The organism is Gordonia tangerina (assembly GCF_021556435.1).
Taxonomy (GTDB): Bacteria; Actinomycetota; Actinomycetes; order Mycobacteriales; family Mycobacteriaceae; genus Gordonia; species Gordonia tangerina.
This window is the reverse complement of the sequence record NZ_JAKGCU010000004.1, coordinates 230,687-287,549: the sequence shown is the minus strand read 5'-3', so window position 1 is coordinate 287,549 and position 56,863 is coordinate 230,687. Positions and strand designations below refer to the sequence as shown.

Below are 56,863 nucleotides of genomic sequence, written 5' to 3'. Positions count from 1 at the left end.
CGGCGACTTCTCGGACCTCTGAGAACGCAACGGCACACCGGCTAGGCTGCGGGCATGTCCAGCCTGTTCGTCCGCACGCTGCAGACCCATCAGTGGATCTACGAGCACTCCGGTGGGCTGCTCGGTCATCGGCTACTGATGGGCAACCCGACCTTGCTGCTCCGCCATATCGGCAGCCGCACCGGTAGGTCGCGCACCTCGGCCCTCACCTACGCCGTCGACGGGGAAAGATATCTGGTCGTCGCGTCCAACGGCGGCTCGCCGAGGCCGCCCGCATGGCTCGGCAACATCACGGCCAACCCGGCGTGTGAGATCCAGGTCGGGCGCCGCCGGCTGGCCGTCACCGCCCGGCCGACCTTCCCCGATGACCCCGACTACACGCGGCGATTCGACCTCGTCGACGGCGTGAACAAGGGGCGATACCACGCCTACCAGCAGAAGACGTCACGGCCACTCGCGATCGTCGAACTCACGCCGGACACGGCGTGATCACGGGTTCCGAAATCGGACATGGGCAACCGGGACGCCGCGTACGGTGGACATGCTTGCAGCAGCGTCGAGCAGCCCGTCCGCCGAACATCGGAGGTTGGCCGTGATCATTCTCGGCATCATCTTGCTCATCCTGGGATTCATCTTCAGCATCCCGATTCTCTGGACGATCGGCATCATTCTCATCGTCGTCGGAGCGATTCTGGCGGTTCTCGGGGCAACCGGACGCGCGGTCGGCGGTCGGAAACACTTCTACTGAGAGGTTTCCTCGACGAGGCGCCACGAGATCTGGCCGTCCGATCCATCCGATTCGCGTGTGGTGACGAAGAATGGAGCGTATGCGGCAGCGGCTGCATCACCGCCCAGCGAACGGAGGACGGCCGGTGACGAATGATCTGGTGGTACTCGTCGACGCCGAGCGCAGGCCCCGCGGCACGGCGCCGCGGGGCAGCGTGCACGGCCACGACACCCCACTCCATCTCGCGTTCTCCTGCCATGTCGTCGATGACGTCGGGCGGATCCTGATGACGCGCCGAGCGTTGGGCAAACGCACCTGGCCCGGGGTATGGACCAACTCGTTCTGCGGACATCCGCGACCCGGCGAGCCCGTCGAAGACGCCGTGCGGCGCTATGCGCCGCGAGAACTGGGTTTCGAGGTCGCCGACCTGCACTGCGTCCTGCCGAACTTCCGCTACCGCGCCGTTGACGCGAGCGGAATGGTGGAGAACGAGGTGTGTCCGGTCTATCGGGCACGGCCCTGCGGTTCACCAATCCCGAACCCGGACGAGGTGATGGATGTGGTCTGGGCACCGATCGAGGACGTCTGGGCGTCGGCGCTCCGAACACCGTGGGTGTTCAGTCCCTGGTTCGTCGACCAGGTTCACGCACTCGGCTCGGATCCCTACCGCGGGATCGGTGCGTGATCGCGATGACATCGACCTCTGGCCGCGACACCGAGGCGTTGCCCTACCACCACTACGATGAGGTCGCCGAACAGACGGCTGCGCTGGTGATCCGCTCCTACTCATCGTCATTCGGACTGGCTTCCCGACTTCTCACCGCGCCGGTCCGCCGCGACGTCCACAACATCTACGCCCTGGTGCGGGTCGCCGACGAGATCGTCGATGCGCCGCGCCCCGGGCAGACGGTCGACCAGCGTCGCGCCGAACTGAATGCGCTGGAGAAGCAGACGCACGCGGCGATGGCGACCGGCACGAGCACCAATCTCGTGGTGCACGCCTTCGCCCGCACCGCTCGGCGCACCGGAATCGACCAGTCGCTCACCGCACCGTTCTTCGCCTCTATGCGGATGGACCTGGAGTGGTCGAGCCACGACGCCGAGAGCCTGGCCACCTACATCTACGGGTCCGCTGAGGTTGTCGGACTGATGTGCGTACATGCCTTCCTCGCCGACGAACCGCACCGGAAGGCGCGGTACGACCAGCTCGCACCGGGTGCACGTCGGCTCGGCGCGGCATTTCAGAAAATCAACTTCCTGCGCGACATCGGCGCCGACAGCGCCGAGTTGGGGCGCCGATACCTGGTGGGTCTGGACCCCGAACGTCCGTCCGCCGACGCATGGCATCACTGGCTGGACGACATCGACGACGACCTGGCCTGCGCCCAGCAAGCGATTCCGTTGCTGCCCAGTGGAACCCGCGTGGCGGTGTGCACGGCGCACGACCTGTTCGCCGAACTGGCGAGACGACTCCGGGCCACCCCGCCGCAGGACGCGTGCCGTCACCGGGTCCGCGTGCCGGGCCCGGCGAAGGCGCGGATCGCCGCAGCGGCAGCCCTTCGCCGCGGAGCGCCGCGGCGCGCCACAACGGCGGTGAACGCATGACGGCCACCGCTCGCCGGATCGTCGTGATCGGCGGCGGAATCGCCGGGCTGGCGAGTGCCGCGTTGCTGGCCGCGGATGGCCACGAGGTCGACCTCGTCGAGAAGAACGATCGCCCCGGGGGTCGTGCCGGATCATGGGAACACAACGGATTCCGGTTCGACACCGGACCCTCATGGTGGCTCATGCCGGAGGTGTTCGATCACTTCTTCGAACTACTCGGCACCTCCACCGACGAACAGATCGATCTGCTGCGGTTGGAACCCGGCTACCGGGTGTTCTTCGAGGGCGTTGCCGACAGCGTCGACGTCGCCGGCGACGAGGCCCGCAACCGAGAGCTGTTCGAGTCGCTCGAACCGGGGGCCGGCGCGGCCTTCGACGACTATCTCGCCTCCGCGCGCAGTGCCTATGACATCGCAGTGCAACGCTTTCTCTACACCAACTTCGACTCCGTGGACGCTTTCGCGGGTCGTCGGGTACTGGCCAATGCTCGGCAGTTGGTGGGCCTGCTGACCGCGAAGCTGGATGCGCATATCGCCTCCCGGTTCCGGGACAACCGCATTCGCCAGATCCTCGGCTACCCTGCGGTGTTCCTGGGGGCATCCCCGGATCGGGCGCCCGCGATGTATCACCTGATGAGCTGGCTCGACCTCGCCGACGGCGTCCGCTACCCCGACGGCGGTTTCGTGCGGCTACCCGAGGTGCTCGAGAAACTGGCCGTCGAGAACGGCGTGCGGATACACACCGGAACCGCTGCCACCGCCATCCTCACCGAGCCGCGGCAGCCGACAAGACGATGGAGTTCACGCCGCGACCGGGTGAGCGGGGTGCGCACCCGCGACAGTACCGGCGTCGAATGCGACCTACCCGCCGACCTCGTCATCGGCGCCGCTGATCTCCACCACATCGAGACCACGATGTTGCCGCCGCACCAACAGTCCTTCCCGCAGAAATGGTGGGACAAAGCGACATCGGGCCCCGGCGCGGTACTGGTCTTCCTCGGGGTACGGGGCCGGCTGCCCGAACTGGCCCATCACTCGCTGTTCTTCACCAGCGACTGGGGCACCAACTTCGACGCGATCTTCGAGTCGCCCACCCGGGTACCCGACCCCGCCTCGCTATATGTGTGCCGGCCGTCGGCGTCGGACGACTCGGTGGCCCCCGACGGCGACGAGAATCTCTTCCTCCTGGTGCCGATACCGGCCGATCCGTTACTCGGCTCCGGTGGCGTCGACGGAGCGGGTGCCCCGGTCATCGAACAGATCGCGGATCGGGCGATCGAACTGGTCGCCGACTGGGCGTCGATCCCCGACCTCGCCGAGCGGATCGTGGTACGCCGGACGATGGGGCCCGGTGACTTCGTCGCCGACCTCAACTCGTGGTCGGGTGGCGCGCTCGGACCGGCACACACGTTGCGGCAGAGTGCTTTTCTGCGCGCAGGAAACACGTCGCGCAAGGTGGAGGGACTCTACTACGCGGGCTCGAGCACCACCCCCGGCATCGGTCTGCCGATGTGTCTGATCAGCGCCGAGTTGGTACTCAAACGGGTTCGCGGCGACCGCTCGGTGGGGCCGCTACCAACCCGGTGAACCGACGCGGCTAGCCCGCAGGTCCGATCAGCCCGGCGACGATCTTGGCCGACAGCATCACCAACGGCAGTCCGCCGCCGGGATGAGCCGAACCACCGACCAGATAGAGCCCCGGAACCGGGGAGGCGTTGCGCGGGCGCAGGAATGCGGCGCGCGGACCATTCGATGACGACCCGTAGATCGACCCACCCGGCGTGCGGGTGCGGCGCTCGAGGTCGGCCGGTGTCAGCACGATGCGGTGGCGGATCGACGATCGGACGTCGACTCCACGGTCGGCCATCAACCGCAGAATCCGGTCGGCATAATCGGTGGCGAGGCCCGGAGTGTCCCAGTCGACGCCCCCATCCGGATCGTGTCGTGGGGCGTTGACCAACACGAACCAGGAGGCCGTACCCGGGCCGGGGACGATCGCCGGATCGTCGGGTGCCGAGATGTAGACGGTCGGAGCCGGCACCGGGCGCGCCGGACCGCCGAAGCCGAACACCGAATCGAACTCGTCGTCGTAATCGTCGGCGAACAGAACCTGATGATGCGGCGTCCACGGCGGCGGATCGTCCAGAGCGAGGAGGAGCACGAAGCCTGCCAGCGACGGTGTCGTGCGCCGTGTGCGCTCGGCGGCGCGATCCGCGGCCGCCGCGCCCACCAGGCGGCCGTACACCTCGCGGGCATCGGCGTTGGCGACCACCAGGTCGGCCGGCCGGAACGATCCGTCTGCCGGCGTCACCCCACTCACGCGGCCGAAGGGGTCGGTCTCGATCCCATCGACGGCGGTTCCGGTTTCGATCGCGCCGCCGTGTTCGATGAAGCTGTCGCGCAGCACTTCTGCGATCCGGCCGAGGCCGCCGGGGACGTACCACGAACCCCACGCCTGTTCGGTCCAGGGCACCGAGGCCAGCGCGGCGGGAGCGCGTCGCGGGTCGGATCCGGTGTAGGTGGCGTAGCGGTCGAGCAGCATCACCAGGCGTGGATCATCGAGGTAGCGACCTCCCAGACCGCGCAGCGTACGCCACGGAGCGATGGTGACCAGATCGGACGGCCGGCCCCGTCGGGCGACGATGCGCGGGTCGATCGGAGATTCCAGGAACGGGCCGCGCGACGCCGCCCAGATCGATCGGGCCCGACTGAGAAACGCCATCCACTGGTCCCCGCGGCCGGGGCCGAGTGCCTCGTCGAGCGCCGCAGGTATCCGTGCGAGTTCGCCGGGGAGGTCCAGGCCCGTGCCGTCAGGGAATCGGTAGTGCGCCGCCACGTCGAGACGGGACAACGGCAACACCTCCTCGAGGCGCCGGCCGGCAGACGCGAGCAACTCGGCCAGGATATGCGGCATCGTCACCAGCGACGGGCCGGTGTCGAACATGAAACCGTCGTGCCGGATCACGCCGAGCTTCCCGCCGACCTCCGGTGCCTGCTCGAACACCGTCACGCGATGTCCGGCCGCCTGCAGCCGCAGCGCCGCGGCCAGTCCGCCCACACCGGCACCCACCACCACGATGCTGCTCATCGCGTCGTCTCGGAGATTGCGCGGCCCTTCCAGGACAGCCGACCGGTGCGCCGCGCGAGCACCGAATCCACGGTGAGCGCCGTGAACGCGAGGATCGACATCGGATGGACGAGCGCGTCGGGCCACACCCGCCCGCCGGTGCTCCGCGCGGACACCGCCCGGGAGGTCACGCCGAGCAGATACCCGAGCACCCCTGCCCGCGAACCCCGCAGTGCCGCAAGCGGCGGCACCACGTACAGCAGGTTCAGCAGCGCCACCACCGCCACCGTGCCGGGTAGCGAGCCGAACGCCGACCACAACGACTTCCGGTAGCCGGCCCGCACCTCGCGCCACCCGTGATACATGTGGCAGTCGGCGACCGCGCTCCCGTCCGCGGCCACGCCCCGTCCGCCGGAGCGCTTGACCGCCCGCAACAACGCGATGTCCTCGAGCACGTCGGCACGCACCGCCGCGTGCCCGCCCGCGCGGTGGTAAGCGGCCGCGTCGACGACGAGCAGCTGGCCGTTCGCCGCCGACATCGACGGGCGCGCCGAACGCTCGGCGAGCCCAAGCGGCAGGGTGCTCATCCACGACCACTGCACCAGGGGCTGCACCAGCCGCTCGGCCGGGCCGGTCGCGTGTTGGCGCGGGTAGGGCGAGATGAGGTCGAGCCCGGATGTGCGCAGCAGCGCAACGGACGCCACCAGCGCATCGGGTGCGAGCCGGACGTCGGCGTCGACGAATACGAGGACACCGTCGTGGTCGGCGTTGTGAGACAACTGTTCGCAGGCCCATGATTTGCCGAGCCACCCCGATGGTGTCGGTGTTCCGTGCAGAACCTCGATGCGTTCGTCGGTGCGCGCCAACTCGTCCAGTAGGCGACCGGTTCCGTCGGTGGACTCGTCGTCGAGGACCAGGAGGCGGATTCGGCCCGGCCAGCGGTCGGCGGCGGCGCGCAGGGCGGTCAGGCAGCCTGCGATCTCGTCCATCTCGTCGCGGACCGGCAACAGGACGTTCAGCGGCTCGGGGTTGGCGATCGCCGTCGGATCGGGACGTCGGATTCGGCGGGCGTTGTCGAGCGTCAGCGCCAACGACGCCGCCGCACCCACGCTCGCGGCGCGTAACGCGACCCGCCGGACCTCAGCGCTGCGCACGCGTCGCACCCCGCATCACAGTGACCGCCAACGGAACGGCCACCACACCCATCACGAGGCCGCCGACCAGCGCCACGGGTGGACGACCGAAGAACGCCGCATGCGCGATCACCGACGACAGGTAGGTCCACAAATAGACCGCAACCGGCAGCAGATCTGTTGCCCCACCCCAGCTGTCGGCATCGGAGGGGTGCTCGGGAGCTGCCGGGATCAACCGGTCGAGCAGGGTGATCATGATCGCTGACACCACGAACCAGCCGGCGAAGTTGGTGAGCGGGATACCCTCCACGCCGGGCAGCGCCGGCTGTGGGTAGGACCATCGCCAGTGCCCCTGATCCACCATCTGTGGATCGAGGAACACGTCCCAGGCGGTCAACGCCCACGCACCGACCAGAGGGGTCACCAGCCGGTGGGCACCGACGAGCTGTCGTGCGGCGGCCAGCGCCGGCCATGCCATCATCGTCCAAGCCAATGGCACCAGAGCCGGGACACCGAACACCTGCAGGCCCAGACTGCCTGTGTACTCGTAGGTGCCGAACGGGAAACCGGTGTGCACACCGACGGTTTCGGCCAGCAGACCGCCACCTCCCGCTACCACCACCAGGATCACCGCCGGGCGGGTGCCGCGGCTGGTCACCACATGTGCCACCGCCGCCGCGGTCAGCAACAGCACGCTGGCCGTGGTCAGCGCGCGCGTACCGCCGTCGGTGAAGGGGAACGCTGTCTGGGTGAGGAATGCGCATCCGAACAACACCCACGGCACCGCGACCCGCCGCCGGTCGACGTACGGCGGGGCCAGTAAGGTCGCACGAGATGCGAACGGGTTCATGATGTTCGTTCACCGTACCGGCCGCCGGTCCGGACGGCCGGGTAATGCGCCGGCTCAGGCCGCACGCCACACGCACCGGGCGACGAGACCTGCAAGCGCATGCCGGGTGACCTCGTCGACCGGTGAGGCGTCGATGAGTTCGGTCGACTGCGCGGCCAACTCCGCGATCCGGTTCTCCACCCGCCGCACCGCACCGGTGTCCCGGAGCACCTCGCACACCTCCCGGACGCCGTCGTGGGTCACCTCGGGGTTGCCCAGATGTTGGTCCAGAACGCGCCGCTGTATGCGGTCGGCGTTCTCCTCGGCCCAGGCGATCAGCAGGGTGCGCTTGCCTTCTCGGATGTCGTCGATCGTCGGTTTGCCGGTGACTGCCGGGTCGCCGAGAACTCCGAGCAGATCGTCGCGCAGCTGAAAGGCCTCGCCGGCCGCGATACCGATTGCGTCGTAGGCGCTGAGCAGATCCGCCGGTGCACCCGCGACGGCGGCGCCGAGTCGCAGGGGGTGCGAGATCGTGTACTTGGCGCTCTTGAACCGGAGGACCAGTTCCGCGCGCGTCGCGGAGGTCACGGCGTGGGTCTGACCGTCGACGTCGAGGAACTGGCCGGCGATGGCTTCGTCACGCATCACCGAAAAGATTCGCCGCACCTGACGCCGAGTGGTCCGGTCGAGGTCGGCGGTGCCCTCGGCGAGGATGTCGTCGGACCAGGTGAGGCACAGATCGCCGGCGAGGACGGCGACCGCCTCACCGTAGGCGTCGGCGTCACCGATCCGGCTGTTGTGCCGGTGTTCGTCGGCGAAGTGGCGGTGCATCGTTGACAGACCGCGGCGCTGGTCACTGTGGTCCATGATGTCGTCGTGGATGAGCGCGGCCAGGTGAAACAGTTCCACGGCCGCGGCGATCTGTGTGGCGCCCGGCGGCAACTCGCCGCGGGTGGCGCCGCGTGCGCCCCACAGGCAGAACGACGCGCGTAGCCGTTTACCGCGATTGCCGGCGCGGGCGAGTACGGCGCTCACCGGGCGGAGGTCGGGATGGACGCCGGTCAGGACCGCGGCGTGGTCGGCCAGCTGTGTCCGGAGCACGCTGCCGACCTGAGCGATATCGCTGTCGGCGAGTTCACGGACCCGCCGATCCAGGTCGGCTGCGTGGCCCGACGCCTGCGGTGCGGACTCGGTGTGGGTGGGGGTCACACCCCTTCTTCGGAGCCGTCGCCGGGGCGGATGTGTCCGCAGGTCGCCGGCGCGTCTTGCTCAGCTCGCCAGCCAGTCGTTGCCGCCGAGCCGGAGCTGCGAGACATCGAGCGAGGGTTCGACATCGCTCTGCGGCGCCAGACCGTGATCTTCCAACACCGCGCGTAGGGTCTCGGCGCTGTCGATGTTGAGAGGGCTCGACACCCACATCGCGTACGGCAGGTTGATGAATCGGTTCTCCCGCACGGCGGCCAAATCCTTGCTCGCCGGGTGGTCCTTGAGCGCGGCGATCTTCTCGTCGACGGTCTGTCCGGGGTAGTCGACGAAGGCGATCAGGTCGGGGTCGGCCGTCGCCAGGCGTTCCCAGCTGACGGTGGTCCAGGTGTCGGCGACATCCTCGGTGGCGTTGCGTGCGCCTGCGGCGTCGATGATGCCCTGCGGGCCGCCGTACGAGCCGGAGGAGAAGATCGTGTCGGTGCCGCTGTCGAACAAGAAGATGGTCGGCTTGTCGGCGGCTTGGGGAGCTGCGCGCAGGGCGTCGAGTCGCGTCGCGACGTCGTCGGCCGCCTGCGCCCCGACGTCGGCATTGCCGGTGATGGTGCCGATGTTGCGGAGGTCGGTGTCGAGCGCGACCCACGGATCAATGGTCCCGCGGGTCTTCTCACCGGCAACCTGTCGGCAGGCCTCGGACAGCTGGTACACGTCGATGTCGTGCGGCGCGAGGATCTCCGGGGTGATTCCGCGGGACTCGCTCATGCCGTAGTTGTAACCGGCGTAGAGGACCTCCGGGCGGGCACCGACGATGTTCTCCAGGGTGGGTTGATCGGGGGAGACCTGATGGAGGTCGTCGACCTGCGGTCCGTAGGCCAGCCGCAGCACCTCGGAGTCGCGGGCCATCGAGCTGACGGCCACGATCTGGTCGTGCGCCCCGGCGGCCAAGGCGATCGCGATCATGCCGCCGTCATTGACGAACAGTCGCTGCACGGGCTGAGGGTAGGTGACGTCGGCGCCGCAGTTGGTGACGGTGACGTGGTCGCCGGCGACGGCATCGGCATCGGTGGAGTCCGTCGTGCCGCAGGCTGTGGTGAGGCCCAGAATTGCTGCGGCGGAAGCGATCCCGATGGTGACGGGACGCAAGGTGGGCATCATGTGAGTGTCCTTCCGGGAGGGGGCGACGGCGTGGCGTCGGTGAGCAGCAGGTGTGGCCTGCCGGTGCGGGGGTGAGTGATGATGTCGCCGTCGACGGCGAAGACGTCACGGAGAACGCGGTTGTCGAGAACCTCGACCGGCGGGCCGTGGGTCACGAGGCGACCGTCGGCGATGACGGCAACGCTGTCGAAATGTCGCAGGACGAGGTCGAGGTCGTGCATCGCGGCGACGATGGTGCGGTCGAGCTTGTCGAGGATGCGCATCAGCCGGAGCCTCCAGGCGGCATCGAGATGATTGGTGGGTTCGTCCAGGACCAGCATCGGGGTCTGCTGCGCCAGCGCGCGGGCGAGGATGACCCGGTGGCGTTCACCCCCGGACAGCGCGATGCAGGAACGTCCGCCGGCGTCGCCGAGCCCCACCATCTCCAGAGCGTCGGCGACGATCTCGCGTTCGGCGTCCGCGCCGGCCGCCCACGGGTTGCGGTGCGGGGTGCGCCCGAGGCCGACCGCTTCGGCCACTGTCAACTCCGCCGACGGCTGCTCCTCCTGCGCGACGACGGCGACCGTCCGTGCGCGCTGTCGCGCGCGCATCGCATGCAGATCGGCGCCGCCGACGTACACGGCGCCTGTTGCTGGTGACTCGAGGCCGGCCAGCACCCGCAGCAGCGTCGTCTTGCCGGCGCCGTTGGGCCCCACCACCGCCATCCGGGTACCGGCGGGGATCGTCACATCGACGCCGGAGACAATCGTTCGCGATCCGCGGCGACACGCGACACCGTTGGCCCGGAGGTCGGCGACGTAGGACGCGGCGTCGGTGCGCACGCTCATTCGGTGGGTCCGAACGTGTAGCGCCGACGACCCATCAAGAACAGGAAGATAGGTGCGCCGATCAGGCCGGTGACGATGCCCAACGGCATCTCCCGCGGCGCCGCGGCGACGCGCGAGAACACATCCACCCACACGAGGAACAACGCTCCACCGCAGACCGCGACCGGCAGCATCGCCCGGTGGGTCGCACCGACCACCAGGCGGGCGGCGTGCGGAATGATCAGGCCGACGAAGCCGATACCGCCGGCCACCGCGACGAGTACGCCGACCAGAACCCCCTGCACCGCGAACAGCGCGGTGCGCAGCGCAGCCACTGGCACGCCGAGCGAGGACGCGGTGTCGTTGCCGGCAGCGTAGGCGTCGAGCCAGGCGTGGATCACCACCATGCCGAGCAGGGTGGCCAACACGACGACGCCGGCCAACTGCACCTTCGCCCAAGTGGCACCCGCGACGCTGCCCAGCATCCAGAACATGACGCTCTCGGCGGCCTGCGGGTCGCCGGCGGTGAACACCATCAGCGACGACAGCGCCATGAACGCAGACGAGAGCACCACTCCGGACAGAATCAGTCGAATCGCGGTGAGACCGCCCTGCACGCGGGCCACCAGATAGACCGTGACAGTGGCAGCGAGTGCGCCGAGCAGGGCACCGCCGGACAGCGCCCACAAGCCGAGCGCCGAGAGTGTTCCCATCGTCATCACCGACGTGGCGCCGACCGCCGCACCGGCCGACACCCCGAGCAGGTAGGGCTCGGCGAGGGGGTTACGCACCAGCGCCTGCATCAGTGCGCCCGCCAACGCCAGACCGGCACCGACGATGGCGGCCAGCACCGACCGCGGCAACCGCAGGTCCCAGATGATGACCGAGTACGCGGTGTCGGTGGTGTCGCCGGTCAGCCTCCCCAGGACCGTGTCCCACACGTCGGCTACGGGAATGTGTTCGGAACCGAATGCGACCGACGTGACGATGCTGACGGCGGTAAGTGCCGCCAATGCCACGGCCAGCGGGGCGGGCGACAACCGGCGTGCCGAAAGATCGGGTGGGGTCGCCGCGCGGGCGGTCACCACCGTGACCGAGGTGTCGTCTCGTACATGGGAGGGTGATGACGGTGAGCGTTGTGCACGGCTACCTCGTGATGTCGGGGGATCTGTGCGCGAGATACCCGGTGGACTCATACGAGAACGGCAGGTAGTCGGACTCGGGATGGACGAAGCTCGTCTTCCCACACCGTTGCGCGCCAGTCCCGGATTCTCACCGGGTTCCCTGACATCCGCATACCGCGGATGGGCACCGTTCTCTGCGTGCAGGCTATCAAGCCGGATCTGTCGGCTACTGCCCAGCTATCCGGTTGGTGCGGCGTTCGGTACCTCGGTCCTCGTCACGAAGGGTCGTCCAGCACGCCCGCCACCAGGTGCATCGCCGCCACTGTGGACAGCATCCGCACATTGGCGCGATCACCGGGGAAATATCGCGTCCAGGTCGCGGTGGGCCGGCCGGACACGGCCACCCCGAAGCACACCGTGCCCACCGGCTTGATGTCCGTACCACCACCGGGTCCGGCGATCCCGGTGGTGGAGACCGCGACATCGGCGCCGAGCCGGTCGGCGGCGCCGTCGGCCATCGCGGCCGCCACCTGCTCGCTGACCGCACCGTGCTCGGCGATCATCGCCGCCGGAACGCCGAGCTGCCCGGACTTGACCTCGTTGGCGTAGGCGACCACACCGCCCACCAGATAGGCCGACGACCCGGCGCGATCGGTGAGCCGGGCCGCGACCATGCCGCCGGTGCAGGATTCGGCCGTCGCGATGGTCCGACCGGACAACGCGGCCACGACCTGGTCGTCGATGGTCGATCCATCGGTGGAAAAAACCTGCTTCCCATGGTGTTCGGCGATCAGCGCGGCCAGTTCGGCGTAGGCGGGTGCCGCCTCGGCGACGAAGCGTGTCACCATCTCCAGTTCACCGTGCCGAAGGCAGGTGGTGACCTCCAGATCGCCGACACCGCTGATCGTGTCGTCGGCCAAGCGCAACGTCTCGGCGAGATCGGCCTCCGACAGCCCATAGGCACGAATCACCTCCTGGCGGTGATCGATCCGCGCCGCCAACGCATCGCGGACAGGTGGTGTGTCGAGCGCGGTCGGCCACATCGCCTGCAGTTCACGCGGCGGTCCGGGCAGCACCAGAATCGTCGGCATGCCGGCCCCGTCGACCGGGATCGCCACACCGGGTGCCGTACCGGTGGGTGGAATCGGTACGGCACCGTCGGGAACCAGTGCCTGCTTGCGGATTCCGGCGCGCAGGGGGGAGCTGTCCGGTTGGGCGTTGCGGCGCTTCATCCAGCGGTCGATGATCGCGGTGATGTGTGCCTCGAGTTCGGCGTCGAGATTCAGGGCGCGTCCGCAGAAGTCGGCGACGGTCGCGACGGTGAGGTCGTCGGCGGTCGGGCCGAGCCCACCGGTCGTCACGATGAGGTCGACGTCGTCGGCGGCCAGGAAACGCAATTGCGCGAGCAGGTCGGCGGGCCGGTCACCGCAGACGGTGATGTGGGCGACGTCGACCCCCATCGTCAGGAGGCGATCGGCCACCCACGGCCCGTTCTGATCGGCCACCCGCCCCGACAACACCTCGGTCCCGGTCACCACGATGCCCGCACGCACACTCACCCGGCCGAGTCTATCGACGGCCGGCGGTCGCGGTGTCGGAGTCAGGACAGACCGCGGGCCGCCAGTGCCTCCAGCACGGTGAGTGGCGCACGGTAGGGCTCATCGTCGCGTGGCCAGTGCACGATGACATCGGTGAATCCGAGGTTCGCGGCACGCCCGACCATGTCGTCGAACAGGTGCACACTTTCCAGCGCATTGCGCGGGGAGGCGTCGAGGCTGAGATACCGAGGGAAGTCGGCGCGTGCGCGTTGGGCGAGCGCCTCGTCGAGCACACGACACATCCGTGCCACGCCGCCGAACCACTCGTCGAGCGAGGATGCCGATGTACCGGTGGTGATCCAGCCGTCACCACGCTCGGCGGCGAACCGCACATTCCGGGGCCCGTTGCCCGCCAACAACAGTGGCACCCGCTCACGCACGCTGCCGCCGACCAACCGCATGTCGCGCGCCCGGTAGAACTCGCCGTCGGCGGTCACGTGGTCGACGCGCAGAGTCTGATCGAGCAGATCGGTGAACTCGTGGAAGCGGTCCACGCGCCGCCCGACGGTGACCTCGGGTTGCCCGAGCAGTGTGTCGTCGGGGGTACCACCGACACCGAGGCCGAGCAGGAACCTGTCGTCGGAGATGTCGGCGAGTGTCTGGACCTCACGAGAAAACGCCACGGGATGCCGGAAGTTGGGCGACACCACGAAAGCGCCGAGCCCGATGCGCTCGGTGATCGTGGCCGCGGCGGTCAGCGTGGGAATGCAGGAGAACCACTGTGCATCCGGAAGTCCGCCCCAGACCAGGTGATCGTAGGTCCAGGCGTGGTCGAAGCCCATCTGTTCGGCACGCTGCCACAGCGGTCGAGTCGACGTCCACGGCTGGTCGGGCAGGATGCAGATTCCGTAGCGCATGAACTGACCGTAGCGAGTGAGTGTGGTGTGGGACCGAATTCAGCCCGGCACCACGACCGCCCGTCCGCGCAGGTCGTTGGCGGCGGGCTTGCGGTAGGCGTCGAGGCCGTCGTCGAGGGCGAACTTCTCCACGGACACGTCGAGCACTCCATCGCGCGCCAACTCGAGTACCTCCATCAGTTCGCTGCGTGAGCCCCAGTATGGTGCGCGTACCGATACTTCGTAGGGCTGGGTGAACATGCCGACCTTGGCGGTGGCGGCGCCGTCACCGAGGCCGACGATGACGACATCACCCATGGTGCCCACCACACCCATCGCGATGTCGAGGGTTGGTTGAAAGCCGACGAAGTCGAAAACCGCCGTCGCCCCGTCCTTGCCGGTGATCGCGCGGACGTTGTCGACGGCATCGTCGTTGCTCAGGACGGCCTCGGTGGCTCCGACCTCCTTGGCAAAGGACAGCTTGTCCTCGGTCACGTCGAGCGCGATGATCCGGGACGGGGTCAGGTGACGCAGCAACTGGATGGCGACGTGCCCGAGTCCGCCGGCGCCGATCACCACGGCGGTGGTGCCGCCGACGAGCTTGGGCAGCGACGCCTTGATCGCGTGGTACGGGGTGAGTCCGGCGTCGGTGAGAGGTGCGGTGCGCACCGGGTCGAGATCGCCGATGGGCACCAGATGGCGCGGGTCGTCGACGAGCATGTACTCGGCCATCGCACCGTCGACGCCCAGGCCGGGTGGGGTGATCGACAGCTCGGCTGCGCGACTGCAATAGTTTTCCATCCCACGCGAACAGAAGTGGCACACTCCGCATCCCCACGGTCCGTATACCGCCACCGCGGTCCCCTCCGAGACGTTGTCCACGCCGGTGCCGGTCTCCGCGACCACACCGACGCCCTCGTGTCCTAGCGTCATCGGTAGCGGATAAGGAAAACCGTCGGCCGGCATGTTCAACACGAAGTCGTCGGAATGGCAGGCGCCGGCGGCCGACACCTTCAGCAGTACTTGGCCCGGACCTGGCGTGTGTTTGTCGACCTCGCGGAGTTCGGGTTCGGTGCCGGGCTTGACGATTTGGATGGCCTTCATACGTTCACACCTTTCGTATGCGGGTTCACCCAAGGTGTTCCCCGGTGACTGGTGACCGAAACGTGGCTGTCAGGTCTGCGGGTATCCGGCGAGCATGAGTGCCGACACTGCGCTGAGTGCCTCGCCCCATTCCCTCGTCATCGCCGGCGTCCACGCGTCACCGCCGATCTCGGTCATCGCCGCGATCATGCATTCGCCGACCGCCTCGTACATCGGTGCGGTGACACCCATCGCGGCGTGCCGCTGTCCGAGGGACTCGAGGTTGGTGGTCAACCACTCGCCGTCATCGAGGTTGTCGATTACCGACACAATGACGGTGCGCAGCATCGCCGCCTGAACCTTGTTGTCGCGCTGAAACATCGGCTCGACGTCGGGATACCTCTCGAACAGGATTTCGTAGAACCGCACGGTCAGGCCGTCGTCGGGGAGGTCCACCGACGCCAGGCTTTCTTCGAGAATCTGCTTGTCCATCACACGGTGCTCCAGATCATGGGTCAGGAATGAGCGGAGGCCAGGGCTGCGAGATGGTTGTGCGCCCACTGCACGGCGCTGACTCCGGGGGCGACCACGAAGGCCGCGTAGTTGGTGTGCACGCCGGACTGCAGAAACCTGTTGAACACGGTGATCTGCTGGCGGGCACGCTGATTGCTCACCTCACGGCCGACCGCGCCGATGCCACCCTGGGCGAGCAGTTCGTCGAGGATGGCGCCGGCCTCGGCTTGATACTGACCCATCTGGCTCGGGGTGGGGTCGCTGGTCTCGGCGAGATACCCGACGATCCGGGTCACGTAATAGTCGCGCGGCGTGTTGCAGTACAGGTCCCGTGGCGCGCAGATGCTGTAGGTGCGTGGGCTCAGGTAGCCCATACCGGACAACCGCGGTCCGCCGCTGCCCTGGCCGGTCAGTCGTGGGCCCACCAGGTTGTCCCGATGGGAGCGGCGGGGATCGGAGATGAGAACCACCCCGGCCACCTGCTCTGGCCGGATCGCGCCACGGCCGGTGCCGATCTCGGCGGCCACGTCCCCGGCCGCGTCGGCGCCCTGACTATAGCCGGTGATCGCCAACCTGGTGCCGGGACAGCGGCGCACCATGGCACGGGCCAAGCCGGTCGTGTTGGCCACCGCCTGCGCCTTGGATCGACCGTAGATGGCTGTCTCCCAAGGGAAGGCGGTCGCGCTGTAGCCGACATAGTGAACCAGCGTCCGGGGTCTGAGATCGCTGGTGATCTCACGCAGAATCCCGGGGGCGGCGGCGTCGGCCCAGGTGCCCGGAATGGCCAGGACGTACAGGTCAGGACATTTCGCGTGATGTGACGGCGCAGGAACCGCCGCCGCAGTGGCCGGCGCGACGAATCCGGCCACCACGACGACAAGCACCACGAACCAGCCGCGCACGGTCATCGTGCTTCCCCCGACTTTCGTTGGTGTACAGCGGTACCGGCCTCAGTTGTAGCGCGGGTTGTTGGCCACCGGGATGGTGATGTTGATCGGCATCCGCAGCTCGGACATGTAGAACAGCACGAACTGGCGCAGGAACTCGTCGAAGAGCCAGTACGCCTCCTTCGGCATGCCCACCTGAAGCAGTCCTTCGCGAACGAGAACGTAGGGCCCCCAGGCTGTCTCGAGTAGAGGGCTCCACACCGGCTCACGCGGGATCTCGAGCCAGTTGGCGATCTTGTCACCCAACATGAACCGGGTGAGCGCACCCAGCACGCCGCGCGACAACAGGCTCAGGTCGAGGTTCATGCCGAGATCGAGCAGAATGTCGGCGAGCTTCTTGCCCTCCGGGGTGGGGGCGAGGATCGGGTCCAACACCTGCCGGGCCTGCGCATCTGCCTGGTTCCAGGAGTTCGGGATGTACTGGTCCTGGACGCCGAGCATGTGTGCGGTGATCTGCCACGAGTGCAGGAAGCCGTCCGATTCGTCGGCGGCGATCGGCACGTTCCACCGTTCCAGCATGCGCATGACGGTGGTGGGCAGGCTGTGCCAGGTGACCATGATGTCGGCCTGGCTGATCGGGATCTTCTCCTGCGCCGAGTGGTTCCACCAGGGCGACTGCGGCAGCAGAGTGCGCACCGACGCGTGGGCCAGTCGGGTCTTGAGGCAGGTGACGATCATCTCGCCGTCGGGTCGATAAGCGTTGAGCGAACCGATGTCGTAACCGAGTTTGGCCGTCTTGGTGATGCGGTCCTTCATGTCCGCGCCACCCTGCGAGTAATAGACCGCCCGGGCTTCGCGGGGGATGACGGTGCTCATCATGCCGCTGGCGAAGCCGTACAGGACGCCGAGGTACGTGCCTCGCTTCTGGTTGAACCGCACCGCCGTCTCGAGTTTGCCGCGGTCGGTCCACGATGGCAGTTGACGCGCGTGTTCCATGAAGTCACGGAGTTCGTTCGGGAGACCGGCCGGCAACGGCTGGCCGTTCTTGGTCCATCCGCGGAGTAGTTCATTGACCCGCTGCACCTGGCCGCGCTCCAAGAGCTTCGCCACGACGGGGTCGGCCTCGTCGTCCCAGACCCCCTGGGGGTTGGCGCCGCTGCCCCGTCCGGGTACCGAACCCGCCGGTGACCACGTCCACGGTGTTGCTTGGCTGACGGTCGCGAGAGCGCCCACTGCGCCCACCGTGCCGCCGGCCTTCAACATGTTCCGCCTGCTCAGATTCTCCATTTTTCTTGGCTCCCGTCTTCGCCACCCGACTCGATGACGCCCCGATCATGATGAAGCGATGTAACAAAGGCTGTAACTCTGTTACATAGAACTATCACAGTGTGACACCACTCACAAGGCAAAGTGGTCACAGGTGTAGTCACACGTGCTGACGGCGAACGCAGAGGCCTCGCGGTATGCTTCGCGCACGACTGGCGAGGAGTGAGAGTGAAACCAGGCCAAGCTGCCGCGACGCCGGGCATCCAGTCGCCTCCGCAATCCCCATCCCTGCTGCAGCGGGCCTATGTGGCGGTGGTGGGTGGCGATTTCGACGAGCCCGACGACCCCACCCGGGCCCGGTTGCTCGACGCCGCCTTCGACCAGTTCTGCCGCATGGGCATCCAGCGATCGTCGATGGATGAGGTCGCCCGGCGGGCCGGGTTGTCCCGGGTGACCATCTATCGGAAGTTCGACACGAAGGATGCGCTGGTCGAGCAGGTCATCCTGCGCGAGTTTCGGCGGTATTTCCTGCGCTTTCTCGCCGACATCGGCGAGGCGGACACGGCGGAGGAACGCGTGGTGTTCGGCTTCGTCAGTTCCCTGCGATCGATCCTCGGCAACCCCCTCATCGGTGGCCTCATCGAGACCGAACCGACCCTGCTCGCCGGTTCGATCGGCGCCGACGACGGCCGCATGCTCGCAGCGGTCCGCCAGTTCCTCGCCCAGCAACTGCGCAAGGAGCAATCGGCCGGCAACATCGCCGCCGACCTCGACACCGAGCTGACCGCGGAGATGATGGTCCGATTCTCGAACTCGTTCCTCACCGTGCCCAGTCAACTCGTCGACGTGCACGACGACGAGCAGTTGGCGGCGATTGCGCGCCAGTACCTGGTGCCGATGCTGAATCCACCGAAACCGTGAACACGTCCGGGCACCGGTACGACATGGTCGGGCGCAAACTTCTCCTGGTGGTGGTCGGGGCGTTCGTGCTCACGGGGATGGGCGGTGCGCCCGGCGTTTCCGCGGCGCCCGCACCCGCCGGGACGGTGACCCTGTACGGCGACCGCTCGTTGTGCCGGAATGCGCAACTGCCGCGAGACAACGTGGCCTGTGCGGTCGCACTGACCCGCGAGTGGCTCGATCACACCGGACGATCCACGGCGGTCCGTCGGACGGTGGCGGTGAGCAATCCAGCACTGGGCGGTTCGTGGAATCCGCAGAACCGGGATGTGTGCGTCTACGCCGAAGTCGGTACGGTGCTCAATCTCGGTCTGCACCACTGCAACACCATCACCTTCGTCAACTGGGTCACCGATGCGGCGCTGATCCGGACGCCGGCGCGGGCGTTGACCACGTTCGTACACGAGTCCAGCCACGGCGTGCAGGAGGCCATCGGTCTGAAGCCGGTGTCGGTGACCGTTCTCGGTCCCGCCGACGCGCTGCGGCGACTCGAGTGGGCCAGTGATTGCTGGTCGGGGGCGGCGTGGTCGTGGTTCGTGCGGAGCGGCGAGATGACCGCTGCCGAACGCGATGAGGCGACGGCGTTCATGTACTCGCTGCCAGAGCGGACGTCGCATGGCAGTGGGTCCGAGCGCGGCGCGGCCTTCGAACGTGGCATTGTCGAAGGTGTCACCGCATGTGACCAGATTCTCGGCACGCCGGCCTACACCTGACCGGCATCGACAGGGGGTACCGATGACCAGCTCCGACAAGACGACCGCCTACGACTTCACCGCCACCGACATCGACGGCACTCCGGTGCCGTTGTCCACGTACGCGGGGCTGCCGCTGCTCATCGTCAACACGGCGTCGAAGTGTGGCTTCACTCCGCAGTACGAGGGCCTCGAACAACTCAACCGCGAGTTCGCGGACAAAGGGTTGCGGGTGCTGGGCTTTCCCTGCGACCAGTTCGCTCATCAAGAGCCCGGCGATGCCGAGGAGATCAAGAACTTTTGCTCGCTGACCTACGACGTGACGTTCCCGATGTTCGCCAAGATCGACGTCAACGGCTCTGAAGCGCATCCCCTCTACGAGTGGCTGCGGGCACAGAAGCGCGGTCTGCTCGGCGGCCGAATTCAGTGGAACTTCACCAAGTTCCTGATCGACCGCGATGGCAACGTGGTGGACCGGTTCGCCCCGACGACCAAGCCGGAGAAGCTGACCGGCGCCATCGGGAAAGTGCTCTGACTAGAACGGTGGCGGGCCGGCGTCGGTGACGCGTTTGCGGTTTCGGGCGCGTTCGGCGCGTCTGCGGGCGTGTTTGTTCGCCACCCGTGTGTTGACGCGGGTGCTGCGTTCGATCGTGCTGCCGGTGTGTGGGGGTGGGGCCTGGGCGGGTGCGGTGAACCGGATCCTGCGCAGCCCAGGGAACAAGTCTTCCTGGGTTTCGGCTTCGCCGGGCAACACCAGGCCTTCGGGGGTGATGTATTCGGTGACCAGCCGCCCGTCGGCATCACGCCATTGATCATCGACCCAGTCGCCGAAGGTCTTCAACAAGTGTCCGGGACGACATTTCGCGTTCAACCCCACCTCAGTGGTCTGTCCACCGTTGTGCGGACACGCGTGGTCGTACTCATCGACATGGTCGAGGTCGCCACGCCACGCCGAGGTCAGGCATCCAGGTTCGGTGCAATAGCCGTCCCGCAACCGGATGAAGGTGTCCAACGCCGCCGACGGCCGATACGGATCCGACGGCAGATGCGCCGGCAACGTGAACGTGCCATCGGGGTCCGGTTCGGTCGTGGGCGCCACCAGATAGGAGACCTTGGTGTCGGCACGCGCGGCGATATCGCGCACATGCTCGCCCGAGATCACTCCGTGGCCGTCCATGAAACCGGCATGGTTCGCCATCCCTTTCACGGTGGCCTCGTCGGCGACCACATGCAGCACCGCCCGGCTGTCCACCGGCGGCACCACCCCGGGCTCCGGGATGACCGCGGTGCAATCGTCACTACCGCAGTCGCATTCGAACATGGTGCCCGACAGCAGGCAGAACATGGCATCGGATTGTCGTTGCGGCTTGGTGCGCGGATCGTGTTCACACACACTGTCGGCCAATGCGGCCACCGCGGCGGCGGCGATCCGCACGTTCTCCGCCGACATCACCCCGGTGATCTCGGCAGTGCCGTCCTCGCGCGGGTGGGTCCACATCCGGCGGTCATCAAGGGCCTGCTGCCGACGTTCCCGCACCGCGTCGGGGTCATGACGGAACACAATCCGGTCTATCATGTCGCGGAAACGTGCCTTGCTCCAGGTCCCGTTCCGGGTCCGCAGCGTCTGTGCGATCGCCGCATCGACCAACGGCGCCGCTGACGAATCGTCGAGCAGGTCGGTCCGGCTGACCGCCTTCTGCGCGTGCCACGGCCCGATCACGCCGTCACGCAAACATTCCGACACCTCCGGCAACCGGTCCCGCAACGCGACCGCATCATTGAGCAGTGTTTCCGCGGCGCCACGAGACGTTCCGCGGAGTTTGGAGATACGTGCCGCGGCGTCGGCGAAGCCATCCACCACGAAACCGTCGGTGTCTTCACGCGCAGCGACCAGCCGGTCGTAGAGTGCTGCCACCGAACGATATTCGGCGTAGGCGAGATAGGCGCGACCGCGGTCGAGCTCGGCCATCCCGAGCAGAATGTCGTTGGTGGGGTCTTCATCCGGGTAGGCCGCATCCACACCACCGAGAAAGTCACGCGGCAACTGCGGCCACGGCGACGGCGAGGACAACACGGACGACACGAGCGCACCCTTCACGGATCTGATCACAACCAACTGATGCAGGATCATTTCCGATATGCCACCCACCGTGATCAATCCGACCCCGAGACCGGATTCAGCGAGTTCGCGCCCACCCGTTTCGCATCAACTCATCCTGCACACACCAATCTAGAACACACCACCGACAAGAATGATCACCGCAGGTCAGAGTGTCTGTTTGCGAATCTCAGCGTTGCGCCCATTGGGCCAACGCGTCGACAGTGGTGACGTGGTCGACGCCCCGCAGGGCGGCGCCGTGCAGCGGCCCGTCATCGCCGTGGATTCCATCGACGACCGGTGACGGCAGGTGCTTGCGAAACGACATCAACCCGGCTCGGTAGGCCGCCTCGAAAGGTTCGGGGGCGGCCGCCCTCAGGGGGGTCGCGAGCCCGCCGAGGGTGACCATGTCGGGGTCGTGTATCGAGACAAGGCCGGCTATGCCGCGGCCGAGTGCGGCGGCCACGCGGTCGAATGCTCGCTGGTGGCGTTCGTCGGACGCCCCGGCCGAATGCTGCCGAAGAAGCTCATGGGCATAGTCAAAAGCATTGTCCGGCGGCGGTTCTCTCAGGTGCTCGGCCAATGCGCGCCCGTCGATGGTGAGATCCCAGCAGCCGTGCGCACCGCACGGACACTGCTTGGCCGGATCGCCGAAGGGTACGTGCCCGTACTCACCGGCGCCGCCATGTGCGCCGACAACCGGTACGCCGTCCACGACCAGGGCGCCACCCAAGCCCACTGCGATGATCAGGTGCAACGCCGTGCCGACACCGCGCGCCGAACCGGTGCGGGCCTCGGCCAGCCCGGCCAGGGTCGCATCGTTGGCCACCAGCATCGGGATGTCGCTGTCTGCCAACAGGTTCGCGGTCAATGGGGTGAGGTCGACGTCGGTCCAGCCCAGCGGCGTGAACTGGACCAGTCGGTCGTCGAGTACCGCACCGGCCACCGACACCGACACTGCCCGAACCCGTGACGGGTCGCGTTGAACGACGGCGCCGATCGCGTCTGCCATGTCGGCGAGCACCCGATCCGGCCCACCCCGTAACCGGCCCGCCGCGGCCTCGATCCGGGGTTCGCCACAGAGATCCGCAGTGGCCACCCGCCACCCGGTCGGGCTCAACTCCGCGATCACCACCAGCGGCCCAGCGGGATGTGGTTCGAGGATCGTCGTGGGGCGTCCGCGACCCTGCGCCGGCGCGGGTGATTCGTCGAGTAGGTCCAGTCGGCGCATCCGAGCCATCAGATCGGTGGCCGCCCCACTGCCGATGCCCAACTCCTGCGCCGCCACCGCGCGGGTGACGCCGGGGCGCGAACGCACCAGATCGATCAACCGTGCCGGTGTCGACCAACGCGCGGCGCCCGGGCCGGGAGACGGGAGTGACACCCGGACATTGTGGCATTTACATTAAACTCGAACACCGATTATATTCGTGAGATGCTCACGACCCCGACCGCTGCGCCCGACGCCCGCCAGGACGTTCGGCAACGCATGCCTGCGCTGGCAGCACTCGCGGTGGCCGGGTTCCTCGCGGTCACCACCGAGATGCTGCCCGTGGGCCTGCTCCCGGCGATCGGCGGCGCGTTCGGGGTCGACGACGCCGTCACCGGCCTGCTCGTGACGGTGTTCGCGGTGATGGTCGCCGTGTTCGCGGTTCCGCTGACCGTGGCGACGCGCCGATATCCCCGCAAGCCGCTGATCCTCATCACGGTGGCGGGCTACCTGATCAGCAACCTGCTCATCGCGTTCGCGCCCAGTTTTGCAGTGGTGGCCGCGGGCCGGGTCGTCGGCGGCGTGGCGCACGCGCTCTTCTTCTCGGTGTGCATCGGCTATGTCCCGCGATTGGTCGAACGTGGACAGGTGGGCCGAGGGCTGGCACTCGTCGCCGGTGGCACCACCGCGGGATTCGTACTGGGTGTGCCGTTGTCGACGGCACTGGGCGCCGCGATTGGTTGGCGGGGATCGTTCGCGGTGCTCGCGGTGATCGCGGCCGGTGTCCTGGTCGCGATCCTGCGGTTCCTACCGGCGGTGTCCGGCACACCCGCCGGCCGCCGCATCCAAACCTCCGGCGCCCGCTCGGCGCTCGGTGTGGTGGTCACCTCCAACACGCTCACGTTCATCGGCCAGTACACGGTGTACACCTACATCAGCGTGATCCTGCTGACCGGCGGCGCCGGCGAATCCTGGATCGGCCCGCTGCTGCTGGTGTGCGGAGTGTGCGGCCTGGCCGGTCTCGCCTGCGTCGGGCGCACCATCGACCGGCACCCGCGCACGACGGTGCTGACCGTGCTGGCGCTGTTGGCCGCCACCATCCTCGCGGTCGGCCTCACCCACGCCTGGTTCGTCGGTCTCGTTGTGGCGATCGCCCTGTGGAACGGGTTGTTCGGCGGCGTTCCCTCGATGTATCAGACGGCTGCGGTGCGCGTGTTCCATGAGGCGCCCGAGGTGGCGGGTGCATGGATCAACGGCACCTCCAATCTCGGCATCGCGCTCGGGGCCGTGCTCGGCGGACTGTTCCTCGGGTCGTCGCCGGCCATCCTGGCGTTGAGCGTGACGGCAGCCGCGCTGGTGGTCGCGGGGCTCACGGTTGCGGTGATGGGGAAGCGGGGTTTCGCGCCCTGAGGAGCGGAGCGCCGACACGTCTCACCCGACGATGAGCGGCCAGAGTCCGTCGGCGCCCGCGTCGACGGCGGCGTCGGTGATCCGCTGCTCCCAAGCGTGCACCGAGCCGAACTCCGAACACCACGCCAACGCGGGCAGCGTGAATTCATGCAGGCCGTGTTCCTGTGTTGTCCCGAGGGCCCCGTGAACCTGATGAGCGTTGCGCACCACCGTCGATGTGGCTCGCCCCGCACATGACCGGGCCACCGCGATCAGGAACGCCAGGTTCGGCGCCGACCACTCGCTGTGTACCGCCGCGGCCAGCGCGGCCTCGGTCGCCGCGCGCGCGAGCGCGGCTTCGGCCGCGGCGTCGGCGACCAGCGCCGCCACCGCCTGGAATCGCGCCAGCGGTCGGCCGAACTGTTCCCGGGCAGAGGCATGGGAAACACTCAGGGTGACAGCCCCATCGAGAGCCCCGCAAGATTGCACCGCGCGGGCCAGTGCGCCGCGCAGACCGAACCGGTCGATCACGCCCGGCGGGACGTCGACGCCGGTGAGACGATCAACGGCAACTGCGACGACGTCACGCGGCTCGCCCGCCATGTTGACGCCGGCGGTCACATCGACATCGGCGATGTCGACGTCGGCGACCTGATGGCCACCCGCGTGCGGCCAGGCAACGACGAGTTTCTCGGCGCCGGACGCCCAACCGACTCCCCGCGCGATGCCGTGTTCGTCGGTGACACACGCGGATCGTCGCGCGTCGTCTACCGGCAGGGCGGCCTCCTCCAGGAGCCAGCCGGCCAGCAGATCATGCTCGACGACGGGTGTCGGTACCCCGAACCGGGCTGCGGCATCCAGCAATTCGGCGGCGGCGAACCAGGTGGCACCGCTACCTCCGCTGGCCTCGGAACCGGTCAATCGGGCCAGTCCGACCTCGTCGAGCTGCTCCCAGAGTGCCAAGTCCCAGGTCGGCACCGTGGTGCGGTCCGGTGCTGTGGACCGCTTCCTGCGGTGCTCGACGAACACCGCCGACATCAGTTCGGCGAGTTCTTGATCCAACTCGATCATCACCGCAGCCCCAGACCGCGGGCGATGACGCCGCGCAAAACCTCGTTGGTGCCGCCGCGCAAGGTGAAACCCGGACGCTGCACCAAAGCGGTCCGGGTCAGACGGGTGTGCTCGGCCAGGGCTGGGTTGAGCCCGTCGCTCAGCGTGTCGACGAACGCGGCGATGTTGCCCTCGGTGCTGGTGCCCAGCACCTTCACCACTGCGGCTGCGGTGTCGGCAGACTCGTGGCGCGCCAACGCACCGGCGACCGCGGTGGACATCTGATGCAACCCGGCGAGCCGGGCCACGTAGCGTCCCAGGTCCGGATGGTGCGGAATCATGTGCGCCCGCGTCTGTTCTGCGGTCTCGGCGAGCAGCGGCAGGGTGGACAGGAACCGCTCGGGGCCACTGCGTTCGAAGGCGAGTTCGGAGGTGACCTGGGTCCACCCGTCGCCGATGGTGCCGAAGACCATCTCGTCGGGGACGAAGACATTGTCCAGGATCACCTCGTTGAAATGGTGCCTTCCGTCCATCGACCGAATCGGGCGGACATCGACCCCGGTGCTGTCGAGGTCGACGATGAACTGGCTCAGTCCGGCATGGCGGTGCGCGGTGTCCAGGGCCTGTGACCGGGCCAGACAGATGAACGCCTCGGCCCGGTGGGCGCCGGAGGTCCACACCTTGGTTCCCGACAGCGACCACCCTCCGTCGACACGTGTAGCGCGGGTGCGCACGCTGGCCAGGTCGGAGCCGGAATCGGGTTCGCTCATGCCGATCGCGAAAAAGCAGGTGCCGTCGGCGATCCGCGGAAGGTACCGCTGTTTCTGTTGTTCCGTGCCGTAATTCAGCAGCGACGGGACGACCTGCCGGTCTGCGATCCAGTGGGCGGCCACCGGGGCGCCTGCGGCGAGCAACTCTTCGGTGACCACGAACCGTTCGACATGCCCGCGCCCGCGGCCACCGTATTCGACCGGCACCGTCATACCCAGCCAGCCGCGTTGCGCCAGCGCTTGGGTGAAGTCCTCGTCCCACCCGGTCAGCCAGGTGTCGACCTCACGCCCGATGTGTCCGGCAGCGCGCTGCTCGGCGACGAAGGCGCGGACCTCGCTGCGTAGGGGTTCGAACTGTGCGGGATCGTCGGTGATCGGCGGGACCAGTCGGAGATCGGGCATGACCTGCACCATAACCCGTCGGGGAGTGCGAGTGCGGTGGTCTCATGGAGACCGACGGCGTGGAGAGGTGGACGATGAACGGGCGGACGATCGCGACGGCAGCACTGAGGCAGTTCACCAAGGCGCGCGTGGCGTATCTGCGGTTACGCGGTCAGACGCCCGACAGCGTCGCCGAAAAACGCGTGGCGAGCGGGACGTCGTGGGACGAGTTCTGCGACACGCTCAAAGCAGCCGGGGCGGCAATCGTCTTCCCTGGCACGCCGACCGACCCCGTCACGCAGGCCGAGGGCTATCGATACCTCAGCCGGCTCACCCGGGCCGGCCTCGAGGCCTTCGTCGAGTACGCCGATCCCACCGCGCCGGTATTGCGTCGGATGATTCACGAGACCGCCAAGATGGGATCGGACAATCCCGACAACCACTATCTCAACGCCACCATCGACGGATCGCTGGAGTACCGCATCACCGGAACCCGCGGCACCGTCGACTATCTGGGATTCGGCACCCAGGAAGGCAATTACGGTGAGGGCGGCCAAATGCCGACCACCGGATACGTCGAGGCCACCGAGCTCGCCATCGACGACGACGGTCGATTCGAACTCATCCTGTCGGCCACCGAACACCCGGGCAACTGGTTGCCGATGACTCCGCAGACCGGATTGCTGATCGTGCGACAGACCTTTGCCGACCGGACCGCCGAGGTTCCCGCCGAACTGCACATCGAACTCCTCGATGGTGCGACTCCACCGACGCCGCTGACCGCCGCCCAACTCGACGCGGGGCTCGGCAAGGCGAGCCTGCTCGTGGCCGGGGCGTCGATGCTGTTCGCGAAGTGGGCGCGTGACTTCGCCCAACATACCAACGAATTGCCGATGTTCGATCCCGAACGGTCCACGAAGGCCGGTGGCGACCCGAACATCATCTACTACCACAGTTATTGGCGGCTCGGCCCCGACGAAGCGCTCGTCATCGACGCTGAGATCCCCGTCTGCGACGGCTGGAACTTCCAGCTCGACAATCACTGGCTGGAGTCGCTGGACTACCGCTACCACCAGATCCACGTCAACAAGCACACCGCGATCTACCGCGATGACGGCAGTGTGCGGATCGTCGTCGCCCACCGAGACCCGGGGCTGCCCAATTGGATCGACACCGCCGGCCACGAGTGTGGCGCGATGACGTTTCGCTGGATAAAAGCAGACACCCATCCGCAGCCGCGGACTCGTGTGGTGACGCTGTCGGCCCTGGCGCAACTGGACTGATCCCGTGTCGAGCACTTTCGAGCCGTTTCGTCGGCGTCCGGTCCGCGCGGTCAACCGCATCGGCGAGATGCTGCAGGCGCGTGACGTCTCGGTGGTCGACCTGTCGGCGGACACCTTGCGACGACGCGCACAACGGGCCACCGGCCTGCCCTGGGATGCCGATCCGCAAGCAGACGAGGCCCTCGATGTGTTGTGTTCCTCGATCATCGATGAAGCCCGGCTGAGTCTGTTCGGCGCGTTGGTGATCCGGGCGCGACTGCACGGCATCCTCACCACCCGGTTGCGGGTGGGCGACCGGCTGCGGCGCGACCCGACGATCGGGCAGACGCCCATCACGCCGCCCATCGTCATCGCCGGGCTGCAACGGAGCGGAACCACCATGCTGCACCGGCTCATCGCCACCGACCCGGACATGCGGGCGGTCGGATCATGGGAGGTCGTCCACCTCCTACCACGCAGGCGGGAGAAGCCCGGTCGGCCGAGGATGCGCGTGGCGCAGACGAAGGTTGCCGAATGGTCGCTGCGCTATCTGAATCCGCAATTCTTCGCCATCCACGCGGTGGAGGCGGACGGACCCGAGGAAGATGTTCTGCTGCAGGAGTATTCACTTCTGTCGCAGGTGCCGGAGGCGATGCTGCACGTGCCGTCCTACGCGGCGTGGCTGCAGCAGCAGGACATGCACGCGTCCTATCGATACCTCAGAACTCTGCTGCAGATCCTGCACGCCCAGAATCCGCGACCGCGCTGGGTGCTCAAGACGCCGGCTCATCTCGAACATCTCGACTCCCTGCTCGATGTGTTCCCGGGCGCGGTGATCGTGCAGACCCACCGCGACCCGCTGCGGACCACGGCGTCGTTCTCCAGCATGCTCGCTCACGGGCACTCCATGTTCAGCGACCACGTGGACGCCGAAGGTGTCGCGCGGCACTGGCTGGCACGCAACGCGGCGATGGTCGACCGCGCCCTCGAGGTGCGCCGGCAACGGCCCGAGGTGTTCGTCGACGTCTTCTACGACGACCTCGTCGACGATCCGCTGGCGCAGGTCGCGCGGATCTACTCCGCGGCCGACATCGACCTGACCGACGGCACGCGGGCACAGATGGAGCGGCACCGGGCCGGCCACACCCAGCACGCCCACGGCGTCCACACCTACGCGCTCGCCGATTTCGGTCTCGCCGAGGATGAGGTGAACGCCGCATACGCGCGTTATCGCACCGCCTTCGACCTGTGACGCGCGTTCAGTAGATCGGGCAGGGGATGCCGGTCAGTGTTTCGGCCTTGGCCCACAGTCGGGCGGCGGACTCGAAATCGCATGCAGCGGTAGATCGTCCGAACAGCACGGGCTCGCCGCGCAGGGCCCATATGCCGTCCACGCCGACGTAGCTGCCCGGTGCGATCGGATGGGTGAGACAGTACAGGGTGGTCTGTGCGCCGGCATCGACATCGTTGGCGAACCGAGCGGCGGCGCCCTGCACCACCTTGTGTGCCATACCGAGGTGCGGTTTGTTGGAGATGTTCGAGGCCACCCAGCCCGGCGTGGTCAGCATCGCGCTCACCGGTGAGCCACTTGTCCGGAGCCTCCGGTCGAGTTCCAGGCCCCACAGCATCACCGCCAACTTGGACCGTGCGTAGGCACGCGGCGGGCTCCACCGCGACCGGGTGAGGTCGAGGTCATCGGGATCGATGGACTTCGCGCCGCGATGAGCGTCGGAGGCCACCGACACGATCCGCCGCTCGATGCGTGGCAGTAACAGATTGGTCAATGCGAACGGGCCGAGGAAGTTGGTACCGATACCCAATTCGAAGCCGTCGGTGGTGCGGCGATGCTGGTGCGGGAACACTCCGGCATTGTTGATCAGGTAGTCGATCGGACCATCGAGAGTGTCGGCGAACGCCCGTACCGACGACAGGTCGGCGAGATCGAGCGGCAGCACCTCGCAGTCGCCGCCGAACTGGTCGGCGCGCTGCATGCCGAGGTCGGTGTCGCGCACTGCCAACACCACGCGCAGCCCTGCCTGTGCGAGTGCCCGCGCGGTGGCCATCCCCAGTCCGTTGGTGGCGCCGGTGACGACCACACGTCGTCCGGCGAGAGCCGTGAGTCGGTCATTCATGCCACGAGCGTAGCGCTGACAGTTCTGGCCGCACTTGCAAGTTCTGGCCGCAGTTCCGGCCCCAAGCCGGACTCCGAAACTGCGGCCAGACCGATCAACTGTGCTTGCCCATGTAGGCGAGCATCGTGTCGCGTTGGTAGCGCGACACTTCCGCGGCGTTCTCGTTCTCGGCGAACACCGATGACACCATCACCGTATCGTCGCGATCGTAGAAGCCGAGACGCCCCAAACCGCCGAAGAACTCGTCCCAGTCGACGTCACCGTCGCCGATCTTGAGGTGCTGATGCACGCGCACGGCGTTGCCGGGCGGATTGGTGATGTAGCGCAAGCCGTGTGACCGGTGGTGGTCCATCGAGTCGGCGACGTGCACCAGGCGGAGCTTGTCGCCGGCGGCGGTCATGATCTCGGACATGTTGCCGCCCATGTGAAATGTGTGGCAGGCGACGTACACCATGCCGAGGTTCGGTGAGTTCACCCCGCGGATGATGCGGACCGCCTCCAGTCCGTCCTCGACGAAGTCGTCGGGGTGCGGGTCGATGCGGACGTCGATGCCCTCGCGTTCGATGATCGGCATCAACTCCTCCATCGAGCGGAAGAACGCGCGCTCGGATTCCTCGGCACGTTCCGGACGGCCGGAGAACTCGGTGTTCATCACGTTCACCCCGAGGTCGACGGTGATCTGGATGGCGCGTTTCCAGTTGCGCACCGCGGCTTCCCGGGCGTCTTCGTCAGGTCCCGACCAGCGCAGCACCGGCAGCACCGAGGCGACACCCACCCCCGCATCCGCACAGGCCTTGCGGAACTTCGCGACGAGATCGTCGTCGGCACGCGGGTGGTTGAAGAACGGGATGAAGTCACGGTGCGGGGTCAACTGCAGATACTCGTAGCCGAGCTCGGCGACCAGCGCGGGGAACTCCAGCAATTCGTGGCTGTGGTGAAACGGAGTCGGGTCGAGGGCGAGTTTCATCAGCGGGTTCCTTGACTGTTCGGCGGCCCGTCAGCGGGCGGTGCCGACGGAATTGGCCGACTTCAGACTCTCGGCGGCCACCTGTAGGCCTTCCAGCGCACCGAATTCGACATCCTCGTGTTCGATGTTGACCCACATGTCGGGATCGACCTTCTCCAGCGCCTGCAGGAAACGGGCCCAGAAGTCGACGTCGTGCCCGCGGCCGACGGCGACGAAATCCCACGCCGAGTCTTCCGGCCACTTGTTCACCACATGCTTGCCGCCGAGACCGGTCGGATTCTCCGACATCGGGATACGGGTGAACCGCTCGTCGAGCACACCGTAGATCTCGCAGTTCTTGTTGATTCGGGTGTCCTTGGCGGCGGCGTGGAACACCAGCGGCCCCAGCCACTCGATGGCGGCGACGGGGTCGATGCCCTGCCAGAACAGATGTGACGGGTCCATCTCGGCGCCGACATTTGTGGCGCCGACCTTGTCCACGAGACGCTTGAGCGTCGGCGGGTTGAACACCAGGTTCTGCGGATGCATTTCGATGGCGACCTTGACGCCGTGTTCGCGGGCCAGGGCGTCGATCTCTTTCCAGAACGGCACGGCCACCTCATCCCACTGGTAGTCCAGCGAATCCAGATAGCCCGAATCCCAGGTGTTGACGTGCCAGGCCGGCCACTGCCCACCCGGATGGGCCTGTGGCAGACCGGACATGGTGACCACCCGGTCCACGCCCAGCAATCCCGCGACACGGATGGCCTTGCGCAGGTCTTCGGCGTCCTCGGGGCCGACCTCGGGGTCGGGGTGCAGCGGGTTGCCGTTGCAGTTGAGTCCGGCGATCGACACGCCGGTGCCGTCGAAGGTGGCCAGATACTCCTGCGGGGAGACCGCGCCGGACAGCAGATCGTCGACCGGCAGGTGCGGGGTCGGCAGGAATCCGCCCGCATTGATCTCCGCGCCCGTCAGACCGAGGGAGCCGATGGTCTCCAGGGCCTCACGCAGGGGCTTGTCGTGCAAGATCGCGGTGTAGACGCCGAGTTTCATTGTTCAAGAACCTTTCGAAAAGTGTGTGAAGCGAGTGGATTTCAGGAGACCTTGACGGTGGCGCCACCACCGAGGGCCGATTCGGTGATCGCCGCGACGGTGCGCATGCTGTGCACGCCGGTGGCGAAGTCGGGGACCGGGGCGAGGCCGCCGTCGATTCCGGCGACCTGGTCGAGGAAGGCGCGTGCCTGATAGGCGAAGAACTCGGCCTTGCCGTGTCCGACGCCGCCGGCATCCATCGGCAGACCGCCACGGATGTAGGGGTGATCAGGGCCGATGATCACGCGACGCGGACCGGAGAGCTCGGGGCGGTCACCGACCACGGAGATCTCGTACTCGCTCGCCCGGAACAGCTGCCATGACGCCGAGCCCTGCGAGCCGAAGAGCTCGAAACCGAGACCGTCGGGCAACGCGTGGGCGACGCGGGATGCGGAGAACGTGCCCACGGCACCGTTGGCGAAGGTGGCGGTGAAGGTGGCGACATCCTCGTTCTCCACCGGTGCCATCTCGCCGGTGACCTCGGCTTTGGTGTGGCCGTAGGTGGTGCCGACCGGGACCGGACGCTCGGTGATCAGCGTGTGGAACGTGGCGCCGCTGACCTCGGTGATCGGTCCGCACACGAACTCCGAGAGATCGATCAGGTGGCTGCCGACGTCAGCCAGCGCCCCGGTGCCGGGTCCGCCGCGATGGCGCCAGGTGATCGGCGACGACGGGTCGAGGCCGTAGTCGCACCAGTAGTGGCCGTTGAAATGAACCAACTCGCCGACGGTGCCGGCGGCCAGTTCACGACGGATCTGCTCCACGGCGGGCGAGCGACGGTAGGTGTAACCGACCACGGCCAGGCTGTCGGCGCGCTCGGCCGCGAGCAGCATCGCCTCGGCATCGGCAGCCGAGCCGGCCAGGGGCTTCTCGCACAGAACGTGTTTGCCGGCGGCCAGCAGGCCCTCGACCATCTCACGGTGCAAGTGATTGGCGACGACGACGCTGACCACGTCGATGTCCGACGCCTCGGCGATGGCCTGCCAGTCGTATTCGGCGCGTTCGTAGCCGTAGCGCTTGGCGGTGTCGTCGGCGACGGCCTTGTTGGCGTCGGCGATGGCCACCAACCGCACGTCGGGGCGGTGGGTGCCGAACAGGGTGCTCGCCATCCGGTAGCCCGCGGCGTGCGCGCGGCCTGCCATACCGCCGCCGATGACGGCGACGCCGATCGTTCTGTCAGTCACTGGCCAGCTCCTTCGTGCTGATTCCGGCTCCCTCGCCGGGTGGTCGAAGTCTCAACTTGTCCGGTCTACTAAACCGGTCTAGTTCCGCTACTATGAGCCCAGTCACAGGGGTGTGTCAAGCCCCGGGTCTGAAGCAATCGGATGGGAGTGTGCAGAGGTGGCGAACGGGTCGAGCCGACCGACGATGCAGGACGTCGCGGATCGTGTCGGTGTCTCCAAAGCGACCGTGTCGCTGGTCTTCCGGAAGGCGCCAGGGGTCGGCGACAAAACGCGCGAGGACGTGCTGGCTGCGGCCGACGCCCTCGGCTACCGGATGAACCGTGCGGCCGCGCTGATGACTGCTCGCCGGTCCCATCTGCTCGGTGTGGTGGTGCAGATTCGCAACAGTTTTCACGCCGAGATCGTCGAGAGTATCGTGTCCGCGGCGGATCTGGTCGGATACGAGACCGTGCTGGGGGCGGTCACGCCCACCCACGACGAGCGCCGGGTCATCGAGACGCTGATCGACTTTCGCTGTGAGGGAATGCTTCTCATCGGTCCGGAGCTGGAGACCAAAGCCATCGTCGGACTGGGTGAACAGCTGCCGACCGTGGTGGTCGGTCGACGGATGAGCTCGGCGTCGATCGACGTGGTGCGCGCCAACGACGGTCGCGGCATCGGTGCGGTCGTCGATCACCTGGTCGGTCTCGGTCACCGCCGGATCGCGCATGTGGCGGCGGGGCCCGGTGTGATCGCGAGCGATCGGCGAACCGGCTTTCTGCGCGCCATGCAACGGCATCAGCTTGATCCCCGTGGCGCCGTAATCGACGCCGGCGGCTACACCGAGGACGCGGGGATGGCGGCCGCTCGTGACATGGTCGGCGCTGCGATGCCCACCGCGATCGTCTGTGCCAATGACCGGCTCGCCGTCGGGGTGCTCGATGTGGTGCGACGCGCCGGCTACGACGTGCCGGGGGAGGTGTCGATCACCGGATACGACGACTCTGCCCTGGCGAGGCTCGCGAATGTGGACTTGACCACGGTGAGTCAGCAGCCTGGCGCGCAAGCCGAGCAGGCCGTGGCGGCCGTGGTCGAGCGCCTCGACGGCCGGCGCGCCCGCCGCGCGTCGTCAGTGCTCGTACCCAAGCTCGTCGTGCGGTCGACCAGTGGCCCGGCACGTTTGTCCGAACTTGGCGTGCCATGACGTTTATTGGCTCGTTCACGTCGCGCCGGCAGCCCTCTCCGGCAGACCCGAGCTTGGATCGACGGTCTCATCGTCGACGTCTGCTGCATTACGGGAATCGACCATCCGCTGCTGATCGGCGCTGAGCGTGTTCAGCGCGACCTCCTTGATGAACAGGATGGCGATGAGACTCAGGCCCGCCATCACCGCGGCAACCAAGAAGATGCGTGCGGTGCCGTCGCCGTAGGCGCCGCGGACGATATCGGCGATCGGTGTGGGCAACTCGTTGAGGTTGGCGAGCCCGGCCGTGGCACCATCTGACTGGCTGGCGCCGACCCCCAGCGCCGACAACCCTCGGGCGATCAGATCGGTGACGTGATTCGACAACACAGCGCCCAGCACGGACACACCGGCGGCGCCGCCGAGGGAGCGGAAGAACGCGACGGTTGACGTGGCCGAGCCGAGATCGTCGGGCCGCACATTGTTCTGCACGGCAAGGACCAGATTCTGCATGGTCATGCCCATGCCGACGCCGAGGATGAACAGGAACCCACCCAGCAGCACCATGTTGGTGTGGGCGTCGATCGTCGACAACAGGCCGAAGCCCAGCGTCATCATCGCCGCGCCGACCACGAGGTAGATCTTCCATCGCCCGTAGCGGGTGATCAGCGAGCCGGACACCGATGCGGACACCATCGACCCGATGACCATCGGCAAGGTCAGCAGGCCGGCAGCGGTGGGCGAATAGCCACGCGCGATCTGGAAATACTGACCGAGGAATAGCGCCCCACCGAACAGGGCGACGCCGACGGCGACGCTGGCCACGGTGGCCAGGGTGATGGTGCGGTCGCGGAACAGGTAGAGCGGGATGATCGGATCGGCGACCCTGGTCTCGGTCCACACCGCGACGGCCAGGAGGATCACGCCGAGCGCCACCAGGCCATACGAGAAGCCAGATGCCCAGTCGAAGCTTTTGCCGGCCAGTGTCACCCAGATCAGCAGGGTGCTGACCCCGGCGGCGATCAGTGCGGCGCCCACGTAGTCGATGCGGACGTCTTTGCGGACGTGGGGCAAATCGAGGGTGCGCTGGATGACGAACAGCGCGATCACCGCGAGAGGGACGCAGACGTAGAAGGTCCACCGCCAGCCGAGCCAGCTGGTGTCGACGATGACGCCGCCGATCAGCGGTCCGGCAACGGTCGCGACCGACATGACCGCGGCGATGGGCCCCTGGTAGCGACCGCGTTCACGCGGGCTGAACATCGACGCGATGACGATCACCACCAGTGCCTGCAGGCCACCGAGGCCCAGGCCCTGGATGACGCGGAAACCGATCAGCATGCCGACCGATTGAGAAAGTCCGGCCAGGATCGAGCCGAGGGTGAACAGCACCAGTGAGAGCTGCACGAGCAGCTTCTTGTTCACCAGATCCGACATCTTGCCCCAGATGGGGGTGGTGGCCGTGGACGCCAGCAGCGTCGCCGTGACCACCCAGGTGTACTGGTCTTGCGTGCCGTGCAGGTCGGTGATGATGACGGGTAGCGCATTGGACACGATCGTCGAGGACAGGAAGGCCACGAACATCCCGAGCAGCAGGCCGATCAGTGCCTCGATCCGCTGGCGATGGGTCATGGGTTCGTCTGGGGGCGAGGCCGGTGCGCCGACCTCGTATGCGGCTGTGCTCATTGGATGTCTCCTCGGGTTCGATCGGGCACCCGCGAGGAAACCCGGGAGGGGTGAGATGCGGGCGAGAGTGCGCCGGAGTGCGGCGCGCAGCGAATAGTTGAGTACCGCAACTATCTAGCTGGTACTTGCAACCTTCAACTATCTGGGGTTATTCCTCGGGGTCGGAGGAGACGTCAGCGGTGTCGACGGCAAGGCGATGTAGCAGGTCAGCGAGTTGACGGACATCGTCCGGGTTCCAACGGGACAGACGCTCACGCCAAACCGCGGTCGCGGTGGTGGCCACCTCGTCGAGCCGTGAGCGCCCCTCGTCGGTCAACGCGACCAGGCGAGCGCGAGCGTCGTCCGGGTCGGGATGGCGCTCGACCAGACGTAGCCGAACCACCGAGTCGATCTGCCGGGTCAGGGTCGATTTCTCCAACCCGAGGTCGGAGAGCAGGTCCGACATCCGGATCGCGTCGTGGCGGGACAGCAGCACCAGCAACGGGTAGCAGGTCGGGTCGAGCCGAGGATGGATTGCACGGGCACGTGCGCGCATCTGGATGCGGCCGCGGCGCCAGATGTCGGCGAACTCGGCTTCCAGGTCGGTGATCGGATCCGATCCCATCGGCGCCGTGGTCCTTCCCCGCGAATTGTGATCGGTGTTGTGGTCGAACCCCGACCGATCACACACTACCGACCCCGCGTCTGGGCGCCGACCGCAGCGCAATGGCACGGAATGGAACACGACGCAGCGATGCCGCGTTGGACCTCGGTGGTCGGTCGAGAGGCGCCGACCGGAGAGGACCATCGCCACCATGACCGTCGCCGTCGACATCTGGACCGACATCAACTGTCCGTTCTGCTACCTCGGAAAGCGTCGTTTCGAGTTGGCCCTGGCCGAATTCGCTCATCGCGACGAGATCACCGTGGTGCACCGGTCCTTCGAACTCGATCCGACGATCCCCGCCGGCACCAGCGGAACAGTCGAAGAACACATCGCGCACAAGTACGGCATCCCGGTGGAGCAGGCGCAGGCAAACGAACGCGGCATTGCGGCTCAGGCCGCCGAGATCGATCTGCCCTACCAGGCCGGCGGCCGGGACTACGGCAACAGTTTCGACATGCATCGCCTACTACATCTCGCTGCCGCGCACGGCAAACAGGATGTCATGCTCGATGGCCTGTATGCGGGCAACTTCGCCGACCCGTCCCCCGTCTTCGGCGACCGGGAGCGACTTGTCGCGATCGCGGTGTCCGCGGGCCTCGACGAGTCGGAGGTGCGGTCCACGCTCGATGACCCGGAGGCCTACGCCGACGATGTCCGCCGCGACGAGCAGCAGGCCCGCGAACTCGGGGTCACCGGTGTGCCGTTCTTCGTATTCGGCGGAAAGTATGCGGTGTCCGGCGCCCAGCCGACCGAAACCTTTGCGCGCGCACTGCAACTGGCGTGGGAGGAGCGGCCCGTCACGATCGTCGGTGATCAAGACGCCGCCGCATGCGGTCCGGACGGTTGCGCCGTACCCAGCCCAAGCTGAGACCGCGGGCCACTGACAGCACGGCCGGGGCCCGGGCGATGATTCCGGCAAGTACGACAAATGCCGCGACACGTGCGGAAATGGGCGTCGACGAATCCCTGCGGATCGAACATGGCGCTCCTAGAGTTAGCTCCAGTCCGCAGACTCGCCGAGAGCCCATCTCGCGCGAGTCGCCAGCCGAGCACGGTCGGGTAAGGGGTCGCTGTCATGTCCACGCCAGGCTCCACTGTGAAGGGTTCGTCGGCGAGCCTGCGTGAACTCACCATCAGGGGCATCATTCTCGGTGGTCTGATCACCCTGGTGTTCACCGCCGCGAACGTCTATCTGGGCCTCAAGGTGGGCCTGACCTTCGCCACCGCGATTCCCGCCGCGGTCATCTCGATGAGCATCCTGCGGTACTTCGCCGATCACTCCGTCGTCGAGAACAACATCGTGCAGACGATCGCGTCGGCGGCCGGAACTCTCTCGGCGATCATCTTCGTGCTGCCGGGCTTGATCATGATCGGGTGGTGGACCGGGTTCCCGTACTGGACGACGGTCGCGGTGTGTCTGATCGGCGGCATCCTCGGCGTGATGTACTCGATCCCGTTGCGCCGCGCGCTCGTCACGGGATCTGATCTGCCCTATCCGGAGGGTGCGGCCGCCGCCGAGGTCCTCAAGGTCGGTGACACCGCGCAGGGTGCCGAGGAGAACCGCCGCGGCCTGCGTGTGATCGTGGTGGGCGGCGTTGTGTCTGCGGTCTTCTCGATCCTCACCCAGACCAAGCTCATCGCCGGGACCATCTCGGGGTATGTGCGGATCGGTCAGGGTGGCACCACATTCGGTGCGGGTCTGCTGTTCTCGTTGATCGGTGTCGGACATCTGGTCGGCATCACCGTCGGTATCTCGATGCTGATCGGACTGTTCATCTCCTACGGTGTGCTGCTGCCGATCCGGACGTGGGGCGATCTTCCCCCGTCCGGCTCGATCGCCGACGTCGTGGACAACGTCTTCACCAACGATGTGCGGTTCATCGGGGCCGGAGCGATCGCGATCGCGGCGATCTGGACGCTGCTCAAGATCATCGGGCCGATCGTGCGCGGTATCAAGGATGCGTTGGTCTCCACCCGCGCCCGTCGCGCCGGTTCGACGGTGGACCTCACCGAGCAGGACATCCCGATCACCATCGTCTCCGGTGTCGTGTTGGCGTCGTTGATCCCGATCGGTTTCATGCTGTGGGACTTCGCGGCCAACACCGTGTTACACGGCAGCGCGGCCGGGATCATCACCGCGAGCATCATCTTCGTGTTCCTCATCGGCTTGATCGTGGCATCGGTCTGCGGGTACATGGCCGGTCTGATCGGGTCGTCGAACAGCCCGATCTCGGGTGTCGGGATCGTGGTGGTGCTCGTTGCGGCCGTCGTCATCAAGATCACCTTCGGTAGCGCGAATGACGAACAGTCCGCGGCGCTGGTCGCCTACACATTGTTCACCGCCGCCATAGTGTTCGGCGTGGCCACCATTTCCAACGACAACCTGCAAGATCTCAAGACCGGTCAGCTGGTCGGTGCGACACCGTGGAAACAGCAGGTGGCGTTGGTGATCGGCGTCATCTTCGGCTCCGTGGTGATCCCGCCGGTGCTGCAGCTGATGCAGACCGCGTTCGGGTTCGTCGGTGCGCCGGGAGCCGGCGAGGACGCGTTGCCCGCGCCGCAGGCCGGATTGATCTCGTCACTGGCCGAGGGGGTGTTCGGCGGCGACCTCGACTGGGCGTTGATCGGGGTGGGCGTCCTCATCGGCGCGGTGGTGATCATTGTCGACGAGGTGTTGACCCGCACCGGAAGCAGATTCAGCGTTCCGCCACTGGCGGTGGGCATGGGCATGTACCTGCCGATGTCGGTGACGCTGATCATTCCGATCGGCGCATTCATCGGGCGCGCCTACAACAAGTGGGCCGAGGGGACCGGCAGGAACGTCGAGCGGAAGAAGCGCATGGGCGTGTTACTCGCGACCGGCCTCATCGTCGGCGAGAGTCTGTGGAATGTGGTGTTCGCGGCCATCGTCGCGTCCACCGGGGATGACACCATCCTGGCGTTGCCGTTCATCGGGGACGGCTGGGAGACCGGCTCAGAGATCCTCGGTGTGGTCGCCTTCGTCGCGGTGATCGCCTGGCTCTACCGGTGGACACGTCAATGGGCGGACAAGGAGACGCCGGGCCCCGACGCGGCGAAGCAATCCTCGTCGTGAGTTCCTAGGCCGCGCACTCTCCGATGGCCTGATCGAGCATCTCGAGCCCGGATCGCAACTCGTCGTCGGTGGCGGTCAGGGGCGGTGCGATACGGAAGATGCCGCCCATGCCCGGTAGCTGGACGACATTCATGTGCAGGCCGAGATCGTAGCAGCGGCGCGTCACCGCAGCGCCGAGTTCGTCTGCGCCGGTCTTGTTGTCGCGATCGGTGACCAGTTCGATGCCCTGCATCAGGCCGCGACCGCGGACGTCGCCGACCACGTCGTGGCGACCGGCGATGGACAGCAGACCGTCGCGCAGCAAGGCGCCGGCGCGGCGGGCGCGATCATCGAGTTCGTCGCGGATCAGTACGTCGAGCACGGTGTTGCCGACGGCTGCCACGAGCGGATCGGAGACATGTGTGGTGAAGAACAGGAACCCGCGTTCGTGGGCGATGGCCTCGATCTCGGTCGACGTGATCGTCGCGGCGAGAGGCAATCCCGCGCCCAGAGTCTTCGACAGCGTCAGGATGTCTGGGACCACCTGATCCCGTTGGAACGCGTACCAATCACCCGTCCGGCACAGCCCTGTCTGCGCCTCATCCAGGATCAACAGCATGTCGCGCTGCTCGCACTTGTCCTTCAGCGCGCGCAGATATCCCGGCGGCAGGTCGATCACACCACCGGAGGAGAGAATCGGTTCTACGATGCATGCCGCCAGTGAGCCGATCGACTGCGCGTCGATCATCTCGAAACCGAAGTCGAGTTGACGCTGCCAGTCCAGCGAGCCGTCGGGGTGGGTGAAGTCCGGGCGGTAGGCGTTCGGGGTGGGTAGTGCGAGGTTTCCCGCGGCGACCGGCCCGTATCCCCGTCGGCCGGAACTGTAGGTGGCGGCTGCGGCGGCGTGGGTCATGCCATGCCATGACCGGGTGAACGACACGATCTCGTGCTTGCCGGTCACAAGTTTCGCCATCCGGACCGCGGCCTCGTTCGACTCGGCGCCGGTGGTGAGCAACAGGACCTTCTCGAGCGGTTCCGGGAGCGACTCGGCCAAGCGTTGTGCCAGTTGCACGACGGGTGTCGAGAGCATGCCGCTGAACAGGTGATCGAGCGTGCCGACCTGCTCGCGGACGGTTGCGACGATGTCGGGATGGGAGTGGCCCAGGATCGCCGACATCTGTCCCGACGTGAAGTCGAGGAGTGCCCGCCCGGATTCGGTGTACACGTACGAGCCGTCGGCGCGCGAGATCAGGTCGGGAGAGAACGAACCGCCGTACCGGACGAGGTGGCGGGTGGGGTTGCTCGACATGCCACCCACCGTACGGCCGGCCGGGTCGTAGGCTGCAAGCGAGACCATTCGACGCAGAAAGGCCGACGACGTGCCCGAACCCCTCGACATCGACATCTCCGACGGCGTGGCCGTCTGGACCATCAACCTGCCGCAGGTCGGCAACGCGATCACCGGAGCCGAGGTGATCACGGCATTCGAACGGGCCGTGGACGAGGCGAACGCGGACCCCGCGGTGCGCGTGGTGATCCTCACCGGGGCGGGACACATCTTCTCGGCGGGCGGCAACGTGCGGGAGATGGCCGACGGTCAGGGCTTGTTCGGGCTCGAGGCCGTGGATCAACGTCATGGCTATGCCGATGGCATCCAACGTATCCCGCGGGCGCTGCACCGGTGCGAGGTGCCGGTCATCGGGGCGATCAACGGCGCAGCGGTGGGCGCGGGGTGCGACCTCGCGATGATGTGCGATATGCGTGTGGCGGCAGAATCCGCGTTCTTCGCGGAGAGTTTCGTGCAGCTGGGACTGATCCCGGGTGACGGCGGCTCGTGGTTTCTGCAGCGCGCCATCGGCTACGAACGGGCCGCCGAGATGACCTTCACCGGCGACCGGGTGGATGCGGCGACCGCCCTCGACTGGGGCCTCGTGGGCCGGGTCGTTTCCGACGACGTCCTGCTCGACGAGGCGACCGCACTGGCCCGACGCATCGCAAAGAACCCGCCGCACGCGTTGCGGATGGCGAAACGATTGCTCACCGAGTCGCGCACCGGCTCCTTGGATTCGACGCTCAATCTGGCCGCCGCGATGCAACCGCTGGCGCACCAGACGACCGAGCACAAGGAGCGGGTCGCGCGGTGGGCGAAACGGTGATCTCGATACGCCACTCACTCCGTTCGCCGCTACTCGATCCGAGGATCTCGATACGCCACTCACTCCGTTCGCCGCTACTCGATCCAAGGATCTCGATACGCCACTCACTCCGTTCGCCGCTACTCGATCCGAGGATCTCGATACGCCACTCACTCCGTTCGCCGCTACTCGATCAGCGGTAGGGCGCGCTCTCGGTAACAGCTGGTCGAGTAGTCCGAGGCGCTAGCCGAGGACGTATCGAGACCAGTGACACCACCACGCCTACCCCTGCCGCGGACGCGCAACGAACTCGGTGGCGGCCGCGGCAGCGAGTTCGGCAGCCGCAACGAGCTCGTGGCCCGACGCCAGATGAGCCCCCAGGATCCCGGCGAACACATCACCCGCGCCAGTGGTGTCCACCGCGCGGACCTGCTCGACGTCTATGCGGCGCACCGCCGAGCCCTCGGCCACGACAACGCCGTGCGCGCCGAGAGTCATCACCGCAGAGCGCGCGACCCTCAGCAACGAACGCGCCGGCGCGACAGGATCGTCGTCGACATCCGGTGCGTAGAACCTCGCCTCGTGCTCGTTGACCACCAGCGGATCCGCAGCGGCGAGCACGTGTGCGGGCAGATCGGCGACCGGGCTCGGATTCAGCAGAAACCGTCGGTCGTGCCGCGAGCACCAGTCCGCAACGGCCTCGGTGACCTCGGGCGGCGACTCGAGTTGGGTGAGAACGACTCCTGGGAGCGTGGCGTCGAGAGCGTGGAGTGCGTGCTCCGCCGTCAGCTCCCGGTTGGCACCGGCCAGCACGATGATCCGGTTGTCGCCGTCGTCATCGACCTCGATGAACGCCCTCCCGCTGGCCTCGTGGGCCCGGAGCACATGGGACACGTCGACTCCGCCGGCACGCTGCGCGGCCAGGAGTCGCCCGCCGTCCTCATCATCACCGACGGTCCCGATCAGAGCGGTGGGCGCATGCCGAGCTGCCGCGAGCGCCTGGTTGGCGCCCTTGCCGCCGAGGCGCTGCGACACCGACCGCCCCAGGATCGTCTCGCCGGCCTCGGGCATCCGCTCCACCTGGATGATCACGTCGACGTTGAGCGTGCCGACCACCGCGACGTCGACGGGGGAGTTCATAGGGGTCAGTATCCTCAGTGTCCGTCGCTCTCGAGGAACTTCGGATGGTCCAACCGCCAGGTGAGCACCGCCACGACCACCGCGACCGCGGCGAGCGTGAGCAGTGAATTGCGTTCGTCAAAGGCGTTGAACAAGATTCCGCCCACGATCGCGCCGGTCAGGAAGCCCGCGTAGGTGCTGGCGTGCGCCACCCACCCCCATCGCTTCCGGCCGGCGAGATGCAAACCGATGCCCTGTCCGATCTTGACCAGCGTCCCGGTGACGTACGACAGCGGCATCACGACCTCGCCTTTGCGGCTGATGGATGTGTTGAGAGCGCCGAGCCCGAACGCGAGGCACAGCACCGGCGCTATGCCGAACTCGTCCTTGGGTGAGTTCAGGGTGGCGTCGGAGATCGACGCGGCCACGGTCGAGGCGGCCGTCAGCACGGTTGCGCCGTGGCGGGCTTTGCGCCAGAGATGGATTCGTGCGAGCGTGGCAACGATCACGCCGAGCACGAAGGTGAGTACGGTGACCAGCGCGGTGAAACCGAGGACGTGGGCGCCTTGGATGTGTTCGAGGACCATCCGTTCGGTGTTGCCCGTCATGAAGGTGACATACCAGCCGGAGGAGTACAACCAGGCGGCGGCGCCGGTCGCGCCGGCCAGTCCCGCCAGTACCGCGGCCAGGAGCATCTCGCGGCTGTCGTAGAAGGGGCCCAGGACTTCCTTGCGCGTCTGTGACGTGGGCGGCGCGTGGGTGGTGGTCATCTCGTCGACTCCAGTCGTGGTCGGTGGTCGAGCGTCTGGCCTTCGCCGACTGTTGGACTCGTCGGGCATCTCCAGCCCACCCGAAGCGCGCGGCCCGCGCCACGTGAAACCGACCACAGACGGACCCTCTGGACGCGCGGCCACACACCTCGCCGAACAGCGGTCTACCGATAGTGGACCATGTTTTACATCACTAAACGGTCCTGTCATCCCCGTGTAACACGAACTGGGTTTCATGAGGTCGAACAAAGTCCACTGATGTTAGCCATGTGCGTCAGTGGTCACGAAATATCGATCGAGGAGGACCTATGAGCGTCGACAGCACCGAGACCACTGCGGCACCGTTCCTGGTGACCAGCGGCGCGTGGCAGAACCTGCCCAAGATGCCGGAATCGGAGTATCCCGGCACCCAGGGGTTCATCGGCGACGTCTACGAGAACCCGCAGGGCAGCGTCATGTGCTCGGGATACTTCGAACTGCGCCATACCGACGAGCCGCTCTACTACGAGTACGAGTACGACGAGATGAAGGTCGTCCTCGAGGGTGAGTTCCTGTTGGAGAACAAGGAGACGGGTCAGACTCAGGTCGCGAAGGCAAAGGACGCCATTTTCTTCCCGAAGGGTTCCAAGATCTACTTCAGCACCCCGAGTTACGCGCTGGCGTTCTACGCCGGCCACCGCGACGCCGACCTGCTCTGAGGCTCCATGTCGCAGATCGCCTATTCCAGCATCCCGGCGTGGGCTCGCCCCGCCGCACCGACCGATGATGTGCCGTTCGACCTCTCGGGTCGTTCGTACATCATCGTCGGTGTGGGACCCGCCGCGACCGAACCGGTGCACCGCTGGGCCACGACCGTCGGGAGCGACAACCTCTGTTGCGCTCTGACATTCGAGGACGTCGACCAGGCGACAGCCACGCTTCGTCACGAACTTCTCCGGGCGCGGGTCGGGGTGCGGGTGGTCATCCTCGCCCCGCGCGGCGCGGCGCTCGCACTGCGCGGGGTTGCCACCACCGCCGGTCTCATGGATGACGAGATCGGCGTGACCGTGGTCGGCGTCGACGCGATCGAGGTGTTCTGTTCGCATTGCACGGCGCTGACCCGCACCGACCTCGGGGTCGACGACGTCATCGACTGTGCGGGGTGCGGCCGCCACCTGCTGATCTACCACCACGTCTCACGCCGGTCCGGGCACTACCTCGGCTTCATGGTCGACGCCGAGACCGCTTCGGTTGCAGAAGGAGTGAAGCAGTGACCATCGCCATCTCCGGAACGTCGACGGGTACGGCGCGTGCCGAATCGTCGACGTTGCGCCTCGTGGTCAGCGCCATCGAGGATGCGGCACCGGGTATTCGGAGCTTCACCCTCGCCGCCCCCGACGGGGCCGAGCTTCCCGGCTTCGTCGCGGGCAGCCATCTCGTGATCACTGCGGGTGAACGCACCAACGCCTACAGCCTCACCGGCGACGGAGTGGCGCCGAGGCGTTACTCGATCTCGGTGCTGCGTCTGCACGACGGTCTGGGCGGATCACGTTGGATGCACGATGCGGTGTCGGTGGGCGACGTGGTCGATGTCGAGATCCCGCGCAGTGCCTTCGCACCCGAGGCGCGCGCCGCCAAACATCTGCTCATCGCCGGTGGTATCGGGATCACCCCGATCCTGTCGCATCTGCGTGCGGCGCGACGATGGGGACGTGATGTCCAGGTGCTGTACTCGTTTCGCGAAGGCCGGGCCGCGCACGTCGACGACATCGTCGCACTGGCCGGTTCGCGCGCGGAGCTGTTCACCGATCAGCCGGCCTTCGTCGAACGACTTGCCGAGACCCTGATCGATCAGCCGATCGGGACACACCTGTACGTGTGCGGACCGGCGGGGATGATCGACCACGTCGTCGACGCCGCGGCCCGACTCGGCTGGCCGGCATCACGCATCCATTTCGAACGCTTCGGCACCGATGCGCTCGACGCAGGCGACCCGTTCACCGTGCACCTCACCGAGTCCGACACCACAGTCGACATTCCCTCGGGCACCTCGGTTCTCGAAGCACTCGAGGCCACCGGTCGTGACATCCCCAATCGCTGCCGGCAGGGGGTGTGCGGCGAATGCCGCCTGCCGCTGTCGGGGGGAGCCGCACTACACCGAGATCTGTACCTGACCGATGCGGAGAAGAGCGCCGGGGACGCGTTCATGCCGTGCGTCTCCCGCGCCGCCGAAGGCACCATTCTGGAGGTACCACTGTGACCACCGCGCCGACCGAGTCGCCCACCGATTCCGCTCTGGTGACCGGTTTCCCGTTCCCGTTCGTCGACGACCACTACCGCTACAGCACCAACGTCGAGCCCGCCGACCACACCGTGACGACTGCCGCCGGCCAGTGGGGCGATGTCGTCATTGACGTCGACTCCGAGTACCAGGCCGAGATCGACGAACGCGCAGCAATTCTCGCGGTCGATCCCTCGCGTTCGGCCCTGCTTCCCCACATGCGTCCGGCCGCCTGGGACGCGATGGTGACCATCATGCGTGAGTTGGCGACCGCGTATCCGGACGAGTTCGTGCTGCGCACCGCAGGCGACCACTGGCAGTGGGAGAACCACAAGCTCGGGGTCGCCGACACCTTCTCCTATGGCGACGACACCACACTCCCCAGCGATCCGCTGAGCTACATCTGCGGACAGATCCAAGAAGACGTCGTCCTCCTCGACCAGCGCGACGGCCAACTCTTCGCCGACGCCGGGGTGGTCACCTTCGCCGCGGACTGGAGCTTCGGATTCGACGTGGGTATGGCCTTTCTGGAGATCCACGGACCGGTGCCACGGGTGCGTGAGGAAGGGGTGATCACCCGTGCCCACGAGTTCATCAAACGTCTCCAGCCGCATCGGCCGTATCGCCGCACCAATTGGACCCTGACGATCGGACGCCGCCTGGATGTCTCCACCGAGCGTTACCCGGAGTGGGGACCGGACCGGGAGATGATCCAGCACGTCGACGACGAGACCTTCGGTCGACTCGTCCACCTGCGGGTCGAGGTGCAGCACCTGATCCGGCTGCCCGACTCCGGCGCCGTGATGTTCCTCATCCGCACCTACATGCTGCCGCTGGAAACCCTTGCCGCCGTGGAACCTTGGCGGCGGCGGACCGCCGAGGTCGTCGCCGAGCTCCCCGACGACATGGCCGACTACAAGGGCATCATCAAGTACCGCAGTCGTGCTGCGGAATGGTTGCGCGCCGCGCAGGTTGCTCCGGCAGCGCCGGAGATCGACGAGCGTCCCGGCGAAGGGCTGCCCCAGTGGCCCGCAGTGCCCGATCCCGTCGATCCGGGTGCGGCGTCATTCCTCATCGTCGCCGTTGGCGATGACCCGAAGACCGGCGAGGTGGCAGGCGGCTGGGTCACCGCGGCCGAACCGATCGGCCCCACCCGACTAGTCGTCCTCGACGCATTGAGCGAGAACGAGGACCGTGCCGCCCTGCAGTCGGCGCTCGAGCGGGCGACCACCGGTGTCCGCATCCACCTGGTCGGCGGGCAGTACGACGTGCTGACCGCGCTTGCGGTGGCCCGCGAATCCGGCGCCGTGGCAGCGGAACTGTCCGCGTTCGTCGTGCACACCCGCGACCTGCCCGTCTACTGCGCGCAATGCCGGGACACCTTCCGCGTCGTCGGCGCGCCCGGCGAGGCCGCTGCCTGTCCCGGATGTGCTCGGACGTTGGAGGTCCACCAACACCACTCCGCCGTCCGCGGCGGATTCCTCGCCTCCTCGGCCGAGCCCGGAGCCGTCTCATGACGATCGCCGCCGAGGCGCCGGCCGGTCACCTGCACCCTGGCAACACCACCTCGATCCGACCCATGCGCGTGGTGGCGATCACCCGACTCACCGACGCCATCAGCCACTTTCGGTTGGTCCCGGCCGACGGGGCACCGCTGACACCGTTCGTGCCGGGCAGTCACCTCATCGTCACGGCCGGCGCCCACCGCAACGCCTATTCCCTGGTCGATGACGGCTTCCTGCCCACAAGTTACGGCATCTCGGTGTTGCGCCGGAACGGTAGCGATGACTCGGATCGTGGTGGCTCGGACTGGATGCACCGCAACGTGTCCGAAGGAACGGTGCTCGACGTCGAAGGGCCGCGGTCGATGTTCGCACCCGTCTGGAATCAGCGTCACGCACTGCTCGTCGCCGGAGGGATCGGCATCACCCCGGTCCTGTCGCATCTGCGCTCGGCGCTGCGACGTGGAACCTCGGCCGAGGTGATCTACTCCTATCGGCGCGCCGGTGGCGCCCACCTCGATGAGCTGCGAGACCTGGCCACCCATCCCGACATCGGTCTGTACGAGGTCTCCGGCGCCGACGACACCCGTTGGCTGCTTGCCGAGCGGTTGGCCCAACAACCGCTCGGCACCCACGCCTACGCCTGCGGTCCGGCGCCGATGTTGGAGACCTACCTCGAACTCGCCAGTGCCGCGGGGTGGCCCACCTCCCGAGTCCACCTCGAACGCTTCGCCGCGCCCGAACAGGATCCCGGTGATCCGTTCACCGCGACAGTGCGCTCGACCGGCGCCCGGATCGACATCCCCGCCGGCATGTCGCTGCTACAGGGCCTGCTCGATCACGGCGTGCCGGTGCCGAACCTCTGCCGGCAAGGCGTGTGCGGGGAATGCCGGATCGGGGTCCGGTCCGGCGTCATCGAGCATCGTGACTTCGTACTGACCGACGACGAACGTGCCGCTGCCGACAGCATGCTGTGCTGCGTCTCCCGCGGCCAGAACATCGAGGTGAATCTGTGACCATCGAATCACGATCCGCCGCAGACTTGCCGATTTCCGAAGGCACGGATCACCTCGCGAACCTGCCGTGGCCGTTCCCCGACGACCTCGAGCAGTTCCGGTACAGCGTCAACGTGGAACCCGCCCGCGTACCGCGCGTCACCCGCGGTGGTGAGTGGGGTCGACACATAGTCGACCTCGGCGGTACCGAATACCCGGCTATCATGGCCGACCGCCGACGCATCCTCGACAGCGACCCCCACCGCGTCAAGGTGCGTCCGGGAATGGAACCGGCCTGCTGGGATCTGTTGCTCTACTACCTGCGTGATCTGTCCCTGAGCTATCCGTCGGTGATGCACCTGACCGAACACCCGGAGCATCGATTCCATTGGCGCAATGAGCTTCTGGGAACCGACCAGTACTTCGTGCTCGGCGACGACGCATCCCTGCCGGGCGGTCCGTTGGAGTTCCTGGCCCGCGAGGTGCCCGACGACCTGCTCTTGGTGATCGAACGCGACGGACACCTCTACTTCGATGCCGGTGCGGTGACCTTCGCCGCCGCGTGGTCGGTGTCCTTCGACGTCGGTATGGACATGTACGAGATCCACGCCCCGGTACCGGGATTGACCCGCCAGGGTATCGTCTCCCGCGCCGAACAGTTCCTGCGCCGACTGCCTGCCGACCAGGTCTACCGTCGACTGAACTGGACGCTGTCCGCATCGGATTCTCCCAAGCTCGACGTCAGTCTCGAGGAATTGCCGGAGTGGGCGGACGACATCCCACAGATGCTGCGCGACAGAGATTTCGGACGTGCGCGTCTACGTATCGAACTCGAGCACTTCATTCGGCTCCCGATGACCGGTGCGGTGACCTTCAACATCCGCACCTTCATGGCCTCGCTGGCAGAGATCAAGCGGATTCCCGCCTGGGCGGCCCAACTGGCCACCGTCATCGAGACGCTCAGCGAGCCGATCGCCTCCTACAAGGGATTTCTGGAGTACCGCGACGACGTCGTCGCCTACCTACGCGAAGAGTAGATCCACCGTCGATCAAATCTTCGCATCATCTGTCCACCTAAAAGACCCAAGGATTCTGCTGTGGAACCCATACTCGCCGCGAACGCCGATCTGGCGTGGATGCTCGCGGCCTTCGTCTTTGTCCTCCTGATGTTCCCCGGGCTCGCCCTCTACTACGGCGGCATGATGGGAGCGCGCAATGTCTTGAACATGATGACCATGGTGATGGTCACTCTGGCCATCACCAGCGTGCTTTATGTTCTCTACGGATACGGGTTGGTGTCGGGACCGTCGGTCAACGATTGGGGACTGATCGGTAACCCGCTGGACTACATCGGTCTCGGTGCGAACATGGCCGACGACGGCTCCGGCAGCACCCAGGTGCTGTACTTCGCCGCGTGGTTCATCCTGTTCGCCGCGATCACTGTCGCGATTGTCGCCAGCGGTGCAGCGGGCCGGATGAAGTTCTCGGCGTGGATGGTGTTCGCCCCGATCTGGCTGACGCTGGTGTACTTCCCGGTGGCGCACTGGGTGTTCGCTGCCGATGGCGACGGCATCAGTGGCGGTTTCCTGCTGAACGACATCGGTGTGCACGACTACGCCGGTGGTACCGCGGTGCACATGAACTCCGGTGTCGCGGCCTTGGCGCTCGCGCTGGTACTCGGCGCGCGGCGCAAGCGCATGGAGCGACCCCATAATGTGCCGATGGCGCTGCTCGGCGGTGGCATCCTCTGGTTCGGCTGGTTCGGGTTCAACGGCAGCTGCGCACTCGGCGCCAGTTTCCTCACCCAGGTGGTCATCCTCAACACCCTGCTGGCCGGCAGCGCGGGCATTCTCGGCTTCGCAGTCATCGAGAAGTGGCGTGAAGGCCACGTGACGTCACTGGGCGCCATCACCGGTGCGGTGGCCGGCCTGGTCGGAATCACCCCCGCCGCCAACACGATGACCCCGCTCGGCGCGCTCGCGGTGGGCTTGCTCGCCGCCGGTGTGGTGGCCTTCCTGCTCAGTTTCAAGAGCCGCATGAAGGTCGATGACACCCTCGACGCGTTCGCCGTGCACGGTGTCGGCGGCATCGTCGGCACCCTGTGCATCGTGCTGTTCGCATCGGAGTCGGCGCCGGCCGGCGTGACCGGCATCCTGTTCGGCGGCGACATCAGCATCCTGTGGAAAGAGCTGGCTGGAATCGTCATCACCTGCACCTATTCGTTCGTGATGACCTGGCTGATCGCCAAGGGACTGGACAAGGTCATGACGCTGCGCGTCGACGAGGAGACCGAGGTGACCGGCCTGGATTCGACCATCCACGCCGAGACCGCGTACGAGATACCGGCGGCGGGAGTGGGGCATGCGCCGGGGTTGGGAGCCGGTGTGCCGCTGCGGAACGGTCTCAACGGACCGGTGGAGCGGGTGCCGACGTCGAGCTGAACCGGTCAGTCCATCCAGCGGGGGTTCGCCGATCACGGCGAACCCCCGCTTTGCTAGCGTCAGCGATCATGACGAGCGCACAGTCAGGAGTCGTCGTCCCGTGACCCGGTGGATCATGCTGGTGTCGGCCATCCTCTGTGAGGTCGCCGGCTCCCTGTCGTTGAAAGCCGCGCTGGACAACCCGGCGTGGTACCTGGTTGTCACGATCGGATACGTGGCGGCATTCGGCTTTCTGACCGCAGCGATGCGGGCCGGTATGGGAATCGGCGTCGCCTACGGCATCTGGGGCGCACTGGGGGTGGCGTTGACGGCGGTGTTCAGCTTTCTGATCTTCGACGAGCCGCTCACCGCGGCAATGATGGTGGGGCTGGTGCTGATCATGGCCGGTGTGCTGCTGGTCGAGTTCGGGTCGCAACGAGCGCAGGCCGAGCGCGACAAGAAGATCGAGGCGGTCGCGTGACCGCCTCGATCTTCTTGGTCTGTGCAATTCTCTGTGAAGTGGCCGCGACGATGAGCTTGCGAGCGGCCGTGACCGGAACCCGCCGGTGGTACGCCATCGTAGTGATCGGTTACCTTGTGTCGTTTGTCTTCTTGTCACTGACCCTGGCTCACGGGATGCCGTTGGGCGTGGCCTACGGCATCTGGTCGGCCACCGGGGTCGCGCTGATCGCCGTGCTGAGCAAGTTCATCTTCCGAGAACCCTTGACCCTCATGATGGGTGCGGGTATCGCTCTGATCATCGGCGGGGTGCTGCTGGTCGAGACCGGCAGCACTCACTGAGTCGTGGCCACGCTGAATCAGGAGCCGTGGCCTGGCGCCGCGGTGCCGAAACCGTCAGCCCGGAGGAGTCAGTGATCAGCCACTCTGACAACGATGCAGTGGTGACGACTGCGCCCGCATCTCCGGTAGATCTTTCTCGCCGAAGCGCGGAATCACGGTCCTGGCTCGGCGCAAACGTGCCTTTCGCCGACTTTTTCAAGGATCTGTCGCGCTCCGGACTGAGCACTGCGGAGGTCGTGGTGCGTGAAACCTGGAGACTGGCTTTGAACTCATCCGGGAAGCGAGACTGGCCTGGGGCCCTCGTGTAACGGACGGTGCCGCGGGTCGCGAGCGCGGTGGTCGTGGACTGATCGGCGGTGGGGAGTTCATCGTCCGAAGCGCGTAGGTGAGACCGCGAGCGGCGGATTGGACCAGGATGGTCATCTCTCGTGGGTCGCGGGAGCCAGCCGTACCCAGGACCGAGATCGACGACGACGACGAGATCCATATCGGACGGCATGCCGCCGACGATAGGGTCGTGACACCGTAGCGGTCAGCGCCTGCGTGACCCGTGGATCACTCTGTGGGTGACCGTGTGACGTAGCCGAGGCGGGCGCATCCCTCCAGAAGCCGGCGGTCGTAAGCGAGCACACCGGTGAGTTGCTCGCCGATGTGGGCGGCCGACGCGAGGTGGATGGCGTCCAGCGAACGCAGGGTCGAAGGGCCGATTGTCTCGGCGCGCGCAATGACCGCCTCGGTGATGGGGATGATGTCGATGCCGGCGAGCGCTCTGCTGGCGCGATCCATCAGTCCGCTGCTTCCGTCCCGAACTGCCGTGCGCATCAGTTCGACTCGAGTCAATGCGCTGGTCACGAGGTTCTCGTCGTCGTGCTGCTGTAGCCAGGCGATGAGGGCAGGTGTCTCGGCCTCGGACACGACGAGTTTGACGATGGCAGAGGTATCCGCGTAGATCATCGTTCGTCGCGCACGCTGTCGAGCTCCGACGTCAGGTCTCCGACGGGCAGATCCTCGACCTTGATGGCGTGCAGAGAGCCGGGGCTCCGCGCGGGCGTGAGGACACCGGCCCTGATCAAGGCCTCGCGTCCGGAGGTCTCGGTAGAGACAGGCACGAGTCGTGCCACCGTCTTGCCGCGATTGGTGATCGAGATCTCTTCGCCCGCTTCGACCTGCGCGAGGTAGCGAGAGGCATGCTGGCGAAGCTCGCGGATACCGATGGTCGTCATGAAAGCAATAGTAGCACTTCATGTGCTACCTAGGCCCCCCCAAGTATTCCATCATCGGCTCTGCGCCCCCAACGAGAAGCCCGCGTTGTAGAAATTGTTGCTTTTCCCGGTGACCAGGTCGGCCGCCAGTACCCCGAACGCCGGGCAGAACTTGAAGCCCTTGCCGGACAACGCGGTCAGCATCGAGTACCGCACCGGCTCCCGGGTTCAGATCGGGAAAGAAGTTTCCCGCCCAGCGGTTGATCCTGGCGAGATCCGCACGGCTGACGACCGGCAGGTCCATCTCTGCCCAATGTGCCGTTCGATGTCGTGCTCGTGCTCGATCTGTGAATGCACCTGCAGTGACGGGTGAGGTCAGGCCGACGCCGAGACATCGGCCCGACCCGTCTCATCGCATCTCGCCGGCCCCCTCATAGGGATTGAGGCTCAGCAGCAGATCGCCCTCGGCGAATCGCGAGTACCGGAAGTCGTGCGGGTCGACGTTCTTCAGCGTCGTCGAACCGCTGAGCAGCAGATCGGCGACGAGCTTGCCGACGGCGGGCGAGATCTTGAAGCCGTGACCGGAGAATCCGGTGGCCAAGAAGAGTCCGTCGACCGGCGCGGGGCCGATGATCGGGTTGTAGTCCGGCGTCACATCGTAGGCACCGACGTAGCTGCTGGTGATGCGCGGATCGGGCATGTCGGGCAGGCGGTGACCGGCCTTCATGATGATCTTGTCGACGGTGGATTCGTCGGCGCGGTTGATGTAGTTGTCCGGATCGATGTACTGCGGCGCAGAGTGATCCGAGTTCCCCATCAGCAGTTCGCCGTTGGGTTCGCGACAGATGTAGGACAGGCCTGCCAGGTCGGACAGCACCGGCACGACCGGCGTCGGCTCACCCTGATCGACCAGCACCAGCTGTGCCCGTTGCGCGCGGACGTCGACCGGCACACCGACGGGTGCGGTGAGCGCGGGGGTCCACGGGCCGGCCGCGACTATCACCGTGTCGGCGTGAATGGTGTCCCCGTTGGCAAGTGCGGCGCCGACGACGCGGCCGTTCTCGCCCTGGAGGAGTTCGGTCACCGTGGTGGACTGACGTACCTTCACTCCGAGCTTGCGGGCCGCGGCAGCGAACGCCATGCCGGCCATGTATGCCTCACCACGCCCGCCGAGCGGCTCATAGGCGAAGGCGGCGAAGTCGTCGAGGTGCAGGCCCGGCCACAGCTCGGCCATAGTGTCGTGGCCGATGAGCGACACATCGATGCCGAGGCCCTGCATCATCTCGACGTTGGCGTGCAGTGGCGCGAGGTTGTTCTCGCCGACGCCGACGACATAGCCGCATTGTTGGAAGGCCATGTCGTCGCCGAACAGTTCGGTGGCGCGGGTGAAGATGTCGACGCCGTACCAGCTCATCGCGGCCAGCGACGGGTTGCCGTAGTGGCAACGGACGACGCCGCTGGACTTGCCGGTCATCCCGGAGCACAGCGTGTCCCGTTCGACGACGAGGACGTCGGTCTCGCCCTGATCGGCCAGCGACCAGGCGATGGCGAGGCCTTCGAGGCCGCCGCCGACGATGAGGAAACGTGTGGTGGTGGAGGTCATGGGTGAGTTCACTTTCTCCTGGATTCAGGGCTGGGTCAGAAGGTTGGCGAGAACGGTGGCGAGGGCGTCGCCGCCGGCATCGGCGTCAGGGTCCTCGACGTACTCTTCGGGGGAGTGCGAGATGCCGGTGGGGTTGCGGACGAACAGCATCGCCGTGGGGATTTCCTCTTTGAGAACGCCGGCGTCGTGTCCGGCGCCGGTCGGCAGGATCGGGGCGTCGGGCAGGATGTCCGAGAGCCGGCCGCGCAGGCCGGGATGGAAGTCCACCCGTGGACTCATCGACGCCTCGGTCAGCGTCATCGAGCAGCCCTCGGCCCCAGCATGTTCGCGGGCGACGGCAGCGATGTCGGCGACCAGCGCGGCCACCACAACGTCGTCGGAGTGGCGGATGTCGAGCCAGACGTCGACCCGTGACGCGATCACGTTGCTGCCGCCCGGAATCGGATCGAGTTTGCCGACGGTGGCCCGGGCGCCGTCGACGGCCCGGCCGAGTCGTCGGACGTCCAGAACCGTTGCGGCGGCGGCGAGCATGGGGTCGCGACGCCCGTCCATCAGGGTGGTGCCGGCGTGATTGCCCTGGCCGCTGAACGATAGTCGCCACCGTCCGTGGCCGAGAATCGACGACCCGATCGCGATGGCGCGGCCCTGGTCGATCAGACCGCGTCCTTGCTCGACATGCAGTTCCACGAAGCAGCCGATCTGCGACAGCCGCTCGTCGTCGCGGCCCAAGCCGGCGGGATCGAGTCCGTTGCGGGCCGCGAGGTCGGCGAAGGTGGTGCCGTCGGCGTCGGTGAGCGCGGCAGCCCGTTGGGGGGTGACCGCGCCGGTCATCAACTGCGAACCCAGGCAGGCCAATCCGTAGCGTGAGCCCTCCTCCTCGGGGAAGACCGCCAGCGCGAGGGGACGCTCGGGCACCACCGAACCGGCCTGCAGGGAGTCGATGGCTGCCAGAGCGGACGCGACACCGAGCGGGCCGTCGAAGGCGCCGCCACCGGGAACCGAATCGAGGTGACTGCCGGTGACCACCGCGTCGGCGAGGGGGAGCCGGGTGGGGTTCCACCACGCCCAGATGATGCCGTTGCGGTCCTGCTCGATGTCCAGTGATCGTGCCCGGGCGGCTGCGATGAACCATTCTCGAAGCTCGAGCTCGGCAGCGGAGTACACCGGACGGCTGTAACCGCCACGGGCGCTGTCGGTGCCGATGTCGGCGATCTCGGCCAGCAAGCCGCTCACCGAGGTCGTGCGGGCGACAGTCGTGCGGGCAATGGACTCGGTCATGGGTTCTCCTCGGGTTGCAGTCGGACGGCGGCGACAGTTGCGGCGCCCCGGATCTCATGACGGATATCGGCGAGAAACACGGTGTCCCAGCGTCGTAGGTCGTGCTCGCCGACGACGAGTCGGCCGGCGAGTACCATCCACGCGATCCCGTCGTCCGGCCCGGGGCTGACGCTGCCCCGGATGTGGCGCAGGGACAGTTCCCCGAGGCACCTGCCGCGCCTGGTCATCAGATTGAGCAGACGCGTCGGCCGGCGAGTGGGGGTGGCGTCCACGACGTCCTCTCCGGCGAAGCTCACGCGATCGAGCAATGCGATCGTGCGAGCGGCCCCGTTGATGGTGAGGTCGAGTGGCTCATCGCCCACGACGACGGCCGTTCGATCCAGGCCGGGGAACCGTGAGAACCGGCCGGGGACAGCGATGTCGGCGATGCTGAGGGTCCAGTCCGGGGTGTCGGGAGGTCCGCCGGTGGAGATCCGTCGGGTGACGCCGAGGCAATTGCGCCATGGAGTGGCGACAAGGTCTGCCGCGCGCACGATCGTCATATCCCCAGTAGACGGCGGTCATTGACAAAACTCCAATACGTATTTGACGAAGACTTATCCGCTGGACAGAATAATTGGATGGAGCTGCGTCATCTTCGGTACTTCCGTGTCCTGGCCGATGAACTGCACTTCGGACGGGCCGCGGCCCGTTTGCACATTTCCCAGCCGCCGCTGACGGCGCACATCAAGGACCTCGAACGCGAGGTCGGTGCCCGCCTCTTCGATCGGACGACGCGGCGGGTGGAGTTGACGGGAGCCGGTGCGGTGTTCGCCGAACGGGTCGAGCTGCTGCTCGCCGACCTCGACGATGCGGTCACCGAGGTGCGCGACCATGCGGCGGGTCGTCGGGGGCGTATTCGGGTCGGCTTCGTCAGTTCGGCGAGCGGGACCGTGCTGCCGCCGGGGCTGCGGATCTCCCGTGAGATCCACCCTGACGTCCGGGTAGATCTCTCCCCGTTGACAACTCGCGAGCAACTCGATGCGCTCGCGGCGGGCTCCCTCGACGTCGGACTCATTCGATCCGGAGGAGCAGACCCGGGACTGACCGTCGAATCACTGTTCGCCGAACCCATGGTCGCGGTGCTCCCGGCGGAGCACGCTCTGTGCTCGCGCGAGCTCATCGACGTCGATGAGCTCGTCGACGAGCGGCTGATTCTGTTTCCCAGTGACCTG

At 66.9% G+C, this 56,863-nt stretch carries 57 protein-coding genes, 1 pseudogene and 1 riboswitch (2 of these 59 cut by a window edge); of the genes and pseudogenes, 26 read left to right on the top strand and 32 right to left on the bottom strand.

Annotation, left to right across the window (positions count from 1 at the left end; genetic code table 11):
* The 6 genes from L1892_RS07930 to crtI all read left to right on the top strand — a co-directional run.
* Window positions 1-22: the end of a crotonase/enoyl-CoA hydratase family protein gene (locus L1892_RS07930; RefSeq protein ID WP_235723054.1), read on the top strand. The gene continues 701 nt to the left of window position 1, outside the view; the window shows 22 of its 723 coding nt (coding positions 702-723); its start codon lies beyond the left edge, outside the window; its stop codon occupies window positions 20-22.
* A gap of 32 nt (window positions 23-54) precedes the next feature.
* Window positions 55-489: a nitroreductase family deazaflavin-dependent oxidoreductase gene (locus L1892_RS07925; protein WP_235723026.1), complete on the top strand. Its 435-nt coding sequence runs from the start codon at window positions 55-57 to the stop codon at window positions 487-489.
* 103 nt (window positions 490-592) lie between these two features.
* Entirely contained in the window at window positions 593-748 is a 156-nt protein-coding gene (locus tag L1892_RS07920; protein ID WP_235723053.1) for a DUF6131 family protein, read from the top strand.
* A gap of 124 nt (window positions 749-872) precedes the next feature.
* Entirely contained in the window at window positions 873-1,412 is a 540-nt protein-coding gene (idi, locus tag L1892_RS07915; RefSeq protein WP_235723025.1) for an isopentenyl-diphosphate Delta-isomerase, read from the top strand.
* A gap of 5 nt (window positions 1,413-1,417) precedes the next feature.
* A complete protein-coding gene (locus L1892_RS07910; RefSeq protein WP_235723024.1) occupies window positions 1,418-2,332 on the top strand; it encodes a phytoene/squalene synthase family protein in 915 nt (304 codons plus the stop codon).
* Window positions 2,329-3,918, top strand: a complete 1,590-nt coding sequence (crtI, locus tag L1892_RS07905) for a phytoene desaturase family protein (RefSeq protein WP_235723023.1) — start codon at window positions 2,329-2,331, stop codon at window positions 3,916-3,918. Before L1892_RS07910 ends, crtI begins: the two co-directional genes overlap by 4 nt.
* Window positions 3,919-3,928: 10 nt before the next feature.
* Here crtI and L1892_RS07900 read toward each other — a convergent pair whose 3' ends face one another.
* The 13 genes and pseudogenes from L1892_RS07900 to L1892_RS07840 form a co-directional block, all read right to left on the bottom strand.
* A complete protein-coding gene (locus tag L1892_RS07900; RefSeq protein WP_235723022.1) occupies window positions 3,929-5,419 on the bottom strand; it encodes a phytoene desaturase family protein in 1,491 nt (496 codons plus the stop codon).
* Window positions 5,416-6,552, bottom strand: a complete 1,137-nt coding sequence (locus L1892_RS07895) for a glycosyltransferase family 2 protein (RefSeq protein ID WP_235723021.1) — start codon at window positions 6,550-6,552, stop codon at window positions 5,416-5,418. The genes L1892_RS07900 and L1892_RS07895 overlap by 4 nt, the downstream gene beginning before the upstream one ends.
* The gene (locus tag L1892_RS07890; protein WP_235723020.1) at window positions 6,539-7,381 is read right to left on the bottom strand and encodes a carotenoid biosynthesis protein; all 843 of its coding nucleotides are present in this window, start codon (window positions 7,379-7,381) and stop codon (window positions 6,539-6,541) included. The genes L1892_RS07895 and L1892_RS07890 overlap by 14 nt, the downstream gene beginning before the upstream one ends.
* Before the next feature lie 54 nt (window positions 7,382-7,435).
* A complete protein-coding gene (locus L1892_RS07885; RefSeq protein ID WP_235723019.1) occupies window positions 7,436-8,569 on the bottom strand; it encodes a polyprenyl synthetase family protein in 1,134 nt (377 codons plus the stop codon).
* 60 nt (window positions 8,570-8,629) lie between these two features.
* Window positions 8,630-9,718: an ABC transporter substrate-binding protein gene (locus L1892_RS07880; protein WP_235723018.1), complete on the bottom strand. Its 1,089-nt coding sequence runs from the start codon at window positions 9,716-9,718 to the stop codon at window positions 8,630-8,632.
* Window positions 9,715-10,446: pseudogene (locus L1892_RS07875) on the bottom strand (ABC transporter ATP-binding protein); the annotation flags it as partial. The pseudogene L1892_RS07875 and the gene L1892_RS07880, both read right to left, overlap by 4 nt.
* A 95-nt stretch (window positions 10,447-10,541) precedes the next feature.
* A complete protein-coding gene (locus L1892_RS07870; RefSeq protein WP_235723016.1) occupies window positions 10,542-11,609 on the bottom strand; it encodes a FecCD family ABC transporter permease in 1,068 nt (355 codons plus the stop codon).
* Between the two features lie 102 nt (window positions 11,610-11,711).
* Window positions 11,712-11,855, bottom strand: a riboswitch (cobalamin riboswitch).
* A 68-nt stretch (window positions 11,856-11,923) separates the two neighbouring features.
* A complete protein-coding gene (locus L1892_RS07865) occupies window positions 11,924-13,207 on the bottom strand; it encodes a competence/damage-inducible protein A (RefSeq protein WP_235723015.1) in 1,284 nt (427 codons plus the stop codon).
* A gap of 41 nt (window positions 13,208-13,248) precedes the next feature.
* Window positions 13,249-14,103 (bottom strand): LLM class flavin-dependent oxidoreductase, encoded by an 855-nt coding sequence (locus tag L1892_RS07860; RefSeq protein WP_235723014.1) that lies wholly within the window; start codon window positions 14,101-14,103, stop codon window positions 13,249-13,251.
* 39 nt (window positions 14,104-14,142) lie between these two features.
* Window positions 14,143-15,186, bottom strand: a complete 1,044-nt coding sequence (locus tag L1892_RS07855; protein WP_235723013.1) for an NAD(P)-dependent alcohol dehydrogenase — start codon at window positions 15,184-15,186, stop codon at window positions 14,143-14,145.
* Between the two features lie 69 nt (window positions 15,187-15,255).
* Window positions 15,256-15,657 carry a globin domain-containing protein gene (locus L1892_RS07850; RefSeq protein ID WP_235723012.1) on the bottom strand — a complete coding sequence of 134 codons (402 nt, stop codon included), beginning with the start codon at window positions 15,655-15,657 and terminating at the stop codon, window positions 15,256-15,258.
* Window positions 15,658-15,680: 23 nt separating this feature from the next.
* A complete protein-coding gene (locus L1892_RS07845) occupies window positions 15,681-16,586 on the bottom strand; it encodes a cutinase family protein (RefSeq protein ID WP_235723011.1) in 906 nt (301 codons plus the stop codon).
* A gap of 42 nt (window positions 16,587-16,628) precedes the next feature.
* Window positions 16,629-17,852, bottom strand: coding sequence for an oxygenase MpaB family protein (locus L1892_RS07840; RefSeq protein ID WP_235723010.1), 1,224 nt, complete (start codon window positions 17,850-17,852; stop codon window positions 16,629-16,631).
* A gap of 207 nt (window positions 17,853-18,059) precedes the next feature.
* Between L1892_RS07840 and L1892_RS07835 the strand changes: the two genes are divergently transcribed.
* From L1892_RS07835 to L1892_RS07825, 3 genes are read left to right on the top strand one after another with little or no spacing between them, the layout of a single operon-like run.
* On the top strand, window positions 18,060-18,752 hold the full coding sequence (locus L1892_RS07835) for a TetR/AcrR family transcriptional regulator (protein ID WP_235723009.1): 693 nt from the start codon (window positions 18,060-18,062) through the stop codon (window positions 18,750-18,752).
* On the top strand, window positions 18,749-19,504 hold the full coding sequence (locus tag L1892_RS07830; protein ID WP_235723008.1) for a hypothetical protein: 756 nt from the start codon (window positions 18,749-18,751) through the stop codon (window positions 19,502-19,504). Before L1892_RS07835 ends, L1892_RS07830 begins: the two co-directional genes overlap by 4 nt.
* A 22-nt stretch (window positions 19,505-19,526) precedes the next feature.
* A complete protein-coding gene (locus L1892_RS07825) occupies window positions 19,527-20,018 on the top strand; it encodes a glutathione peroxidase (RefSeq protein ID WP_235723007.1) in 492 nt (163 codons plus the stop codon).
* Here the strand turns inward: L1892_RS07825 and L1892_RS07820 are convergent, their stop codons facing one another.
* Window positions 20,019-21,566: a DUF222 domain-containing protein gene (locus L1892_RS07820; protein ID WP_235723006.1), complete on the bottom strand. Its 1,548-nt coding sequence runs from the start codon at window positions 21,564-21,566 to the stop codon at window positions 20,019-20,021.
* A 205-nt stretch (window positions 21,567-21,771) separates the two neighbouring features.
* Entirely contained in the window at window positions 21,772-22,965 is a 1,194-nt protein-coding gene (locus L1892_RS07815) for an ROK family protein (protein WP_235723005.1), read from the bottom strand.
* A 51-nt stretch (window positions 22,966-23,016) separates the two neighbouring features.
* On the opposite strand from L1892_RS07815, the gene L1892_RS07810 reads away from it, so the two are divergent.
* Entirely contained in the window at window positions 23,017-24,201 is a 1,185-nt protein-coding gene (locus L1892_RS07810; protein ID WP_235723004.1) for an MFS transporter, read from the top strand.
* A 21-nt stretch (window positions 24,202-24,222) separates the two neighbouring features.
* Here the strand turns inward: L1892_RS07810 and L1892_RS07805 are convergent, their stop codons facing one another.
* A complete protein-coding gene (locus L1892_RS07805) occupies window positions 24,223-25,251 on the bottom strand; it encodes an acyl-CoA dehydrogenase family protein (RefSeq protein ID WP_235723003.1) in 1,029 nt (342 codons plus the stop codon).
* The gene (locus tag L1892_RS07800; protein WP_235723002.1) at window positions 25,251-26,402 is read right to left on the bottom strand and encodes an acyl-CoA dehydrogenase family protein; all 1,152 of its coding nucleotides are present in this window, start codon (window positions 26,400-26,402) and stop codon (window positions 25,251-25,253) included. The genes L1892_RS07805 and L1892_RS07800 overlap by 1 nt, the downstream gene beginning before the upstream one ends.
* Before the next feature lie 44 nt (window positions 26,403-26,446).
* Between L1892_RS07800 and L1892_RS07795 the strand changes: the two genes are divergently transcribed.
* Both L1892_RS07795 and L1892_RS07790 read left to right on the top strand, forming a co-directional pair.
* Window positions 26,447-27,664, top strand: a complete 1,218-nt coding sequence (locus L1892_RS07795; protein WP_235723001.1) for a DUF1214 domain-containing protein — start codon at window positions 26,447-26,449, stop codon at window positions 27,662-27,664.
* 4 nt (window positions 27,665-27,668) lie between these two features.
* Complete coding sequence (locus L1892_RS07790) at window positions 27,669-28,895, top strand: sulfotransferase family protein (RefSeq protein ID WP_235723000.1); 1,227 nt, start codon at window positions 27,669-27,671, stop codon at window positions 28,893-28,895.
* 7 nt (window positions 28,896-28,902) lie between these two features.
* On the opposite strand, the gene L1892_RS07785 is transcribed toward L1892_RS07790, so the two are convergent.
* From L1892_RS07785 to L1892_RS07770, 4 genes are all read right to left on the bottom strand, one after another.
* A complete protein-coding gene (locus L1892_RS07785) occupies window positions 28,903-29,775 on the bottom strand; it encodes an SDR family NAD(P)-dependent oxidoreductase (protein ID WP_235722999.1) in 873 nt (290 codons plus the stop codon).
* Between the two features lie 94 nt (window positions 29,776-29,869).
* Window positions 29,870-30,742 (bottom strand): sugar phosphate isomerase/epimerase family protein, encoded by an 873-nt coding sequence (locus tag L1892_RS07780; RefSeq protein ID WP_235722998.1) that lies wholly within the window; start codon window positions 30,740-30,742, stop codon window positions 29,870-29,872.
* Between the two features lie 30 nt (window positions 30,743-30,772).
* Window positions 30,773-31,774: a sugar phosphate isomerase/epimerase family protein gene (locus L1892_RS07775; RefSeq protein WP_235722997.1), complete on the bottom strand. Its 1,002-nt coding sequence runs from the start codon at window positions 31,772-31,774 to the stop codon at window positions 30,773-30,775.
* A 41-nt stretch (window positions 31,775-31,815) separates the two neighbouring features.
* On the bottom strand, window positions 31,816-32,997 hold the full coding sequence (locus tag L1892_RS07770; protein ID WP_235722996.1) for a Gfo/Idh/MocA family protein: 1,182 nt from the start codon (window positions 32,995-32,997) through the stop codon (window positions 31,816-31,818).
* A gap of 184 nt (window positions 32,998-33,181) precedes the next feature.
* Between L1892_RS07770 and L1892_RS07765 the strand changes: the two genes are divergently transcribed.
* Window positions 33,182-34,180: a LacI family DNA-binding transcriptional regulator gene (locus L1892_RS07765; RefSeq protein WP_268900096.1), complete on the top strand. Its 999-nt coding sequence runs from the start codon at window positions 33,182-33,184 to the stop codon at window positions 34,178-34,180.
* A 15-nt stretch (window positions 34,181-34,195) separates the two neighbouring features.
* On the opposite strand, the gene L1892_RS07760 is transcribed toward L1892_RS07765, so the two are convergent.
* Entirely contained in the window at window positions 34,196-35,791 is a 1,596-nt protein-coding gene (locus L1892_RS07760) for an MDR family MFS transporter (protein ID WP_235723052.1), read from the bottom strand.
* Between the two features lie 202 nt (window positions 35,792-35,993).
* On the bottom strand, window positions 35,994-36,449 hold the full coding sequence (locus L1892_RS07755; protein ID WP_235722994.1) for a MarR family winged helix-turn-helix transcriptional regulator: 456 nt from the start codon (window positions 36,447-36,449) through the stop codon (window positions 35,994-35,996).
* A gap of 190 nt (window positions 36,450-36,639) precedes the next feature.
* On the opposite strand from L1892_RS07755, the gene L1892_RS07750 reads away from it, so the two are divergent.
* A complete protein-coding gene (locus tag L1892_RS07750; RefSeq protein ID WP_235722993.1) occupies window positions 36,640-37,359 on the top strand; it encodes a DsbA family oxidoreductase in 720 nt (239 codons plus the stop codon).
* A 207-nt stretch (window positions 37,360-37,566) separates the two neighbouring features.
* Window positions 37,567-39,585: an OPT family oligopeptide transporter gene (locus tag L1892_RS07745; protein ID WP_235722992.1), complete on the top strand. Its 2,019-nt coding sequence runs from the start codon at window positions 37,567-37,569 to the stop codon at window positions 39,583-39,585.
* Window positions 39,586-39,589: 4 nt separating this feature from the next.
* On the opposite strand, the gene L1892_RS07740 is transcribed toward L1892_RS07745, so the two are convergent.
* Window positions 39,590-40,873, bottom strand: coding sequence for an aspartate aminotransferase family protein (locus tag L1892_RS07740; protein ID WP_235722991.1), 1,284 nt, complete (start codon window positions 40,871-40,873; stop codon window positions 39,590-39,592).
* Window positions 40,874-40,943: 70 nt separating this feature from the next.
* Here L1892_RS07740 and L1892_RS07735 point away from each other — a divergent pair, with 70 nt between their 5' ends.
* Window positions 40,944-41,720, top strand: a complete 777-nt coding sequence (locus L1892_RS07735; protein ID WP_235722990.1) for a crotonase/enoyl-CoA hydratase family protein — start codon at window positions 40,944-40,946, stop codon at window positions 41,718-41,720.
* Window positions 41,721-41,981: 261 nt separating this feature from the next.
* On the opposite strand, the gene L1892_RS07730 is transcribed toward L1892_RS07735, so the two are convergent.
* Together L1892_RS07730 and L1892_RS07725 are read right to left on the bottom strand one after the other, a co-directional pair.
* Window positions 41,982-42,839: a ribokinase gene (locus L1892_RS07730; RefSeq protein ID WP_235722989.1), complete on the bottom strand. Its 858-nt coding sequence runs from the start codon at window positions 42,837-42,839 to the stop codon at window positions 41,982-41,984.
* A 14-nt stretch (window positions 42,840-42,853) separates the two neighbouring features.
* Window positions 42,854-43,588, bottom strand: a complete 735-nt coding sequence (locus tag L1892_RS07725; RefSeq protein ID WP_235722988.1) for a YoaK family protein — start codon at window positions 43,586-43,588, stop codon at window positions 42,854-42,856.
* Window positions 43,589-43,896: 308 nt separating this feature from the next.
* Between L1892_RS07725 and L1892_RS07720 the strand changes: the two genes are divergently transcribed.
* The 9 genes from L1892_RS07720 to L1892_RS07680 all read left to right on the top strand — a co-directional run bounded on the left by L1892_RS07720 (window position 43,897) and on the right by L1892_RS07680 (window position 51,566).
* Entirely contained in the window at window positions 43,897-44,286 is a 390-nt protein-coding gene (locus L1892_RS07720) for a cupin domain-containing protein (protein ID WP_235722987.1), read from the top strand.
* 6 nt (window positions 44,287-44,292) lie between these two features.
* The gene (locus L1892_RS07715) at window positions 44,293-44,841 is read left to right on the top strand and encodes a dimethylamine monooxygenase subunit DmmA family protein (RefSeq protein WP_235722986.1); all 549 of its coding nucleotides are present in this window, start codon (window positions 44,293-44,295) and stop codon (window positions 44,839-44,841) included.
* On the top strand, window positions 44,838-45,827 hold the full coding sequence (locus L1892_RS07710; RefSeq protein WP_235722985.1) for a PDR/VanB family oxidoreductase: 990 nt from the start codon (window positions 44,838-44,840) through the stop codon (window positions 45,825-45,827). The genes L1892_RS07715 and L1892_RS07710 overlap by 4 nt, the downstream gene beginning before the upstream one ends.
* Window positions 45,824-47,365 carry a heme-dependent oxidative N-demethylase family protein gene (locus L1892_RS07705; RefSeq protein ID WP_235722984.1) on the top strand — a complete coding sequence of 514 codons (1,542 nt, stop codon included), beginning with the start codon at window positions 45,824-45,826 and terminating at the stop codon, window positions 47,363-47,365. The genes L1892_RS07710 and L1892_RS07705 overlap by 4 nt, the downstream gene beginning before the upstream one ends.
* Window positions 47,362-48,366, top strand: a complete 1,005-nt coding sequence (locus L1892_RS07700; protein WP_235722983.1) for a PDR/VanB family oxidoreductase — start codon at window positions 47,362-47,364, stop codon at window positions 48,364-48,366. Before L1892_RS07705 ends, L1892_RS07700 begins: the two co-directional genes overlap by 4 nt.
* Window positions 48,363-49,382: a heme-dependent oxidative N-demethylase family protein gene (locus L1892_RS07695; protein ID WP_235722982.1), complete on the top strand. Its 1,020-nt coding sequence runs from the start codon at window positions 48,363-48,365 to the stop codon at window positions 49,380-49,382. The genes L1892_RS07700 and L1892_RS07695 overlap by 4 nt, the downstream gene beginning before the upstream one ends.
* Before the next feature lie 60 nt (window positions 49,383-49,442).
* Window positions 49,443-50,786 carry an ammonium transporter gene (locus tag L1892_RS07690; protein ID WP_235722981.1) on the top strand — a complete coding sequence of 448 codons (1,344 nt, stop codon included), beginning with the start codon at window positions 49,443-49,445 and terminating at the stop codon, window positions 50,784-50,786.
* Between the two features lie 115 nt (window positions 50,787-50,901).
* Window positions 50,902-51,246, top strand: a complete 345-nt coding sequence (locus L1892_RS07685) for a DMT family transporter (RefSeq protein ID WP_268900091.1) — start codon at window positions 50,902-50,904, stop codon at window positions 51,244-51,246.
* 8 nt (window positions 51,247-51,254) lie between these two features.
* On the top strand, window positions 51,255-51,566 hold the full coding sequence (locus L1892_RS07680) for a DMT family transporter (protein WP_435948441.1): 312 nt from the start codon (window positions 51,255-51,257) through the stop codon (window positions 51,564-51,566).
* A 555-nt stretch (window positions 51,567-52,121) separates the two neighbouring features.
* On the opposite strand, the gene L1892_RS07675 is transcribed toward L1892_RS07680, so the two are convergent.
* The 6 genes from L1892_RS07675 to L1892_RS07650 all read right to left on the bottom strand — a co-directional run bounded on the left by L1892_RS07675 (window position 52,122) and on the right by L1892_RS07650 (window position 56,191).
* Window positions 52,122-52,520 carry a type II toxin-antitoxin system VapC family toxin gene (locus tag L1892_RS07675; protein ID WP_235722978.1) on the bottom strand — a complete coding sequence of 133 codons (399 nt, stop codon included), beginning with the start codon at window positions 52,518-52,520 and terminating at the stop codon, window positions 52,122-52,124.
* Window positions 52,517-52,789, bottom strand: coding sequence for a type II toxin-antitoxin system Phd/YefM family antitoxin (locus L1892_RS07670; protein WP_235722977.1), 273 nt, complete (start codon window positions 52,787-52,789; stop codon window positions 52,517-52,519). The genes L1892_RS07675 and L1892_RS07670 overlap by 4 nt, the downstream gene beginning before the upstream one ends.
* 51 nt (window positions 52,790-52,840) lie before the next feature.
* A complete protein-coding gene (locus tag L1892_RS07665; protein ID WP_235722976.1) occupies window positions 52,841-52,984 on the bottom strand; it encodes a hypothetical protein in 144 nt (47 codons plus the stop codon).
* A gap of 193 nt (window positions 52,985-53,177) precedes the next feature.
* Window positions 53,178-54,371, bottom strand: coding sequence for an NAD(P)/FAD-dependent oxidoreductase (locus L1892_RS07660; RefSeq protein ID WP_235722975.1), 1,194 nt, complete (start codon window positions 54,369-54,371; stop codon window positions 53,178-53,180).
* Window positions 54,372-54,395: 24 nt separating this feature from the next.
* Complete coding sequence (locus L1892_RS07655; protein ID WP_235722974.1) at window positions 54,396-55,649, bottom strand: allantoate amidohydrolase; 1,254 nt, start codon at window positions 55,647-55,649, stop codon at window positions 54,396-54,398.
* On the bottom strand, window positions 55,646-56,191 hold the full coding sequence (locus L1892_RS07650; protein ID WP_235722973.1) for a HutD/Ves family protein: 546 nt from the start codon (window positions 56,189-56,191) through the stop codon (window positions 55,646-55,648). The genes L1892_RS07655 and L1892_RS07650 overlap by 4 nt, the downstream gene beginning before the upstream one ends.
* Before the next feature lie 78 nt (window positions 56,192-56,269).
* Between L1892_RS07650 and L1892_RS07645 the strand changes: the two genes are divergently transcribed.
* A protein-coding gene (locus L1892_RS07645; RefSeq protein WP_235722972.1) for a LysR substrate-binding domain-containing protein crosses the window boundary here: on the top strand, window positions 56,270-56,863 show its 5' portion. It continues 294 nt past the right edge of the window; 594 of the gene's 888 nt are visible here — the first part of the coding sequence; its start codon is at window positions 56,270-56,272; its stop codon lies beyond the right edge, outside the window.

Bases quoted from the DNA above. Each gene is read 5' to 3' on its own strand.
- L1892_RS07800 (WP_235723002.1), bottom strand. From the start codon at position 26,402: ATGCCCGATCTCCGACTGGTCCCGCCGATCACCGACGATCCCGCACAG.
- L1892_RS07660 (WP_235722975.1), bottom strand. From the start codon at position 54,371: ATGACCTCCACCACCACACGTTTCCTCATCGTCGGCGGCGGCCTCGAA.
- L1892_RS07825 (WP_235723007.1), top strand. From the start codon at position 19,527: ATGACCAGCTCCGACAAGACGACCGCCTACGACTTCACCGCCACCGAC.
- L1892_RS07750 (WP_235722993.1), top strand. From the start codon at position 36,640: ATGACCGTCGCCGTCGACATCTGGACCGACATCAACTGTCCGTTCTGC.
- L1892_RS07745 (WP_235722992.1), top strand. From the start codon at position 37,567: ATGTCCACGCCAGGCTCCACTGTGAAGGGTTCGTCGGCGAGCCTGCGT.
- L1892_RS07650 (WP_235722973.1), bottom strand. From the start codon at position 56,191: ATGACGATCGTGCGCGCGGCAGACCTTGTCGCCACTCCATGGCGCAAT.
- L1892_RS07720 (WP_235722987.1), top strand. From the start codon at position 43,897: ATGAGCGTCGACAGCACCGAGACCACTGCGGCACCGTTCCTGGTGACC.
- L1892_RS07880 (WP_235723018.1), bottom strand. From the start codon at position 9,718: ATGATGCCCACCTTGCGTCCCGTCACCATCGGGATCGCTTCCGCCGCA.
- L1892_RS07890 (WP_235723020.1), bottom strand. From the start codon at position 7,381: ATGAACCCGTTCGCATCTCGTGCGACCTTACTGGCCCCGCCGTACGTC.
- L1892_RS07845 (WP_235723011.1), bottom strand. From the start codon at position 16,586: ATGACCGTGCGCGGCTGGTTCGTGGTGCTTGTCGTCGTGGTGGCCGGA.
- L1892_RS07715 (WP_235722986.1), top strand. From the start codon at position 44,293: ATGTCGCAGATCGCCTATTCCAGCATCCCGGCGTGGGCTCGCCCCGCC.
- L1892_RS07760 (WP_235723052.1), bottom strand. From the start codon at position 35,791: ATGACCCATCGCCAGCGGATCGAGGCACTGATCGGCCTGCTGCTCGGG.
- L1892_RS07740 (WP_235722991.1), bottom strand. From the start codon at position 40,873: ATGTCGAGCAACCCCACCCGCCACCTCGTCCGGTACGGCGGTTCGTTC.
- L1892_RS07725 (WP_235722988.1), bottom strand. From the start codon at position 43,588: ATGACCACCACCCACGCGCCGCCCACGTCACAGACGCGCAAGGAAGTC.
- L1892_RS07810 (WP_235723004.1), top strand. From the start codon at position 23,017: ATGCTCACGACCCCGACCGCTGCGCCCGACGCCCGCCAGGACGTTCGG.
- L1892_RS07765 (WP_268900096.1), top strand. From the start codon at position 33,182: ATGCAGGACGTCGCGGATCGTGTCGGTGTCTCCAAAGCGACCGTGTCG.
- L1892_RS07780 (WP_235722998.1), bottom strand. From the start codon at position 30,742: ATGAAACTCGCCCTCGACCCGACTCCGTTTCACCACAGCCACGAATTG.
- L1892_RS07730 (WP_235722989.1), bottom strand. From the start codon at position 42,839: ATGAACTCCCCCGTCGACGTCGCGGTGGTCGGCACGCTCAACGTCGAC.
- L1892_RS07785 (WP_235722999.1), bottom strand. From the start codon at position 29,775: ATGAATGACCGACTCACGGCTCTCGCCGGACGACGTGTGGTCGTCACC.
- L1892_RS07795 (WP_235723001.1), top strand. From the start codon at position 26,447: ATGGAGACCGACGGCGTGGAGAGGTGGACGATGAACGGGCGGACGATC.
- L1892_RS07925 (WP_235723026.1), top strand. From the start codon at position 55: ATGTCCAGCCTGTTCGTCCGCACGCTGCAGACCCATCAGTGGATCTAC.
- L1892_RS07685 (WP_268900091.1), top strand. From the start codon at position 50,902: ATGCTGGTGTCGGCCATCCTCTGTGAGGTCGCCGGCTCCCTGTCGTTG.
- L1892_RS07755 (WP_235722994.1), bottom strand. From the start codon at position 36,449: ATGGGATCGGATCCGATCACCGACCTGGAAGCCGAGTTCGCCGACATC.
- L1892_RS07860 (WP_235723014.1), bottom strand. From the start codon at position 14,103: ATGCGCTACGGAATCTGCATCCTGCCCGACCAGCCGTGGACGTCGACT.
- L1892_RS07840 (WP_235723010.1), bottom strand. From the start codon at position 17,852: ATGGAGAATCTGAGCAGGCGGAACATGTTGAAGGCCGGCGGCACGGTG.
- crtI (WP_235723023.1), top strand. From the start codon at position 2,329: ATGACGGCCACCGCTCGCCGGATCGTCGTGATCGGCGGCGGAATCGCC.
- L1892_RS07655 (WP_235722974.1), bottom strand. From the start codon at position 55,649: ATGACCGAGTCCATTGCCCGCACGACTGTCGCCCGCACGACCTCGGTG.
- L1892_RS07855 (WP_235723013.1), bottom strand. From the start codon at position 15,186: ATGAAGGCCATCCAAATCGTCAAGCCCGGCACCGAACCCGAACTCCGC.
- L1892_RS07850 (WP_235723012.1), bottom strand. From the start codon at position 15,657: ATGGACAAGCAGATTCTCGAAGAAAGCCTGGCGTCGGTGGACCTCCCC.
- L1892_RS07805 (WP_235723003.1), bottom strand. From the start codon at position 25,251: ATGATCGAGTTGGATCAAGAACTCGCCGAACTGATGTCGGCGGTGTTC.
- L1892_RS07900 (WP_235723022.1), bottom strand. From the start codon at position 5,419: ATGAGCAGCATCGTGGTGGTGGGTGCCGGTGTGGGCGGACTGGCCGCG.
- L1892_RS07700 (WP_235722983.1), top strand. From the start codon at position 47,362: ATGACGATCGCCGCCGAGGCGCCGGCCGGTCACCTGCACCCTGGCAAC.
- L1892_RS07675 (WP_235722978.1), bottom strand. From the start codon at position 52,520: ATGATCTACGCGGATACCTCTGCCATCGTCAAACTCGTCGTGTCCGAG.
- L1892_RS07910 (WP_235723024.1), top strand. From the start codon at position 1,418: ATGACATCGACCTCTGGCCGCGACACCGAGGCGTTGCCCTACCACCAC.
- L1892_RS07670 (WP_235722977.1), bottom strand. From the start codon at position 52,789: ATGACGACCATCGGTATCCGCGAGCTTCGCCAGCATGCCTCTCGCTAC.
- L1892_RS07775 (WP_235722997.1), bottom strand. From the start codon at position 31,774: ATGAAACTCGGCGTCTACACCGCGATCTTGCACGACAAGCCCCTGCGT.